Raw genomic sequence first — 56,599 nt, forward strand, 5'->3', positions numbered from 1 at the left:
CGCACCGTGACACGTGCCTTAAAAAACGGGCGGCGAACAAGCGTCTCAGGCGGCGCGGTTCCAGCTGGCAAACGGGTCCGGCAGATCGCGCCAGCGGTCCGGCTTGAAGTCGCTGTCGGGCAGGAGGCAGATATCCAGATGGTCGCGGATCCAGCTTTCCTCCATCGGATCGGCGCCGATGAAGACGATTTCCTGCCTTCGGTCGCCCCAGACCGGATCGAGATAACGGGCAAGGCCGTTACGGAAGCCGGCATCATCAGGCCACTGTTCGCGCGGCACCGCATCCCACCAGAGCCCGAGTTTCTGCGTGCGGATCAGCGCGCCGGCCTGGGAGATTTCGCCAACGTGATAAGGCCGCGTGGCCAGCCAGAAAAACCCCTTGGCGCGGATGACACCCGGCCAGGAACGGTTGATGAAGCCGTGCAGTTTTACCGGATCGAAGGGCCGGCGGGCGCGGTAGACGAAGGAGCGTATACCGTATTCCTCCGTTTCCGGCACGTGATCGGAAAAGCCGTGCAATTCCTTGAACCACAGGGGATGGGTTTCCGCCTTGCCGAAATCAAAGAGGCCGGTGCCAAGCACCGCGCGGGCGGGCACATGGCCGAAATCCGCCTCCACGATGCGCGCATCCGGATTGAGGCCGGCAATGATGGCGCGGGCGGCAGAGAGTGCATCGGGGGTGGCGACTGACACCTTGTTCAGCACCACCACATCGGCGAACTCGATCTGCTCGACGAGAAGATCGACCAGCGTGCGGGTATCGCCTTCGCCAGCCGTTTCGCCGCGGTCAGAGAGGAAATCGGCAGAACCGTAATCCTTCAGCAGGTTGGCGGCATCCACCACCGTCACCATCGTGTCGAGCCGCGCTACATCAGACAGGCTTTCGCCGTTCTCATCGCGAAACTCGAAGGTGGCGGCGACCGGTAGCGGCTCGGCAATGCCGGTCGATTCAATCAGGAGATAGTCGAAGCGGTTCTGCTCGGCGAGCTGGCGCACTTCTTTCAGCAGGTCGTCGCGAAGCGTGCAACAGATGCAGCCATTGGTCATTTCCACCAGCTGTTCTTCGGTGCGCGAAAGGTCCGCGCCGCCGTCACGCACCAGCGCCGCATCGATATTGACCTCGCTCATGTCGTTGACGATCACGGCCACCCTCAGGCCATCGCGGTTGGCGAGGATATGGTTCAGCAGCGTGGTCTTTCCCGCCCCCAGAAAGCCGGAAAGCACCGTCACCGGCAGTCGCTTGTCCATTGGAAGATGATCCATCTGAATGCTCCAATTGTTATAACATAACGTCATATTTTCTGAAAAAAGGCGGATGCCCGCCTTTCCCCAGTCTTGGCGGTTCCAGCTCAGCTGTCGCGGGACAGGCAGTCGGTGAGCGAATTTCCAAGGTTGCGCATCAGCTCGAAATAGAGGTTGGGGCCTTGCGTCAGCGAGGCGCCTTCCGGATCGAGAACGCCGGCGCGGGCCTTGGTTCCTTCGGTGACCACGTTGATGAGTTTTGGCGTGAACTGCGGTTCGGCAAACACGCAGGTTGCCCCGAGATCGACCAGCTTGCGGTGGATTTCGCTCAGACGTTCGGCGCCCGGTGCGGTTTCCGGACTGACGGTGATCGATCCGGCCACGCGAATGTCGTAACGGTGTTCGAAATACTGGTAGGCGTCGTGGAACACCACGAAGGGCTTGTTTTTCACCGGTTCGACGGTTGCCTTCAGCTCGGCGTCGAGGGCGTCGAGCTTCTTCGTCAGCGCAAGCGTATTCTTGTTGTAGACGGCAATGTTGGCGGGGTCGGCGGCGATCAATTTTGCCTCGATCTCCTTTGCCATCGCCTTGGCATTCATCGGGTCGAGCCACAGATGGGTGTCAAAGCCCTCGTGAGAATGCTCATGGCCATGTTCGGCATGCGCTTCCTTTGCGTCGTGATCGGCATGCGCCTCAGTTGTGTCATGGTCGGCATGCGCCTCACCGGCGGCGTGATCGTGATGCTCCTCGCCGGCATGGTCGTGGCCTTCGGCTGCGTGGTCCTCATGCTTTTCGGCGCCTTCTGCGCCATGATCATGGCCCTCATGCTCGTCGCCATCGTCATGCGCTTCGAAGGCGCCGCCTTCGCGGAAAGGCAGCTTTTCAAGGCCCGTCGCATTGCCGAGCGCCACCACCGTTGCCGATTTGCTCAAGGCATCCAGCGGCTTGTCGAGAAAGGCTTCCATATTGGGTCCGATCCAGAACACCACGTCGGCATTCTGGATGGCGCGGGCGTTGGAAGGCTTCATCGTATAGGTGTGCGGCGAGGCGGCCCCTTCCACGATCAGCTTCGGTTCCGCGACCCCTTCCATCACGGCAGCGACCAGCGAATGGATCGGCTTGATCGACACCACCACATCAGGCGCAGCCATGGCATCTGCTGCGATAAACAGGGCGGCAGACGCCATCAGGGCTGCGGATAGGGGCTTCATGGGTCACTCCTTGAATGCGGACTGTTATGTTATTACATTGGTTGTGTTACGCTATAACGTGTGTAATAGCAGAGGGCAACACCACCGCAGGAAATTTGATGTTGATGCAACCGGAAGCCCGCGAGGGGCAGCTTGTTTCGATAGCCAATGGCGGCATTTACCGGCAGGGGCGATGGCTCGTGCGCGGTGTCGATCTGACGATTGCCCGCGGCGAGATCGTCACCCTGATCGGCCCGAACGGGGCGGGCAAATCGACGACGGCAAAACTGGCGATCGGCGTGCTGAAACCCGATGAGGGCGCGGTTGCGCGCTCGCCCGGCCTTTCCGTGGGCTACGTTCCGCAAAAACTGTCGATCGACTGGACGATGCCGCTCAATGTCGAGCGGCTGATGCAGCTGACGGGCAAGCTGAAGGCCGACAAGATCATGGCATCGCTGGAGGCGGTCGGAATACCCCACCTGTTGAAGGCGGAAGTGCAGCATCTCTCCGGCGGCGAATTCCAGCGTGCGCTGCTGGCGCGCGCCATCGCCCGCGACCCGGATCTGCTGGTGCTCGATGAGCCGGTGCAGGGTGTTGATTTCGCCGGCGAGACGGCGCTTTACGAACTGATCGGCACCATCCGCCAAAAGACAGGCTGCGGCATCCTGATGATCTCGCATGACCTGCATATGGTCATGGCCGGCACCGATACGGTCGTCTGCCTCAACGGTCATGTCTGCTGCCGGGGCACGCCGGCCGTCGTCAGCCAGAGCGACGATTACCGGCGCCTGTTCGGCAATCTCGGCCGCGGGCTTGCCGTCTATAACCACAACCACGACCACACCCATCTTCCGGATGGCCGCGTGCAGCATGGTGATGGCAGCATCACCGATCATTGCCATCCCGGCGACGGTCATCATCACGATGCTCATTCGCACGATGACGGCCACTCGCATGCGCATGATCACGGACATGACGCGCACGGGCACGGGCACCATCAGGGGGGGCCGCATCGCCATGCTTGACGATTTTTTCGTGCGCGCGCTTCTGGCAGGCGTTGGCCTTGCATTGACCACCGGCCCGCTCGGTTGCCTCGTGGTGTGGCGGCGCATGGCCTATTTCGGCGATACGATGGCCCATTCGGCGCTGCTCGGCGTGGCGCTGTCGCTATTTTTTGAGGTGAACCTGCTGCTCAGCGTGTTTGCGGTTGCCGTCGGTGTCTCCCTGCTTCTGCTGCTTCTCCAGCGTCGGCAGGGCCTGTCGGCGGATTCGCTGCTCGGCATCCTCTCGCATTCCACGCTCGCCATCGGCCTTGTGCTGGTGGCCTTCATGAGTTCGGTGCGCATCGATCTCATCGCCTTCCTGTTTGGTGATATCCTTGCGGTCACCACGTCGGATATCCTGTTGATCTGGCTCGGCGGCGCCTTCGTGCTTGCCTGCCTCGTTTTCCTGTGGCGGCCACTGATTGCTTCCACGGTCAGCCATGATCTGGCTGAAGCAGAAGGCCTGAAGCCGGATCGGGCGCGCCTCCTGTTCATGCTGCTGATGGCGCTGGTCATTGCCATTGCCATGAAGATCGTCGGCATCATGCTGATCACCGCGCTTCTGATCATACCGGCGGCCACCGCGCGGCGCTTTTCTGCCAGCCCTGAAGCAATGGCGGTCATTTCCTCTGTGCTGGGTGCAATTGCGGTGATTGGCGGCCTGTTCGGCTCGCTTTATGGCGATACGCCATCGGGACCCTCGATCGTGGTCGCAGCCCTTGTCCTTTTCATCCTCAGCCTGTTGCCGGTGCTTGGCAAAGGCATGGCCTCATCCACGCCCATGACGGGAGATCGCCGATGAATACTGCGCTGAACCTTACCAAGAACCAGACCCTGGTTTTCGATGCTCTGACCCGCGCCGATGGCCCGATGAGCGCCTATACCATTCTCGACAAGCTGCGCGACAACGGCTTTCGCGCGCCGCTGCAGGTGTACCGGGCACTCGACAAGCTGTTGGAAATGGGTCTGGTTCACCGGCTGGAAAGCCTGAACTCGTTTGTTGCCTGCTCCCACAAGGAACAATCCTGCTGTCACAACCATGGGACAGTGGCCTTTGCCATCTGCGAAAGCTGCGGCCAGGTCAGCGAGTTCCACGATCACGCCATCGATGAGCGGCTGGGGGACTGGGCGCGCCAAAAGGGTTTCAAGGCGGAAAAGACCACCATCGAATTGCGCGGCCTCTGCGCCGCCTGCGCCGGCTGACCCGTTAAGCGAAACGTTCAGGCCGCCACGGTATCCCCATAGGTCTGGTTACGGCCGTTCTTCTTGGCCTGATAAAGCGCATCGTCGGCCGCCTGGATAAAGGCCTCGATGGAGCTGCCGTTGGCGGGAATGCGGGCGGCAACGCCGATGCTGACCGTCACCTGTTCCAGCGCAAGAATCACCTCCGGCCCTGAAAGATCCATCGCCAATGTCCGGTGTATGCGTTCGGCAATAATGACGGCGCCGGCGCTGTCGCAATCGACCAGCAGCACGGCAAACTCCTCGCCCCCCATACGGGCAGCCAGATCCATGCCGGTGCGGGTGGCGCTCGCCACGGCCTGCGCGACCCGCTTCAGGCAGCCGTCGCCCGCCGGATGGCCGAACCGGTCATTGTAACGCTTGAAATGATCGATATCGACGATCAGAAGCGCAAGCGGCGTCTCCGTCTCGTATGCGGTCTGCCAGGCATTGCGCATTGCCTCATCGAGGCGACGCCTGTTGGCGATACCGGTCAACGTATCTGTGTAGGAAAATGCGTTGAGAGCCCGGTTTTCACGGCGCACCTGCACATTGCTGAGACGCTCCCTGAGAAGCACCAGATAGAGCTGGCGCAAGGCCGTATCCAATCGGGAATTCGCCAGGAGCGTAATGACGCTCGCAATCGTCACGAACAGGAAGGCCAGATGACGGTCGCCGCCGAGCGGGACGGTAGCCGTCAGCAGAAAGACGGCGTTCAGCAGGAAGACCCCGAAATTGCAGGCAAGGGCAAACATCAAAGGCAGCTGGATGACGATGTTCATAACGACAACGAGCAGCCCCATGCTGAACGCCTGCCGACCCGGCGTCGCGCCGCGAAGCGTCAGCAGTACATGGATGACGGCGGCAATGATCAGCAGGCCGGTGGCCACCATGCCATCACGCACCCGGTGGCTCCTGACGTAACGCGTACACCAGAACAGCAGCGCACAGGGGAGGGTGCCGACACAGATGCGCAGGAACAGTGAAATCCAGAGGTTATCCGGCAGGATGATGTAATCGAGTATCGTGCCGCTGTTGAAGATCAACAGGCAGAGGCCGCCGCCAATATTGGTCTGGCGCCATTTCTGCCGCGCGATATGCCTCTGGTAGACGGTTTCCAGCGGCTCGTCGAAGCGCAGTTTCCACCACGGTTGCACCATGCCCTTTTCGATCAACGGACCAAGCTCGGAGCGTTCTTGCGGTCCGTCATCGGTGTCGTCGAGCATGGACGGCTGTATTGTCATAGAGGGCGAAGATCGGCTGCGAAGCGTTTCCAGTTGGCCGCGTAATTTTGCGCGGAAAGCTTCAGCTTTTCCACCGCCGCCTCATCCAGCGTGCGGATCGCCTTGGCAGGTGAGCCGACGATCAGGGAATTGTCCGGAAATTCCTTGCCTTCGGTCACCAGCGCATTGGCGCCGACGAGGCAATTTTTACCGATCCGTGCGCCGTTGAGCACCGTTGCCCCCATGCCGATCAGGCTGTTGTCGCCGATCGTACAGCCGTGGATGATGGCGCCGTGACCGATGGTACAGCCCTTGCCAATGATGGCGGGAAACCCCCAGTCGGTGTGGATGACGGTGTTTTCCTGCACATTGGTGCCGGCGCCCAGCGTGATCCACTCGTTGTCGCCGCGCAGGGTCACGCCGAACCAGATGCCGACATCCTCGCCGATCTCTACCTTGCCCATCACATGAGCGCCCGGCGCCACCCAGAAGCGATCGGCGTCCGGCGTTTTGGGCGTGTGTTCGCCCAGAGCGTAAAGCGGCATGTGACTTTCCTCCCCTCGTCAATTCCCGACCGGTCAGATCACGTCGAGCGCAAGATCGGTCACGCCATCAACGCTACAGGTGACGCGGTCGCCTCGGACAACCGGGCCGACGCCCGCCGGTGTTCCCGTCATGATGATATCGCCGGGGGCAAGCGTAAAGAGTTTTGAAAGCTCGCAGATGATTTCCGGCAGCTTCCAGATCATCTGCGCGAGGTCCCCCGATTGCCTGACGTCGCCGTTGACCGAGAGCTGGATTGCGCCTTGCTGCGGATGGCCGATCGTTTCTGCCGGAACAAGCGGCGAGACGGGAGCGGAGGCTTCGAACGCCTTTGCCGCTTCCCAGGGGCGACCGGCCTTCTTTGCGAGATCCTGCAGGTCGCGGCGGGTGAAATCGACGCCGACGCCATAACCCCAGACGCAACCGAGCGCATCCTCAAGCGCAATGTCGCGTCCGCCGGCCTTCAGCGCCATCACCAGTTCCACCTCGAAATGCACATTGGATGACAGCGGCGGATAGGGAAACTGGCCATCGGTGACCAGGTTCTGCGGGTTCTTCTGGAAAAAGAACGGCGGTTCACGTGATGGGTCGTGGCCCATCTCGATGGCATGATCGGCATAATTTCGCCCGACGCAATAAACCCGGCGCACCGGAAACGCCGCTTGCGATCCCTTGACCGGCAACAGAACCTGCGCGGGCAGGGGAATGACGAGGGGCGTATCTGGCATGCGCATGGTCCTTGCTCGAAAAATCCGTTTCCTTCCCTAAAACAGCGCGGGCGATTTGTCTTGGCTTTTCATGGTCGGTTGGGACGTGATCGAGCAGGCCCTTGGGCTATTTGCGCCGAACCAGAGATGTCCGGTTGCCTCATCGGAAATAAGTTGAACCTCCGCTCACGCGGCCTTTCCTCGCTTCCGCCTGCTGGCGAGCAGTTCCGCAAGGGTGACGGGCCGCAGGTTCTGCGCATCGACACCCACATCGAACTGGCGAGGCAAGGGCTTCAGCCTGCCATGCGAGTGGCCGTGAAGATTGATGGATTTCTTGCCCATCTGGTTCCACGTCCGGAAGGCGTAGTGGCAGAGGATCAGGTGGTGCTCCCCGTCAGGCTTGAGTTCCGCGTAATGGGAAACGCTCGACCAGCCCTTGGCCGCGGTCGTCGTCACCGGATCATTGTTGCCGATGATCAGGTGCTTGCGCCCGTTCAACCGCTGCAGCAGCGCGTCGCAATCCCCGGCGCGAATGGACATGACATCCCCCAGATGCCAGATCTCGTCTTCCTCCCCAACGACGGCATTCCAGTTCCCGATCAGCGCCTCATCATGGTCAGCCATGTTGGAAAAAGGACGCCGGTCGATGCGAAGGACGCGTGGATCGCCGAAATGCGTGTCGCTGGTGAAAAAGATCATCTCTTGCCGCGCGCGATTACCCGACCCGGATCGTCCCGTTATCCTCGCCATCCCAGTAGTGGATGTGGTCCGCATGAACCTTGATGAGCGTCAGGCCTTGCGTATCCACTCCTTCCGGGAACCAGCGGTCGAGTTCGCTCGTCCAGTGCTCCCCAAACTGAGCCTTGTCCTCAATCAGCGTCGCCTTGCCTTCGATGGAAATGAACATGCCGGGCTTGCCGAGCATGCTTGGCGCTTCGGTGAAGGACAGCGAGATGCCGGGGTCGCGCTGGATATCGGAGACCTTGCGGGTGTCTCTGTAGGAGAAAAACCAGTTGTCGCCGTCATACTCCACGTCGCCGTTATTGCTCATCGGGCGGCTGGAAATTTCCTGGTCTTGTCCCTTTGTCGACATCATGCAGAAATCGATTTTCTTCAGTTTCGCAGCAATATCGGTCAACATTATCTCGGCCATCATCGTCTCCTTTGGATGCTGACTGAGCTAACGAGGCTCTGCGGGCGATGTTCCGCGCGCCGCAGCAGAGGCCTTGCGCTTGTTACCCCTTTTGATCATCCAGCAGGCGGGCATGGCGGCGCAACCAGTCCTGCAGGTCCTGTTCTGCGCGCTCCAGCGTGGTCTGGTTGAGCAACTTGCGCAAAAAGGCTTCGGTGACCGCGCGGGAGCGGAAATTGTAGCGGGCTTCTGCACCTGCATCCGCGCGATCGTAAACGCCGAGTTTTTCATAGATCTGCTGCAGGCGGTTCTGCACGCTGCGCAGCGACAGGTTGCGCCGCCTTGCGATCACGCGGTCGGTCAGGCCAAGCGCAATATCGACCAGCACCTCATATTCCGTCTCGGTAAAACCTTGCAGGCGTCCGAGGCTTTTTTGCTGCATGCCGCGCACTTCGCGGTCGATCACGCATTGTGCCTCGATGAAAATCGAGCGAAGCGCCAGCCGGAGCCTTTCATCCGAGGCCGATTTCAGCACATAACCATAGGCGGCACCATCCGGCACGATGCGTGAAATGCCGCGCACATTGGCCTCGTCGGCATAGTTGGACCAGAACAGGATGCGGGTTTCCGGCCGCTCCCGCCAGATCGTGCGGGCCGCCTCGATGCCGTTGCGCGGGCTCATCTGCAGGTCCATCACGATCCGCTCGAGCCGATGTTCCCGCGCAAGCCGCTCGCCCATGCTGCCGTCCTCGGCCTCCAGCACCTGCTCGCATTCCGGCAGGGCCAGCCGTACCGCTTCGTTGAGGTAGGAGCGGTGCAGCGGGTCGTCCTCGACGATCAGAACATTCATGGCGTTTCCTCCTCCGCCGTAATCGGCAGTTTCACCCGCACGTAGGTTTTCGCGGCCTCGTTGCCGCAGGAAAACCGGGCGCCGATCAGGCGGGCGCGCACCCGCATGTTGTCGAGCCCACTGCCGCCTGCGCTTGCCGCCTTGCTGATGCCGATGCCATTGTCTGAGATCTCGAGCGCCAGCACGTCGTCTTCGAGCGAAAAGGCAACCGTGATGCGGTTCGCCTGCGAATGGCGCACGGCATTGTTGATGGCCTCTTGCGCGATGCGGAAGAGGGTGATGGCGACATTGGCAGACAGCCGGCCGCTTTCGCCCTTGCTCTCGTCATAAAGCCCCCACGTCATGGCAAGCCCGCTATCGCGGATCGATCGGCCGAGATGATTTTCGATGGCATCCACAAGGCCGAAGAGTTGCAGCACGGAGGGCCGCGCCTGTTCGATGATCTGGCGAAGATCCTGCATGGATTGCTGCAGGCTGCGAAACAGCGGCTCAAGCTTTTCCCCCGGCACACTCTCCATGAGGCTGAGCCGCTCCAGCCGCTTGGCAAAGCGGGTCAGGTCGCCCAGCGTCTGGTCGTGCAGGTCCATGCCGATGCGCTGGCGTTCGGCCTCCAGCAACTCGGTCAGCCGCGCGGCCCCCTGGCGCAGTGCTTCCTCACGCACGCGTGCGGCCGCCTCGACGATGGCCGATTGTTTGGCCTGTTCGGCGGCGCGGATTGCGAAGAAATACGGTGCCAGCAGGTCGCCGATGGATTGCGCGTGGGCAAGATCGCGCGTGTTGTAATCGTCTTCGGTCAGGCTGGAAAAAGACAGCGCACCGATGGTTTCGCCCCGCACCTTCAGAGCCACATGCAGCCGGCTTTTCAGGCCATGTTCGCGGATCGGGTCTGAAAACGAACCCTCGAAGAGAAATCGCGGGTCGCGTGAGGCATCCGGCGTGATGTACCGGTCGACTTCGCCAACCAGCAGCGCGCGGATCGGGCTCTGGCCGATGAGGGCCGGAGGCCGCTTGCTCCAGTCGGTCTCAAGCCCGCTTTCATAGGCGGTATGAAACGTGCTGCCGGGCGTGATGATGCAGACGTCCATGTGATCATGCGGAATGATCAGGGCAATTTCCTTGGCGACCGCGCGGATGGCCGACTGGAAATCCAGCTGTCCCGCCAGCAGCCGTGCAATCGTCAGGTATTGCCTGAACGACGAGGCCGACGCATCCTTGAGCATGTCTTCCTCCTGATACGCGAAATCCCCTCCCGGACGGCGCATCGCTTATCTCCATTAAGTCCTTATGGCAGGTCTCTGTCCTGCGGGAAACCGCATCTGATCTGCGGTAACCCGCAGGTGGTTTGCTGTAATCCGCCTGTACAGCATTTCGCAATTCGAGCATCATTGCCGGCACTGGAGAACCGCTCCAGGGAAAAGAGCTTTTGGGGAAACGTCGTTGAGGAGCGGCGCCGGAAGTGGCCGGCAGGACCGGCATCGAGGGAGAGAGACATGACCATGAAATTCGTTCTTGCGGCAACCGCTGCCGCGATGCTGAGCACTGTTGCGTTTTCGGCGCATGCCGAAACCTCGGCAAAGAAAATCGCCCTGTCCAACAACTACGCCGGCAATTCCTGGCGCCAGGCCATGCTGACCAGCTGGGACAAGGTGACGAAGGACGCCGTGAAATCCGGCATCGTGGCTGCTGCCGATCCGTTCACCACGGCAGAAAACCAGGCGACCGAACAGGCCGCCCAGATCCAGAACATGATCCTGCAGGGTTATGACGCGATCGTCATCAATGCCGCTTCACCGACGGCCCTCAATGGCGCCGTGAAGGAAGCCTGTGATGCCGGCATCACGGTCGTATCCTTCGATGGCATCGTGACCGAGCCCTGCGCATGGCGCATTGCCGTCAACTTCAAGGAAATGGGCCGCAGCCAGGTGGAATATCTGGCCGGCAAGCTGCCGAAGGGGGGCAATCTTCTCGAAATCCGCGGTCTGGCCGGCGTCTTCGTTGATGACGAGATTTCCGCCGGCATCCACGAAGGTGTCGCCAAGTTCCCGCAGTTCAAGATCGTCGGTTCCGTGCATGGCGACTGGGCGCAGGATGTGGCGCAGCGCGCCGTCGCGGGCCTCTTGCCGAGCCTTCCGGAAATTGCCGCCGTGGTAACGCAGGGGGGTGACGGTTACGGTGCAGCACAGGCCTTCGAGGCTGCCAAGCGTCCGACGCCTGTCATCGTCATGGGCAACCGCGAAGACGAGCTGCAATGGTGGAAGAAGCAGAAGGATGCCAGCGGTTATGAGACCATGTCGGTCTCGATTGCGCCGGGTGTTTCGACGCTTGCCTTCTGGGTGGCGCAGCAGATCCTTGACGGCCAGCAGGTCAAGAAGGATCTCACCGTGCCGTTCCTGCGCATCGATCAGGCCAATCTCGAAAAGAACCTCGAGACGACCCAGAAGGGCGGCGTTGCCAATGTCGAGTATTCGCTCGCAGACGCCAAGGCCGTGATCGCAGCAGCGAAGTAAATGCATCGATGACGTGATCGCCGAAGGGCGTTCCTCCCGCAGCTTCATCCGGCGGTTTTGCGCCGGGTGGAGCAGCTTCGTGTCCTATTCTCAAAAGAAAAGACGGCAGCGTGGAATGACTGATGTGTCAGCAACCGGACCGGTGGTGTCGATCCGCCAGGTTCGTGTCGAATTCGGTGCGGTGAAGGCGCTGGATGGCGTCGATTTTGAAATCCGCCCCGGCGAGGCGGTGGGTCTCGTTGGCCATAACGGTGCCGGCAAGTCCACCATCGTCAACGTCATCAATGGCGGGCTCTCGCCGCACCAGGGTGAAATCCTCTACGAAGGTGAGCCCGGCGGCGGCATCTCGACGGCGCGCGCCCATGGTGTTCGCTGCGTTTTCCAGGAACTGTCGCTCTGCCCCAACCTCACCGTGGTGGAAAACACCCGCCTGATGCATGCCGGGCTGAAAGGCCTTGGCTGGCGCAAGCGCGCACAGTCCCTGATCCGCGCCCGCATGGACGAAATCTTTCCCGGCCACGGCGTCGATTGTCTCACAACGGTCGGCTCGCTCTCGATCGCCGAACGGCAGATGGTGGAAATCGCCATCAACTTCGTGAACGTGACCGAAGATCCAAAGCTGGTGATCCTTGATGAACCGACATCGTCGCTGGATGCCGGGCTTGCCGAACAGCTGATGGCCTATGTGCGCCGGTTCGTGCGGGCAGGCGGGTCCGTGCTGCTCATTTCGCATATTCTGGGAGAAATCCTCTCCACCTCCAGCCGCATCGTCGTCATGAAGGATGGACGTGTCGTTGCCTCGCGCGCAGCCGGCGAATTCACCGTCAAAAGCCTGGTGGAAGCGATGGGCAGCGTGGTGAAGGAAACCGCCCGCAATGCCGCAGCCTCTGGCACATCAGGCGAAAAAGTCATCGATGTTGCCGCGGCCAAGGGATCGTCCACGCCGTTTTATGCCCGCAAGGGCGAGATCATCGGGCTTGCCGGTCTTGGCGGCCATGGCCAGACGACGATGCTGCTCGATCTCTTTGCCGAAAGCAGCAGCAAGTGGTTTCCATCCAAGCAAAAGCCCATGGCGTTCGTTGCCGGCGACCGCGCGCTGAACGGCACGTTTCCCTTGTGGAGCATCCTGCGCAACCTCTCGATCGGCAACCTGCCGTCGATGTCGAAGCTTACCGCCGTCGATACCGGCCGCGAGGCCACGCATGGCGAAGACTGGAAATCCCGCATGGGCATCCGCACGCCGGATATGACAAATCCCATCCTGTCTCTGTCGGGCGGCAACCAGCAGAAGGTTCTGTTTGCCCGCGCACTTGCTGGCAGTGCCGCCATCGTGCTGATGGACGATCCGATGCGCGGCGTCGATATCGGCACCAAGCAGGAGGTCTATGCCACGCTTAGGCGTGAAGCCCAGTCTGGGCGGACCTTCATCTGGTATTCCACGGAGATGGACGAAATGCGCCTCTGTGACCGGGTCTATGTGTTCAGGGACGGTGCCATCGTTGCCGAGCTGGAGGGCGACGCCGTGACCGAGGACAACATCCTTGCCGCCTCGTTTTCGGGAGAAGCCGCATGAGGAAAACCCTGTCCGGCCTTCTGCCGATCCTTATCCCCGCCGTGTCGCTCGCCGTGCTTCTGGCCGCCGTCTTCTACATGCAGCCGCGCGCCATGAGCTATAACGGCCTCAACCTGCTGTTTAATCTCGCCGTTCCCATCGCACTTGCCACCATTGCCCAGATGATCATCATGGCCGTGAACGACCTTGATCTCTCCATGGGCACGTTTGTCAGCTTTGCGGCCTGCGTTACCGCCGTCTACATGCCGCAGCAGCCGCTTGTTGCCATCCTCATTCTGGCCGGTGCCGTTGGCATCTATGCGCTCCTTGGCGTCATCATCACGCTGCGGGATCTGCCATCCATCGTGGTTACGCTCGGCATGAGTTTTGTCTGGGGCGGGCTTGCGGTGTTGATCCTGCCGGCACCCGGCGGGCAGGCACCGGTCTGGCTGCGCGCGTTGATGGTCTCCAAACCGCCTATGGTGCCGATGGCCATCGTCGCCAGCGTGGTGATTGCCGTTATTGCCCACCTGCTGATCATGCGCTCCACCTTCGGCGTTCTCCTGCGCGGCGTCGGCGGCAACAGCCGCTCGGTCGGGCGTGCCGGCTGGTCGGTGCTGGCGCTCAAAGGGGCGGCCTATGCGACGGCTGCGGTGTTTGCCGTTCTGGCCGGCATGGCGCTGGTCGGGCTTGCCACCTCGGCGGATGCCAATATCGCGCTGCGCTACACGCTTTTGTCGATTGCCGGCGTCATCCTCGGCGGCGGAGAGTTTGTTGGTGGCCGCGTTTCGCCCATCGGTGCCGTGATCGGCGCCCTGACATTGACGCTTGCCGGTTCCTTCCTCTCGTTTCTGCGCATCTCGCCTGACTGGCAGATCGGCGCGCAGGGCGGCATCCTCATCATCGTGCTGGCCCTGCGGCTTGTCATCAACCGCGGCGGACGGCAGGAGAAGACATCATGAACAGCTTCCGCCTCCTTGCCCGCAAGCCCTGGACCTGGTCCTTCGTTGCAGCTTTTGCCACCTGGATCGTGACGATCCTGTTTACCGGCGGCGCCAGCACCGCAAGCCTGTCGCAGGCGACGCTGACCTTTGCGGCCTTCTCGGTGATTGTCGGCCTTGGCCAGATGCTGGTCATCACGCTGGGGCCTGGTAATGTCGATCTGTCGGTTCCCGCCACCATCACGCTGTCGGGCACGGTGGCGCTGAAGCTGATGGACGGGCAGGACAATATGATCCTTCTCGGTCTTGCCGCCTCCATTGCCATCGGCCTTGTCATCGGCGTCCTGAATTATGCCCTGATCAAGTTTCTGCGCATTCCCCCGATCATCGCGACCCTGTCGATGAGCTTTCTCGTGCAGTCCTCGGCCATCTGGTACAATCGCGGCCTTCGGGTAAAGCCGCCGGAAGCGCTTGCCGCCTTCAGCACTTCCTCGACGCTTGGCGTGCCGAATACGGCTATCATCGCGCTTTTGCTGTCGCTTGCCGTCTGGTGGCTGCTGGATCGCTCGATGTTCGGGCGCTGGATTTCCGCCATCGGCCAGAACGCTTTTGCCGCCCGCATGGCCGGCATTGCGGTCGATGGATGTCGCCTCGCAACCTATGTGATCTGCGCCGTGCTGGCCTCGCTCTGCGGTTATCTGCTGGCAAGCTTTTCCGGCGGTGCTGCGCTGAACATGGGTGCCGAATATCTCCTGATGTCGATTGCCGTTGTCGTCATCGGCGGCTCGGCGGTGGCCGGCGGCAATTCCAACGTTCCCGGCATCTGGGGCGCCTCGCTGTTCATGTTCCTTGTCGTTTCCATGCTCAACACCTACGGGTTCGGCGCCGGCGTGCGCCTGATCATGACCGGCCTCATCATCATCTGCGTCATCGTGGCAGCCAGCCGGCCGGCCGGCTCGACACGCTGACCTTCAGACACTCACACCAGCCAACCGGATAGCCCATGTCGCACGCCCGCACCGGGATCTACGAGATCCATGATCCCCGCTTCCGCAATCTGATCGTCTCGAGCGCCGCACTCGAAGAGTTGTACAGCGGCTGCCGCTGGGCCGAAGGCCCCGTCTGGTTTGGCGATCTCGATTGCCTCGTGTTCAGCGATATCCCGAACCAGCGGCTGCTGCGTTATGTGCCTGAAAGCGGCATATCGGTCCTGCGCAGTCCCTCCAATTTCGCAAACGGCAACACGCGTGACCGTCAAGGCCGGCTGATCACCTGCGAGCATGGCGGACGCCGGGTGACACGCACCGAAATGGATGGCCGCATCACCGTGCTGGCGGATCGCTTCGAAGGTAAGCGCCTCAACGCGCCGAACGACGTGGTGGTGAAATCCGATGGCAGCATCTGGTTTACCGATCCGACCTACGGCATCCTGTCGGACTATGAAGGCTACAAGGCGGAGCCCGAGCTTGCGACACACAATGTCTTTCGCCTCGACCCGGCAACGGGGGAGCTGACCATTGTCGTCGATGATTTCGGCCAGCCGAACGGCCTTGCGTTTTCGCCGGATGAAAAACAGCTCTATGTCGCCGATTCCGCCTCAAGCCATGACAAGAACTGGCCAAGCCATATCCGCGTCTTCGATGTGCTTGATAATGGAAAGCTTGAAAACAGCCGGGTCTTTGCTGTCATCGACAAGGGCCTCCCAGACGGATTTCGCCTCGACATATCCGGCAATCTGTGGACCAGCGCTGGCGACGGCGTGCATTGTTTTGCGCCTGATGGCACGCTGCTTGGCAAGATCCTCGTCCCCCAGACGGTCGCCAACCTCACCTTCGGGGGACCGAGGCGCAACAGGCTCTATATCACCGCCACGCAATCGCTCTACGCGATATACCTGACGACGACGGGCGCCCAGTGGCCGTGAACATTTTGCTCGGCTGTGTAGTTAAGGAAGGGGACTAGCGGTTCGGGTGCCACAGGTCGATGCATTGAGGGCTTTGAACGAAGAGATTTTATCGGCTGCCGCTATGTCGTCGAAGGCCTCTGGCTTACAACCGCCAGCAGGGCAGGGCCATCAAGTCTAAGGTGGCGCGGAGGGCCCCGTCATATCCATTCTGGAGGAGAAACATGGATAAGCTCGGCATCGGCATCATCGGATGCGGCAATATATCATCGGCCTATCTGAAGGCCATGGCGTCGTTTCCCGTTCTCGACATCAAGGGCATCGCCGATCTCAATCGCGGTCTTGCCGAACAGCGGGCCGGCGAGTTCAATCTGGTGGCGCGTGGCATCGATGAACTGCTGGCTGACCCGGAAATCAAGCTGATCGTCAACCTTACGGTGCCAAAGGCGCATGTGGCGGTCGGTCTGCAGGCGCTGGCGCAGGGCAAGCACACCTATAGTGAAAAGCCGCTTGGCGTCACCTTTGCCGAGGGACGAACACTTGCGGAGACCGCAAAGGCAAGCGGGCTTCGCATCGGCGCCGCCCCCGATACTTTCCTCGGTGGTGCGCACCAGACGGCGCGGGCCATCATGGATACGGGCGTGCTCGGCGTTCCCGTCGGCGGCACCGCCACCTTCATGTGCCCGGGGCATGAACGCTGGCATCCCAATCCCGACTTCTATTACGAGGCCGGCGGCGGGCCGATGCTCGATATGGGGCCTTATTACATCACCGATCTCGTCAACCTGCTCGGGCCGGTGGCGAAGGTGGCGGGTTTTGCCATTGCGCCACGCCGCGAGCGCATCATCACCAGCCAGCCGCGCAATGGCGAAAAAATCCCCGTCCACATCCCCACCCATGTCTCTGGCGTAATGGCGTTTGAATGTGGTGCCGTGGTGCAGATCGGCATGAGCTTTGATGTCGCCGGCCACAGACACGTGCCGCTCGAAATCTACGGCACCGAAGGCACGCTCATCGTTCCCGACCCGAACCATTTTGGCGGCGATATCGAGCTGTTGAAGAAGGGCGGAGGTTTTGAGCCGCAGCCGACCACGCAACCCTATGCGGATGGCAATTACCGCTCGCTCGGCGTTGCCGACATGGCGCATGCCATTCTCACCGGTCGTCCGCACCGGGCAAACGGTGATCTTGCGCTGCATATTCTGGAAGTGATGGAGGCCTTCGGCACGGCGGCAGAAACCGGCGAGACCGTGACCATCACCACCAGACCCGAGCGACCTCAGCCGCTTTCACAGTCGCTGATCGACGGGCATCTGGCCCGCTAAGTCAATTTGGGAGGAGACTGACATGCGTGAAGCTTTGATCGTTTGGGGTGGCTGGAGCGGCCACGAACCGCAGGAATGCGCCCATGTCATACGGGATATTCTCCAGGAGGATGGGTTCAAGGTCTACCTGGAAAACACCACGGAAGCCTTTGCCGATCCGTCGATCCACGACCTGTCGCTGATCGTGCCGATCATGACCATGTCGAAGATCGAGAAGGAGGAGGCAAAGAACCTGGTGGCCGCCGTGGAAAACGGCGTGGGCATTGCCGGCTATCACGGCGGGGCCGGCGATGCGTTTCGCGAATGCGTCGAGTACCAGTTCATCATCGGCGGGCAATGGGTTGCCCATCCCGGCAACATCATCGATTACACCGTCAACATTACCCGCCCCGACGATGCGCTGATGGAGGGGATCGCGGATTTCCCTTACACGTCCGAGCAATATTACATGCATGTCGACCCCTCCAACGAGGTGTTGGCGACAACGACATTTCGCGGCGATCACGCCTATTGGATCGATGGGGTGGTGATGCCCGTCGTGTGGAAACGCCATTATGGCAAGGGCCGCGTCTTCTATTCCTCGCTCGGCCACGTCGCCAAGGAATTCGACGTGCCGCAGATGCGCACGATCTTTCGGCGCGGTGCAAGCTGGGCGGCGCGCTGAGCGGTGCGAGCCTGATCATCAGCAGGCGGGGTCGCCAAAGGCCCCGCCTGCATCGTCTCGAAGGAAATTATTTCTCGCGCCGGTTGATCTTCTCCAGATGGAGAATTAGGCCGCTATGGTCCGTCTCGCCGTGACCATCCTCCACGAAAGCCTTAAATTCCCGGCGGACCTCCATGGAAAGCGGAAGCTCCAGGGACAGACTTTCGGCGGTGGCAGCCACCGCATTGAGGTCTTTCAGTTGGAGGCGCGAGGGGCCTCCGGGCTGGAACTGGCGGTCCACCATGCGTTTTCCGTGCAGTTCGAGAATGCGGCTTTCGGCAAAGCCGCCGCGGATAGCCTCGCGAAATTTTTCCCGCGAGGCACCGCCGGCTTCCACCAGCATCATGGCTTCCGCAACCGCGCCGATGGTGATGGCAACGATCTGCTGGTTGGCCAGCTTGCAGATCTGGCCGGCGCCGGAGGGGCCGACATCGGTGAGACGCCCGAGCGGTGCAAAGACATCGGCGAGCTTTTCGAGAACATCAGGGTCGCCGCCGGCCATGATCGCGAGCGTGCCGGCTTCCGCGCCAACGACGCCGCCGGAAACGGGGGCGTCAACATGGGCAATGCCCAGTTTTTCCAGCCGAAGCGCATGATCCCGGGCTATATCAGGGGCGATGGAGGAACTGTCGATGACGATGGCGCCCGCCTTCAGGGCGTCGGCAACGCCGCCGTCAAAAAGTACGGCGCCGACGGCCGAACCGTCTGACAGCATGGTAAAGACGATGTCCGCATCCGCGACGGCTTCTGCCGCATCAGCCGCGCAGATGGCGCCGTCGGCCACCAGCGCTTCTGCCTTGCGGCCATCGCGGTTCCAGACGGTGACCGGAAATCCTGCGGCAAGAAGCCGCCGCGCCATCGGGGCGCCCATCAGCCCCGTTCCGAGAAAGGCGATGCGCCTTTTGCTTGCGTTGCTCACAGGCTGCCTCCCAGCTCGTCCTCGATATGGATGCGGATGATCTCGTCGAACGAGCTTTCCGCCACAAAGCCAAGTGCGCTTGCCCTTTTTGCCTCAAAGCCCGGGGCCCAACCGGCGCAGATGCGCATGATCATTTCGTCCGGCTCGCGGCGAATGAGGCGCACGGCCTTGTCGCCCGCCACCCGGCGCAGCGCCTCGATCTGCTCACCCACCGTGGCGCTGAGACCGGGCATGGAGAGATTGCGACGGGCGCCAACGCTTTCAAGGTCAATCGTTGCGCCGTGGAGCAGGAAGCCGACGGCCGATCGCGGCGAGGCGTGCCAGTGGCGAACATCCTCTGAAACCGGAAGCACCGCTTCCTCACCCACCAGCGGCTCGCGCAGGATGTTGGAGAAAAAGCCGGAGGCCGCCTTGTTCGGCTTTCCCGGGCGGATGCAGACGGTGGGAAGCCGGATGCCGATGCCATCGAAAAAGCCCTTGCGGGAATAATCCGACAGAAGAAGTTCGCAGATCGCCTTCTGCGTGCCGTAACTCGTCAGCGGCGTTGTGTGGAAATCATCGGGAATGGGGAAGGGGAGCGGCGCGCCGACCACGGCGATGGAGGAGGTGAAGACGAGGCGGGGGCGGTAACCATCCTCTCCATTGGCCTTGCGGATCGCGTCAAACAGCATGCGCGTACCATCGAGGTTGATGCTGTAGCCCTTATCGAAATCAAGCTCGGCTTCGCCGGAGACGATGGCGGCCAAGTGGAAGATGACATCTGGCCGCCCGGCAATGAGCGTTTCTGCGGTGCCTGGCATGGAAAGGTCCACGGTTTCCAGCGCTACCCGGCCGCCAAATCCCGCCGGAGCCTCCGGTTCAACGACATCGACCAGCGTCATCGCGTCGACGGGCTCGCCGCCGAGGGTGCCATCGCGGGTCAATCGCGCGGCAAGCTTGCGGCCAACCATGCCGGCAGCGCCGATGATAAGAATGTGCATGCGTTTCTCCTCCTTGGTTTTTCCAGATCCTCTTGCCGACGGCTGCACGGCAAAATTCAATTGTAAGGTTGTCAGATAACCTTATATGGTGCCGTTGAAAACCAGTTTATCGAGCAAATGCATCGCGCGTCGAGAGCGGTCGTCGTTTGGGGAGAGGGAAAGCCATGTCGGGAGATCAGCCGAGAAACCAGCCGGAAGGCGTGAACCTGCAATCTGCTGATGGGCGTGCAGAGCGTCTGTCGCGACTGTTGGGGCAGGACCTTGTGCTTGCTGGACCGGAGGTCACGCGCTACTGCCGCGACTGGCATGGCGACGTCACGACCGGGGCGGTTGCCGTCATCCGGCCGCGCACGACGCAAGATGTATCGGCCGCCGTTCGCGCCGTTGCCGAACTTGGCCTGTCGCTGGTGCCGCAGGGTGGCAATACCGGTCTTGTTCTTGGCGCAACACCCGATGATCCCGCCGGCCAGGTGGTCATCAGCCTGGAACGCATGACCGCCATACGGCGCCTCGACGCCGACGACTTTTCCGCCGTGGTCGAGGCGGGCGCCATCCTGTCGGACTTCAAGGACAAGGTGGAGGCTGCCGGGCTTTATTTTCCGCTTTCGCTGGGCGCGCAGGGTTCCTGTCGCATCGGCGGAAACGTTTCGACCAATGCCGGCGGCATCAACGTGCTGCGCTACGGCATGACCCGCGATCTGGTCCTCGGCCTCGAGGTGGTGCTGCCTGACGGTTCGGTTTTTGATGGCCTGTCGACGCTGCGCAAGGACAATCGCGGGCTCGACCTCAAGCAATTGTTCATCGGTGCCGAGGGAACGCTCGGCATCATCACGGCAGTCTCCGTCAAGCTGATGCCGGCACCGGAGCAGGTCGCAACCGCGCTTGTCGGCCTCAATGCGCTTTCGGATGCGATCACGCTTTACCGGCGCGCGCGGCGTGATTGCTGCGATCTCATGTCGGCCTTCGAATTCATGCCACCGGTCGCCTTCACGCTGGCGCGCGAAGCCATGCCGGATCTCGTGATGCCGATCCGAGGGGATTATCCCGCCTATGTTCTGATGGAGATTTCCGGCTCGGGCCTTGTCGATATTGAGGACCTGATGCAGCGCTTCCTCGAAGGGGTGATGGAAGACGGGCTGGTGGCCGATGGCGTCGTAGCCTCCTCCAGGGCGCAGGCCCGCAGCCTCTGGCTGTTCCGGGAGGGGATGAACGAGGGGCAGGCGAGGCGCGGCGCGCATCTGCGCACCGATGTCTCCGTGCCCCTGTCGAAGCTTCCGGCCTTCGTGGAACAGGCAGAAGCGGCAGTGATGGAAAAGCTGCCCGATTGCCTCTGCGTCTCTTATGGGCATGTCGGCGACGGCAACGTCCATCTCAACGTCCTGCCGCCGTCCGGCCTGTCGGCTGAAGAGATTGCGGCACGGATCTACACGGCCAAGACCGCCATCAACGCGGTCCTCTACAGTTTCGACGGATCGATCAGTGCCGAACACGGCATCGGTCGGCTGAAGAAAACCGAATTTCTTGCAAGGCTTCCCAATACGCAGGCGCGTCTTTTGGCCGCGATCAAGCAGGCCGTGGATCCGAACCTGATCATGAACCCCGGTTGCCAATTGAATTATCGCACCGATTGATGAACAACCGCATTTGCGCACGAAACGCGCACGAAGGGGGCAGGCAGACATGTCGAGTGATATCGGTCAGACCATGATCGGGCAGATCAGGCGCAACGAGCACCTGCCGACCCGCATTGCGTCACGGCTGGCGACCGAGATCAACGAAGGTCGCCTGAAGCCGTCCGAAAAGCTGCCGACCGAGCATGTTCTGGCAAAAAGCCTTGGCGTCAGCCGTTCCGTCATTCGCGAAGCTATTGCCCAATTGCGCAACGAGGGGCTGGTGGAAACCCGCCAGGGCGTTGGTGCTTTCGTCAGCGAACGCTCCGCCTGGCTGATCCGCATCAAGGACGGCGAACTGTCGGAGCCGCAAAGCTTTCGCGCCTTGTTCCAGTTGCGTGTGCCGCTGGAAATCGAATCGGCGGGGCTTGCAGCACTCCATCACACGCCGGAGGATATGGCGCGGATCGATGAAGCGCTTTCGGCCATGACCGGGGCGGAAAAGTGGACCGCGCAGGGCGTCGTGGCCGATCTTGCCTTTCACCGCGCCCTTGCAGAGGCAACGCATAACGAATATTTCGCGATGTTTATCGGCTTCATCGCCGAGCGGATCAGCCATGCGATCAATGCGGCGCGCGAGCGTGCGGTGCTCGAGGAAATCGTCGAGGTGACGATTGCCGAGCATGTGGTGCTGCGCGACGCCGTGGCGAGCCGCGATGCGCAGCGGGCGCGAAACGCCATGCGCGTCCACCTGCTGGGCGCTGCAAGTCGCATCGATCTCAGCCTCGAACAGTTCTGAGGCAATCGCTTCACCACCGCCTGCGGCAAAAACCGACATGGACTTTCCTTCGGGGTAGACAGCCGCGAAAACTGTCCGTATTAATCGGATAGGTCGTTGTCAGACATCCTGACAATGGGGCTTGGTGACAGGAGGTGTCCCGGCCCGGAGGTAATGGGAGGGGTCCGCTTTGGCGTTGCGACGCAACCTGAAATCCGTGGAGATTCTGCCGCAGGATGCCGAAAAGGCACTGCTGGTCGGACGTGTCTGGTCCAATGCGGCGGAAGGCCCTTGCCCTGTCGTCCTGCGTGATGGCCGCGTGCTGGATGTGAGCGGCGTGTCCGCCACCATGTCCGGCCTTCTGGAAATCGATGGCATTGCCGCAAAGCTTGCGCAGGCGACGGATCTTCCCGATCTCGGCGCCCTCGATGATTTCCTCACCGGTACGGCTGGCCACCTGCTTGCCCCCGTCGACCTTCAGGCCATCAAGGCCGCGGGCGTAACCTTTGCAGACAGCATGCTGGAGCGGGTGATCGAGGAGCAGGCCAAGGGCGATGCCGGGCGTGCGCAGGATATCCGCGCAAAGCTTGCGCCGGTGCTGGGCGACAGCCTGCGCGGGCTCGTTGCGGGCTCGGAGCAGGCGGCCAAGGTCAAGACGCTGCTGCAGGACATGGGCCTCTGGTCGCAATATCTCGAAGTCGGCATCGGCCCTGATGCGGAAATCTTCACCAAAGCCCAGCCGATGTCGTCGGTTGGCTGCGGCGATGTCGTCGGTATTCACCCGATTTCGCAGTGGAACAATCCGGAGCCGGAAGTGGTGCTGGCCGTGCGCTCCGACGGCACGATCGTTGGCGCCACACTCGGCAACGATGTGAACCTGCGCGATGTCGAGGGGCGCTCGGCGCTTCTGCTCGGCAAGGCGAAGGACAACAATGCCTCCTGCGCCATCGGCCCGTTCATCCGGCTCTTCGATGACGATTTCTCCATGGAGGACCTGCGCAAGGTGCGCGTTTCCCTGCTGGTGCGGGGCGAAGACGGTTTTGAGATGACCGGTGAAAGCCCGATGGAAGCGATCAGCCGCACGCCGGAAAACCTCGCCTCGCAATTGCGCAACCGCAACCATCAATATCCTGATGGCGCGGTGCTTTTCCTCGGCACGATGTTTGCGCCGGTGAAGGATCGCCGCGGAGCAGGCCTTGGTTTTACCCACGAGGTGGGAGACCGCGTCGAGATCGCGACACCGATGCTCGGCCGCCTCGTCAATATCGTTGATCGCACCGATGCCTGCCCCGAATGGACGTTTGGCACGCGGGCGCTTTTTAAAAACCTGGCCCGCCGCGGCTTGGCTGACAAGGCTTGAGGGGCGCATGACCAAGATTGTCGATCTCTTCTACAAGTGTCTCGAATTCCTGCTGATCCTGCTTCTTGGCGGCATGGCTCTGATGGTGTTCGTTAATGTCGTACTGCGCTACGGCTTCAATTCGGGCCTCACCGTTTCGGATGAAATGGCGCGCTACTTCTTCGTCTGGCTCACCTTCATCGGTGCGGTCGTCGGCTTTAGGGAATACGGCCATCTGGGCGTTGAAACGGTGGTCGGCCTGATGGGGCGCCGCGGGAGGCTCGTCTGCATGGCCTTGAGCAATCTCGTCATCCTCGGTGTGTCCCTGCTGTTTTTCTGGGGCACCTGGAAGCAGTTGCCGATCAATGCCAGCATGAAGGCACCGGTCACGGGGCTTTCGATGGGCTGGGTTTATGGCATCGGCTTCTTTACCGGCGGCGGATGTGCGCTGATCGCGCTCGAACGGCTGGTGCGCACGGTGACCGGACGCACCAGCGATGCGGAAATCGCCGCCTTTGCCGGCGAAGACCAGAGCATTGAAAAGCTGGCGGAGCGCGCCTGATGACCCTGATCGTCTTTATCGTTTCGCTTCTCGGCGCTATGGCGATCGGGGTTCCCGTCGCCTTTTCCCTGATGTTCTGTGGCGTCACCCTCATGTGGTACATGGGGATGTTCAACAGCCAGATCATCGCCCAGAACATGATCGCCGGCGCCGATACATTCACGCTTCTCGCCATTCCCTTCTTCGTTCTTGCCGGCGAGCTGATGAATTCCGGTGGCCTGTCGCGGCGCATCATCGAGTTTGCGATTGCCTGCGTCGGTCATATTCGCGGCGGCCTTGGCATTGTTGCCATCATGGCAGCGGTGATCATGGCGTCGATCTCGGGCTCGGCCGCTGCCGATACCGCAGCCCTTGCCGCTATCCTCATCCCGATGATGGCCAAGGCCGGCTATAACGTGCCGCGTTCGGCGGGCCTCATCGCATCCGGCGGCATCATCGCGCCGGTCATTCCGCCCTCGATGGCCTTCATCGTGTTTGGCGTCGCCGCCAATGTCTCGATCACGCAGCTCTTCATGGCGGGCATCGTGCCCGGCATCCTGATGGGGCTGGCGCTTGTCGTCGCTTGGCAGATCGTGGTGCGCAAGGACGATGTCCAGCCGCTTCCCAAAGCCAGCGCCCGTGAACGCCTCCGCTCCACGGGGCGTGCCGCCTGGGCGCTTGGCATGCCTGTCATCATCCTCGGCGGCATCAAAGCCGGCGTCGTCACGCCAACCGAAGCGGCCGTGATTGCCGCTGCCTATGCCATGTTCGTCGGCATGGTGATCTACCGCGAGCTGAAGCCGAAGGATCTGCCGCATGTGGTGCTGCAGGCGGCCAAGACGACGTCGATCATCATGTTCCTGGTCTGCGCGGCACTCGTCTCGTCCTGGCTGATCACGGCTGCCAATATTCCCGGTGAGATCACGCAGTATATCGAGCCGCTGATCGACCGGCCGATGCTGCTGATGTTCGTCATCATGCTGCTGGTCCTGCTCGTCGGAACCGCGCTGGATCTGACGCCGACCATCCTGATCCTGACGCCGGTGCTGATGCCGATCATCAAGCAGGCGGGCATCGATCCGGTCTATTTCGGCGTCATGTTCATCATGAACTGCTGCATCGGCCTGATCACGCCGCCCGTCGGCGTCGTGCTGAACGTGGTGAGCGGCGTCGGCCGCGTGCCGCTCGGCAAGGTCGTAACAGGCATTTTGCCCTTCCTGTTCGCGCAGGTGCTGGTGCTCATGCTGCTCGTCGTGTTTCCGCAGATCGTCACCGTGCCGGCCCAGTGGCTGAGGTGACGCGATACGTTCAATAGTCTCATCATAGGATCCAAGGGAGGATATTCCATGAGAAAGCTACTACTCGCAACCACCGCACTCGCCTTTGCCGCCTCGGCGGCAGCCCCGGCATTTGCCGAATTCAACAGCCGCACCATTCGTGTGTCGAACGGCATCAATGCCGATCACCCCGTCGGCAACGGCATCAAGGCCATGCAGGCGTGCCTCGATGAAAAGTCCGGTGGCAAGCTGAAGCTGCAGGCCTTCTGGGGCGGCGCGCTCGGCGGTGACCTTCAGGCCACGCAGGCGCTGCGTTCCGGCGTGCAGGAAGCCGTCGTCACCTCGTCCTCGCCGCTCGTTGGCATCGAGCCGGCGCTTGGCGTGTTCGATCTGCCCTTCCTGTTTGCCAATGCCCAGGAAGCCTACAAGGTGCTGGACGGCAAGTTCGGCGACATGATGAACGAGAAGATGGCAGCTGTCGGTCTCGTCAACCTCGCCTATTGGGAAAACGGCTTCCGCAACCTGTCGAACTCCGTTCGCCCGGTTGAGAAGTGGGAAGATTTCCAGGGGATGAAGGTTCGCGTCATGCAGAACAACATCTTCCTCGACACCTTCCAGAACCTCGGCGCCAATGCCACGCCGATGGCGTTTGGCGAGGTGTTTTCCGCGCTGGAAACCAAGACCATCGACGCGCAGGAAAACCCCTATGTGACGATCGACACCTCGAAATTCTTCGAAGTGCAGAAATTCGTCACCGAGACCAACCACGCCTATACGCCGTTCCTCTTCCTCTTCTCCAAGGCGATCTTCGATACCTATACGCCTGACGAGCAGGCCGCGCTTCGCGCGTGCGCAGTGGTCGGGCGCGATGTTGAGCGCGGCGTAATTGCCGACCTCAACAAGAAGTCGCTGGAAAAGATCAAGGAAGCCGGCCTCAAGGTCAACACGCTCTCGGAAGACGAGCAGAAGCGCATCCGCGAAAAGTCCATGGTGGTCTACGAGAAACACAAGGCTGAAATCGGCGCCGACGTGGTCGACGGCATCGTTGCCGAGCTTGCCGCCATTCGCAAGTAATCACGGCTGAAGCATTACCCCAAAATGAAGGCCCGCAGCGGAGAACCGCTGCGGGCCTTCTTGATTCCAAAGCCGTTCCGGCAGGCCACTATTCTGGAACGGAAGGCAGAACCTTATCGCGCTTCTTCAATTGCTGTTCCCGGAAAAAGATGAACAGGCCGGAGCCGACGATGAGGGCGGCACCGATGACCATGGTGGTGCGCGGCACTTCTCCAAAAAACCACCAACCGAAAACGATGGCCCAGAGAAGAAGCGTATATTGTAGTGGTGCAACCGTTGCCGCATCCGAAATCTTCAGCGCCCGGTTGACCAGCATATGCGCGCTCATGGCAACCACGCCGAGGAGGGAGAGGGCCAGCACTTCTGTGACAGAAGACAATGGCGTCCAGTCGAACGGTGCAAAGACGAGACCGGCGAGCGCAGCACCTCCAGTCTGGAACAGCACCAGTGTCTTGTCCGGCGTGCCGCGAAGACTGCGCCCCGACAGCATCATGAAGGCAAAGGCTGCCGTGCCGATGATCGAGATCAGCGCCGGTGCCGTAAACATGGCGCTTGACGGCTCGAGTGTGACGATCACCCCGATAAAGCCGACGCCGATGGCGGTCCACCGGCGCCAGCCGACGTGTTCGCCGAGCAGGAACGGCGAGGCGGCGGCGACATAGATCGGCGCTGCCAGCCAATAGGTCATGACGTCGGCGAGCGGCAGATACATCACGGCATAATAGAAGCAGAACAGTTCCAGCGTCGAAAAGACAACGCGCGCCGCCTGCAGGCCCGGCCGTTCAGCCTCCAGAATGGGCTTCCTGCCGGCCATCCAGAGGAAGGGAGACAGGATGACAAGGGCGGCCACGCTTCGAATGAGGATGACCTGCCCGAGCCCGTAGCTCGCCACCAGCCATTTGCCCATGGCGTCATTCAGCGCAAACAGCAGCATGCCCAGAAGCATGATGGCGGGGCCGGCAAAGGCCGCAGCCGAAGCGGCGCGGCGGGAAGGGGATTTCAACATTTAAGCTCCGAAGAAGGCGAGGGGCGATTGCGGCGTTATCAGAGCTGTGAGCGATCGGATAGTCGGCGGCTCACGGTAAAGGCGCGGTCGAGATCCGGGTTCAGCTCCATGCCGAGGCCCGGGCCGGGCGGCACCGTGATCATGCCGTTCTGCACTGAAGGCAGTGCTGTGACCAGATCCCTGTACCAGGTGTTGTAGAAGGCGCGCACACTTTCCTGCACGAGCGCATTCGGCGCATTGAGCGACAGATGCGTCGAGGCACACAGAACCACCGGCCCGGTGCAATCATGCGGAGCAACCGGCAGGTGCCAGGCTTCGGCCATGGAGGCAATCTTGCGAGCCTCCGACAGCCCGCCGCACCAGGAAATGTCCAGCATGACCACACCCGCCACGCCCGTTTCCAGGTAATCGCGAAAACCCCAGCGGGTGGCGAGCGTTTCCGAGGCGGAGATCGGCGCAGGGGAAACGTCCGCATAACGCTTGAGACTCGAAAGACTGTCCATCTTGATCGGGTCTTCGTGCCAGAAGGTCTGGAACGGAGTGAGTGCCTTTGCAATCTGCATGGCCGGCAGCAATTGCCACATCGAATGGAATTCCACCATGATATCCATGCGGTCGCCAACGGCGGAGCGGATCTTTTCAAACGGCACCAGCGCCTGCTTGAGGTCCGGCATGGAGATATAGGAACCGCGCGTCTTTTCCGCGGCCGCATCGAACGGCCAGATCTTCATGGCGGTAATGCCATCTTCCAGAAGCGAATGGGCCAGTTCGTCGGCGCGCTCCAGGAAGCCGTTGAGGTCGTCGTAATCGCGTGCGCCGGAAAGCCCGTAATTGGCCGTCGTCTGGCCCGTCGCCTTCTTGATGTATTCGGTGCCCGCACAGGTATTGTAGGTACGGATCTCGCGGCGGGTGAAACCGCCGAGAAGCTGGGCAATCGGCTGGCCTGTCGCCTTGCCGAAAATGTCCCAGAGCGCGATGTCGAAAGCGGAGTTTCCGCGCATTTCCGCGCCCGAGGAGCGAAAGCCGACATAACCGACGAGATCGGCGGCAAGCTTGTCGATCTCCAGCGGATCGCGGCCGATGACCCGAGGTGCTACATATTCATGCAGATAGGCCTCCACCGTCTCTGCCCCGAAAAACGTTTCGCCAAGCCCGGTCAGGCCTTCGTCCGTGTGAACGAGAACCCACAAGAGATTGGGGCGCTCGCCGATGCGAACGGTTTCAATCGCCGTAATTTTCAAGATATCCTCCCATGCCTGTGCTGAACGGCCGGCCAAACTCCGGTCCTCCCCGTCCGTCACCTTCGCCAGAACCGCGAAAAAGAATCCCCGGTCGCGAATGCAAATCCTGTCATGTTGTCAGACAAATGGCAACGCCAAGATGCAGCCGAAAAGGCAGAGCAACGGCGGGCCGCAGGCATTCGGGAGCGCGAGACAGTTCTTGCGCCCGGATGCTTCAAAGCCTGCCGGAATGCCACAGCAACGGCTTGTTTTCATTTGAGATCGATAACCTTGAGATCGTCTGGAACAAAATCGCTGGCGCGTCGTTCTCGCCCGCCACCGATGGATCATCCGTCTGGAACAAGGAGGCCGGCATGCCAAAGTCTGCGACCTCCCGCCTATCCGGCCGTTCCCTTTTTGCCCTTGCCGTCCTCAATTTCTTCCTGGCCGATGCGCGTGATGGGCTGGGGCCGTTTCTCGATGGCTTTCTGGCAACCCATGGCTGGTCGCCGATGACGCTCGGGATTGTCGCAACGCTCGGCGGCGTGCTCGGCATGATCGCCACCCCTCTGCTCGGCGCCCTTGTGGATGCCTCAACCGCCAAGCGGACGCTGATCATCATCCCCGTCATCCTCGTCACGGCCTCGGCGCTCTGGACGCTTGCAAGCCCCGGCAACGCCGCCGTTTTCGGAGGCTTATCGATGACGGCAATCGTTGGCGCGCTGGTCGGCCCGGCACTCATGGGCCTGACGCTGGGTCTTGTTGGCGAGCGTGCCTTTTCGCGCCAGGTCTCCCGTAATGAATTCTGGAACCATGCCGGCAATGTTGTCTCGCTCGCCGGCATCTATGGTGCCACCGTGTATTTTGGCGTCAGCGGCATTGTCGGTTTGATGATCGTCACGGCCTTTGCGGCCATCCTGGCAACGCTTGCGATCAATCCCCGCGAGATCGACCATCAGGTGGCGCGCGGGCTTGGGCATGATGATGGAACGCCTGGCCCCTCGGGTTATGCGGTGCTGGTGGGCAGCAAGGGTCTTGTCCTGCTTGCGATCACGCTGATGATCTTCCACTTCGGCAATGCGCCGATCAGCCGGCTGATCGCACAGGACTTTTCCCTCCAGCTCGGTACGCCCTTCCGCACCACCGCAATCACCACAGGTGTTTCACAGCTGTCGATGATTGCCATGGCATTGGCGACGCCCTTTCTGCTTCGCCGCTTTGGCTTGGCCACTGTCTTTGTCATCGCCCTCCTGTCGCTTCCGCTGCGGGGCCTCATCGCCGGCTCCTTCTCCGATTTCGGCGTCATTTACCCGGTGCAGATCCTCGACGGCATTGGTGCCGGCCTGATCGGCATTGCGACACCGATTGCCGCCGAACGGATACTGTCCGGCACCGGACGTTTCAATGTCGGCTTTGCCGCCGTGATGACGGTGCAGGGGATCGGCGCATCGCTGAGCAATGTCGTGGCCGGCTGGCTGACGGATCTCGGCGGTTATTCGCTCGCCTATTTCGTTCATGGTGGCGTGGCTGCACTTGCGGTTGCAGCCTTTCTCTTCGGTCGTCACGCCATTGCACCACCGCAGGACAAAGGCACTGGTGCCGGGGACGATTCCGCAGTAGCTAGCCGCCCGGGTGGCTCTTCCAACTCTTAAAAGCAGATGACGATGCAGGCATTGACGATGACGTGGGCGATCGCAGGGCTGACCGCGCTTGGAGTGATCACAAGGCCTTTCGGCTGGCCGGAAGCGATCTGGGCGGTTCTTGGCGCACTGTTGCTTCTGGCGCTCGGGCTGATCGGTCTGTCCGATGCCTGGCTTGGGATCTCCAAGGGGCTCGACATCTATCTGTTTCTCATCGGCATGATGCTTCTGTCGGAACTGGCCCGACAGGAGGGGCTGTTCGACTGGCTGGCCTCGATTGCCACGGCCCATGCCAAGGGCTCTCCCCGGCGGCTGTTTGCGCTGATCTTCGGTGTCGGCATAATCGTCACCGCTTTCCTGTCGAACGATGCAACGGCCGTCGTGCTGACGCCGGCCGTCTATGCTGCCTGCCGGGCGGCACGGGTGCGCGATCCCATGCCCTATCTGCTGATCTGCGCCTTCATCGCCAATGCCGCAAGTTTTGTCCTGCCGATCTCAAACCCCGCCAATCTGGTGATTTTCGGGGGAGGCGAGATGCCGCCGCTCGGGCACTGGCTGTCAACCTTCACGTTACCGTCGCTGGTGGCGATTGCCGCGACGTTTGCGGCTCTCTTCTGGACACAGCGGGCAGCACTTGCCACCGACACCGTCAGCGCGCATGTCGAACCCATGGCCTTGTCCTCCAGCGCGCGTCTTGCGGGTGTCGGCCTCATCGTCACGGCGCTGCTGCTGCTCGGCGCCTCCGCACTCGATCTTGATCTTGGCCTTCCGACATTTGTCGCCGGTTGCCTCACCACTGTCGTCATCATGGCGGTGACGCGCAGGAGCCCGGTTGCGACGCTGAAGGGTGTATCGTGGAGCGTCCTGCCGCTGGTCGCCGGCCTCTTCGTCGTCGTCGAGGCGCTGAACGGCACCGGCCTTGCCGATACGCTGGCCCGCTGGCTCTCGATGGGGGCTGAAAGCCATCCGGCTCAGACGGCAGCCCTTGCCGGCACAGTCGTCGCCGTAGTCTCCAATCTCGTCAACAATCTCCCGGCAGGGCTTGTCGCCGGCAGCGCCGTTCAGGCAGCCCATGTCTCCGACAAGATTGCCGCCGCCGTGCTGATCGGCGTGGATCTCGGGCCCAACCTTTCGGTCACCGGGTCGCTTGCCACCATCCTCTGGCTATCTGCCCTTCGCCGCGAGGGGCTTCATATGGGGGCCTTTGCCTTCCTGCGGCTTGGTGTCGTGGTGATGATCCCGGCGCTTGTCCTGTCGCTTGGCGTTCTAGCCCTCCAGTAACGCGGGATCCGGCTCTCAGCAGAAGACGGCGGCTGGTCAGGCGCGTTTTATCACAAGCCCGTTCATGACAAGATCGAGATGCGCCCGGATGTAGGGATCAAGCTCGACATGAGGTGAATCGCCGCGAATGAGCGTCTCCATGATGCGCGCGATGACCGGGGCGAAGATGACCGGGGCGAGCGCTGCCGGCCCATTGCGGAATTCGCCAGCTTTTATGCCTTCGTCAAGTAATGCCTGCACGCGCATGAACAGCGGATCGATCAGCTCGTCATGATGTTTCTGTACGATGTGCGGAAAACGGGGTCCCTCTGAAATGACGAAGCGGATGAGTTCTCGCGTATGCCTATTTTTAAGTATTTTCTCATAGAAGAGAAGAAGGAGAGCTTCCAGGCGGTCTGCGCAACTGCCCTTGAGGTCTCCGGCATTGTGCAGCAATTCCTCAAGCGGGGTCGCCACATGCGCAATCATGGCCGCGAAGAGGTTTTCCTTGGTGGGGAAATAAACGTAGATCGTTCCTTTCGTGACGCCGATCCGCTCGGCGATATCTTCGACCCGCGCCGTGGCAAAGCCGTTCGCGATGAATTCCTCGAAAGCGGCATCGAGAATCTGGATGGGTCGCTGAGCCTTCTGCTCTGCCCTGTTGAGTTTCCTGTCGTTTACCATCGTTTCGGCCAAAGTTCCCTTCATTTGTAAATTTCATTGACTAACTGGTCATTCAAATTTAACGTAGTCTGGCAATTGTTCAAGGGGCAACCATGCAACGGTTAATTACAAACGCGTTCCTGGCGTTTTCACTGGGGTTCCTGGCGGCTTGCGCGCCGCATGAGGAGACGCCCCCGAAGGCGGCCCGACACGTGGGTGCTGTGGTCGTCAAGGCGACCGAAGTGTCCGAAGAAGTTTCCACCACCGGCGAGATCGACGCCCGCGTCCAGTCGGATCTTTCCTTCCGCGTCAGCGGCCGCATCACGGATCGATTCGTCGACGTGGGTGACCGGGTGAAGGCGGGCCAGGTCCTTGCCCGCATCGATGCGCAGGAGCAGCAGGCTGACCTGCAGGTGGCTGTTGCAACGCTCGCCTCGGCCGTGGCCCAGCAGACCCAGGCCCAGCAGGCGTTCGATCGACAGCAGAGCCTGTTCACCACCGGCGTGACGACACGGGCGGATCTCGATTCGGCCCGCGAAAGTCTGCTGCGGGCCAAGGCGACGGTGGAATCGGAGCAGGCCCAGCTCGATACGGCGCGCGACACGCTCTCGCAGACAGATCTGATCGCCGATGCGAACGGCGTCATTACGGCGCGCAACGCCGAAGTGGGGCAGGTGGCGCAGGCAGCCCAGCTGATCTTCACGCTCGCCCATGATGGCCCGCGCGACGCCGTGGTCAATATCGATGAATCGCTCCTCCTCGGCCGTGAACTGGCAGGCGATATCAAGGTCCACCTGCTTTCGGGCGGTCCGTCGATGAAGGCGACCGTCCGCGAGGTCTCGCCGACGATCGATTCAAGCTCGGCAACGGTGCGCATCAAGCTTGCGCTTGAGGAGGTGCCGTGGGCAAAACTTGGAAGTCCGATCGTTGCGATCGCCCATTACAAGCCGCAGAGCGTGATCGAGCTGCCGTGGTCCTCCATGACCTCGCTTGCCGGCCAGCCGGCCGTCTGGGTCATCGATCCCGAAACGAAAGCCGTGTCGATCCGGCCGGTGGATGTCATCACCTATAACAGCGGCCGTTTTTCCATCCGCTCCGGCGTCAAGCCGGGCGAGACCGTGGTGGCAACGGGCGCCAATTTCCTGAGCCAGGGGGAAGTCGTGGCATTTGAAGGAACTGCACAATGAAGACCACCGCCCCCAGCCTCGCGGCGCTCCTTCTGGCCGCCACGTTTCTGACTGCCTGCCAAAAGGAAGAAACAGCCGAAGCCGAACCGCCGCGGCCGATCCTGTCGGTCATTGTCCGTTCGGAACCGGCTGCCCAGCTTTCGCTTCCCGGAACGGTGGAAGCCCGCGTCACCACCGAGTTCAGTTTCCGCGTGCTTGGCCGCATCGTGGCCCGCAACGTCCAGGTCGGTGACCTCGTGAAGAAGGGCGATGTCCTTGCCGCCATCGATCCGCTGGCGCTGGAACTGGCCGTCAAGAGTTCGCAGTCTGATCTCGTCAACAGCCAGGCGCAGCTTGCCAATGCGCTGACGACGGAAGAACGCCAAAAGACCCTGTACGAAAAACAGTCCGGCGCCAAATCGGCATACGAGACCGCCGTTCTCGATCGCAAGACTGCCGAGGCTTCCGTCGACAAGGCCCAGGCCAACCTCGACAAGGCCAACGAGCAGCTCGGCTACGCGCGCCTCCTGGTCGAATTCGATGGCGTGGTGACAGCCACATCCGCGGAGGTGGGTCAGGTGGTGTCGGCGGGCCAGAGCGTTGCCACCGTGGCGCGCCCGGAAGTCAAGGATGCCGTCATCGATGTGCCGGAAGCCGCAGGCGACAAGGTTGGGCCCGGAACGGCCTTCGATGTCTCGCTGCAGCTGGATCCAACCCTGCATGCCAAGGGCATCGTGCGTGAAATTGCGCCGGAAGCCGATGACGCCACCCGCACCCGTCGCACGAAACTCAGCCTGATCGATCCGCCGGAAGCCTTGAGGCTCGGCGCCGTGATCACGGCGACCGCACTGGACAAGGACGATGCGGTGATCCGCATCCCGTCCTCTGCCATCAAGGTCGATGGGGGAAAGACCACAGTCTGGGTCGTTTCCGAAGCGGAAAAGAAAGTCTTTTCGCGTCCGGTGACGCTGGCCAGTGAGCCACCGCCGGAAGGCATGGTGACCGTCACGGACGGCATTCGCCCGGGCGAACGCATCGCCGTTGCCGGCGCCCACACACTTCAAGAAGGTCAGACCATTCGCGTCGATCAGGAGATGACCAAGTGAAATCCTTCAACCTCTCCGACTGGGCGCTCGAACACCGCTCGCTCGTCTGGTACTTCATGATCGTGTTCGTTCTGGCCGGAACCTTCTCCTATATCAATCTCGGACGCGAGGAAGACCCGGCCTTTACCATCAAGACGATGGTCATCAACGCCCAGTGGCCGGGTGCCTCTGCCGAAGAAGTGACACGCCAGGTTACCGACCGGATCGAAAAGAAACTCGAGGAGCTTGACGCCCTCGATTATACCCGCAGTGAAACGACGGCGGGTCAGACGACGATCTTCGTTGAGCTTCTTCCCACCACCAAGGCGAAGGATGTGACCGCCAACTGGCTGAAGATCCGCAACATGGTGAGCGACATCCAGGGGGATTTCCCAAGCGGTGTCGTCGGTCCCTTCTACAATGACACGTTCGGCGACGTTTACGGCAATATCTACGCCTTCATGTCCGACGGGCTGACGCAGCGCCAGCTGCGTGACCTCGTTGAGGATGCACGTGCCAAGCTTCTCACGGTTCCCAATGTCGGCAAGATCGACATCGTCGGCGCCCAGGACGAAGCGATCTATCTGGAATTCTCGACCCGCAAGATTGCAGCGCTCGGCATCGACCAGCAATCGGTCATCGATACGCTTCAGGCCCAGAATGCGGTGACGCAGTCCGGCGTCGTGGAAGCGGGGCCGGAGCGGATCGCGCTGCGCGTCAGTGGCCAGTTCACCTCCGAAGACAGCCTGAAGTCCATCAATCTTCGGATCAACAACCGCTTCTTCCCGCTCACCGACATCGCCACCATCAAGCGCGGTTATGTCGATCCGCCGTCCTCGTTGTTCCGGTTCAAGGGCGAGCCCGCCATCGGCCTTGCCATCGGCATGAAGGCAGGCTCCAATCTTCTGGAATTCGGCGAAAAGCTGGATGCGCAGATGAAGCGGGTGGTCTCCGATCTGCCGATCGGTGTCGACGTGGCCCGTGTCTCCGACCAGCCCAAGGTGGTGGATGAGGCCGTTTCCGGCTTCACCCGCGCGCTCTTTGAAGCCATCGTCATCGTGCTCGCCATCAGCTTCATCAGCCTGGGCATGCGGGCGGGCATGGTCGTTGCCATCTCCATTCCGCTGGTGCTGGCCATTACCTTCGTTTTCATGGAATATACCGGCATCTCGCTGCAGCGTATTTCACTGGGGGCCTTGATCATCGCGCTCGGCCTGCTTGTCGATGATGCCATGATTGCCGTGGAGATGATGGTGTCTCGCCTTGAGGCGGGGGATACGTTGCGCAAGGCGGCGACCCACGTCTACACCTCGACCGCCTTCCCGATGCTGACGGGCACGCTGGTGACCGTTGCCGGTTTTATTCCGATTGGCCTCAACAACAGTGCGGCGGGTGAATTCACCTTCACGCTTTTTGTCGTCATTGCCGTCTCGCTGGTGGTGTCGTGGATTGTCGCCGTGCTCTTCACGCCGCTGCTTGGCGTGTCGATCCTGCCGAAGACGATGAAATCGCATCACGAGAACAAGGGGCGCGTGACGCGCGGTTTCGCCTGGCTTCTGCGTGTGGCCATGCGCTGGCGCTGGATCACCATCCTGCTGACGATCCTGGCCTTCGCAGCCTCTGTGAGCGGTCTCAGCCTCGTGCAACAGCAGTTCTTTCCCTCGTCGGACCGCCCCGAACTGATCGTCGACTGGAACCTGCCCAACAACAGCACCATTACCGAGACAAACCGTCAGATGGCGCAGTTCGAGCAGGAAAAGCTGGCCGGGAACCCCGATATCGATCACTGGTCGACCTATGTCGGCGAAGGCGCTCCGCGTTTCATCCTGTCCTACGACGTGCAGTCTTCGGCTGTCTGGTTCGGGCAGACCGTCATCGTCGCCAAGGATCTGGAGGCGCGAAACCGCCTTCGCGGCGAGTTGCAGGCCTATCTGGGCAAGACGTTCCCGGGCACGGATGCCTTCGTCAAGCTCCTGGACATCGGCCCGCCCGTCGGCAAGCCGGTCCAGTACCGCGTCAGTGGCCCGGATATCCAGACGGTTCGTCAGCTGGCCATGCAACTGGGCAGTATCGTCAACCAGCATCCGCTCCTGTCCAACATGACCTATGACTGGAACGAACCGTCGCGGGTCGTGAAGGTGGACGTATTGCAGGACAAGGCACGCCAGCTGGGGATTTCCTCGCAGGATATCGCAAACCGCCTCAGCGGCATCGTCGAAGGCACGACCGCCACCAACGTGCGCGATTCAATCTATCTGATCAATGTGATCGGCCGGGCGCAGGATACCGAACGCGGCTCGATCGAGACGCTGAAGAACCTGCAGCTGCCCAGCAGCAGCGGCAACTCCGTGCCGCTCTCGGCTGTCGCCAAGTTCCGTTACGAACTTGAACAGCCCAAGATCGGCCGGCGCGACCGCATCCCGACGATCATCATCAAGGCTGCCGTCATCGGCTCCACCCAGCCGGCAACGATCGTCACGCAGCTGGAACCGAACGTGAAGAAATTCACGGACACGCTGCCGCCCGGCTATCATGTCGAACTGGGTGGTTCGGTGGAATCCAGCGCGGATTCGCAAGGCCCGATTGCAGCCGTTGCACCACTGATGCTGTTTGCCATGGCAACCATCCTGATGTTCCAGCTGCAGAGCTTCAGCCGCCTGTTCCTGGTGTTTGCTGTGGCGCCGCTGGCCTTGATCGGCGTGGTGGCAGCTCTTCTTCTGAGCAATGCGCCGATGGGATTTGTCGCCATCCTCGGCATCCTGGCGCTGATCGGCATCCTGATCCGAAACTCGGTCATCCTTGTCGTGCAGATCGAGCATCTGCGTAGCGAGGGGGTTGCGCCCTGGCGCGCCGTAATCGAGGCAACGGAGCATCGCATGCGGCCGATCCTGCTGACCGCAGCAGCCGCCACGCTTGCCCTCATCCCGATTTCCCGTGAAGTGTTCTGGGGACCGATGGCCTACGCCATGATGGGCGGCATCGTGGTCGGCACCGTGCTGACGCTGCTCTTCCTGCCGGCCCTCTACGTCGCCTGGTTCGGCATCAAGCGCGAGGTCGATGACGAGACCCCGCGCGACGTGCATGCCTGAAAACAGGTGGCGCCCGAAAGGGCGCCACCGCTGCTTCTGCCTGTGCAACCAAGCCCACGGCACTGGCCTCCGTCACCTTCAGTCTCAATTGGCCATGGCGCGAGGGGCAAAGCTTCCTCACCCTGGAATCGCTGGCTCCCGAAGGTTTGGCCGCAAAGGCGCCTGGCGTCCCCCCCACACAAACCTGAAGAGCGAAGAATTTTCTGATCCGCGTATCTCGGTAGGCATTCTGCTGGCAGCGCCCGGACGCGGTGGACACGATCTGCCACCGGCCCCGCCGAGAACCAGTCCGAACGGCGTCATCGTCATTTCCGCCATAAATAATTTATTCTGTAATTTGTAAAAATTAGGAATTGTAAATTCCTTTGCAATTTGACAATCTCACGATGGGTGTGGGGATGCTGTTGCCGTGCAAGCGGAGAAGGGCAAGTCATTGTGCAGGATGAAGAGGGTTTGACCGCAACGTCACCACGACCGAAACTTTTGGTTTTCGATGTGGGCGGCGTTTTTATCGATCTGGATCTGGCGGCCCGCAGAGCCATCCTGGCATCCGGTGGACGCTGGGCTCCGGATGAACCGGCACCTGTGGCACTTGCCGAATTGAACAGAGACTATCGCCTCGGCCGGATCGATGACGAGGCTTATGTTGCCAGTGCCTCACAAGTATACGGCATCTCGCATCATGACGTGTACCGGGCTGAAACTTCCCTGCTGAAGGGCGTGCTGCAGCCGATGGCTGATCTGGTGCCGGTGCTTCGGGCGACCCATCGGGTCGTCTGCCTGTCCAACACCCAAGCCATTCACTGGCGCCATATCCTCGACCACATGCTCGGCGCCGATTTCTTCGATGCCTGTTACCTCTCGCACGACATGGGCCTGGAAAAGCCGGACCCGGCCATCTACCGAAAGCTGGCGCAGGACGAGACCGTGTCGGGGGAGGAGATCGTGTTCGTTGATGATACGGCAGAAAACGTCGAGGCAGCGCTTGCCCTTGGCTGGCGCCACAGCATTCATCACGTCTCACCCGACCAGACCATTGCAACCATCAAGGGGCTGCTCGACTGTTGATGCGGCGCATCGACCGGCAACCAGACATAGAGCGGAGTTGAACGACATTGGCCCGATTGTCCCTGCGCGGTATCAAAAAAAGCTTCAAGGCCGTCGATGTCCTGCATGGCATCGATCTGGAGGTGAACGACCGTGAACTGATCGTTTTTGTCGGCCCGTCCGGTTGCGGGAAATCCACCCTTCTGCGGTTGATTGCTGGCCTTGATCCGATCACTGAGGGCGAGTTCTGGCTGAACGACCGCCTGATGAACCCGATTGCCCCGTCAAGGCGCGGCATTGCCATGGTGTTCCAGTCCTACGCGCTTTATCCGCACATGAATGTCTATGAGAACATGGCCTTTGGCGCCCGACTGATGGGGCTCGACAAGGCAGAGGTCGAGGCGCGGATTGCCGAGGCGGCCCGCATGTTGCGGCTGGAGCCACTTCTGGAGCGCAAGCCGCGCGAATTGTCCGGTGGCCAGCGCCAGCGGGTGGCGATCGGCCGGGCGCTGGTGCGCAAGCCGCAGCTTCTGCTGCTCGATGAACCGCTTTCAAACCTCGATGCCGCGCTGCGCTCCGACGTGCGGCTGGAAATCGCCCGCCTGCACCGCGAGATCGGCGGCACGACAATCTATGTCACCCATGACCAGGTGGAGGCGATGACGCTGGCCGACCGCATCGTCGTGATCAATGCCGGGCGCGTCGAGCAGTTCGGCACGCCGCGCGAGCTTTACGAAACGCCGGCCAACACGTTCGTTGCCAATTTCATCGGGTCGCCCCGCATGGCCATGCTGGAGGTGGAGCGCGAGGGCGACCGGTTGATGGCACCGGGCATCGGCCATGTGACGCCGGGCCCTCTGCCGCAGAGCCCGGAGAAAGACATTCTTCTTGGCGTGCGCCCCGATGGCATGACGCTGACACCGGGCAGCGACGGTGCGGGTTTTGCAGCAACCGTCGTCTACACCGAATATCTCGGCGATAGCGCCTTCGTTTATGTCAGCATGGCCGGCGGCGCGCCTGTTTCAATTCGCTGCGGGCCGGATACGAACCTTCCACCGGATACGCCCGTGCGTATTCAGGTACTTGCCGGAAAGGCGCATTATTTCAGCCGCAGCACCGCACAGCGGCTTGCCATCTGATCTCCATGAAGACCCGTCGTCAAAAAAGAAAAGAGGAACCGATGAAAACCATTCTACTGGGAGCGACCCTTACCCTTGCCACTCTGCTCGGCCAATCCGCGTCCTTTGCCGCGGATTTGACCTTCTGGACCTGGCGTCAGGAAGACAAGGCGGAATACGAGAAGTTCTTCAAGGATTTCGCCAAGACCAATCCTGGCATTTCGATCAAGTTCGAGGCTTTCGAGGCGACAAGCTACAACACGGTGCTGTCGACCGCCCTTGCAGGCGGCAAGGGGCCTGACCTGATGATGACGCGCACCTATGGCGGCATCGAGAGCCTGGCGGGCGCCGGTTACCTGATGCCGCTCGACAAGACGAAGGTGCCGGCCGTGGCCGGTTTCTCGCCGGCAGCGCTTGCGTCTGAAACCATGCGTTCGGACAAGGTTCTCTACGCCGTGCCTGCCGCCAGCCAGACCATGCTTGTTGTCTACAACAAGGAGATTTTTGACAAGAACGGCATCACCGAGCCCAAGGACTGGGCCGAGTTTGTTGCCGCCTGCGAAAAGCTGAAGGCCGCCGGCCTGATGCCGTTTGCCAATGGCACATCAACCGCCTGGCAGAACGAAACGATCGTCTCGGCGCTCACCTCCTCCATCATGGGCAAGGGTTTTTACGAAGACCTGATGTCCGGAAAGACCGATTTCAACGATCCGCGTTTCGTGGCAGCTCTTGGCAAGCTGAAGGAAATCGCGGCCTATTTTCCCGAGGGTTTCATCGGGCTTGACTACGCCTCTGCCCAGCAGCTCTTCACGTCTGGCATGGCGGCCATGTTTGCCGGCGGCTCTTTCGAAATCGCCAACTTTGCCAAGCAGAACAAGGATCTGAAGCTCGGCGTCTTTGCAGCGCCCGGCCTGAAAGCCGAGGACGAAAAGCTGGTCGGCCTCTTTTATGACTCGGGCTTTGCCGCAAATGCCAAGACAGCGGAACCGGACGCGGCGGTGAAGTTCCTGAACTATGCCGCAAGCAAGGAATTTGGCCAGGCATTTGCCAATAATCTCAACAACATCTCGGCCGTGCCGGGCGTCACCTTCGACAGCCCGCTGCTCGCCAAGGTTGCGGACCTCAACAAACATTCGATTGCCTACATGACGTTGGTCAACTTCCGTTATGGCGAGCCGACCGGGTCCAACCTGATCCAGGCCGGCGTGCAAAAACTCCTCAACGGTCAGGCAACGCCCGCCGAGGTAGGCAAGTCGATGACGGATGGTCTTTCCGCCTGGTACGCACCGTTCAAGAAGAAGTAATCGAGGAGGGCCGGGCAAGATTGCGTCCGGCCCCACCTGCCTGCCGATGGTCACGTTCTTGAAGGAAAACCGATGCTGTCCAGCAAACTGACAGGGCGCAACTTGTGGATCGCAGCTCTCGTTGTGCCGCCGATTGCCTTCATGTCGCTGTTCCTCGTCTATCCCATCCTGTCGGCTTTCGCCTATGCCTTCTATGAGTGGAAGGGGCTGGCGCGCGGCGAGTTCATCTGGTTTGAAAACTTTCACCGCGTTCTCTTCGAGTTTCCGTTTTCCGAGCGCACCATCAATGCGTTCAGCCACAACATTTTTGTGTTCTTCGCGCTGATGGTGCTGCAGAACGGTGTCGGCTTCCTGCTCGCCTATTGCCTCTGGCGTGAGCTGTGGGGCGCGCGTTTCCACCGCGTGGCCGTCTTTCTGCCGGTTGTTCTCTCCACCGTCATCGTTGGCCTGTTGTGGAAACTCTTTCTGCATCCGCTGTTTGGCGCGGTGAATGTGTCGCTGCGCGGAATGGGCCTCGGTTTTCTAGCCCAGCCCTGGCTCGGGCAGGATTCGACCGCCCTGATGGCGATTATCGTTGCCAATGCCTGGCACATGGTGGGCTTCCCGACGCTGGTGTTTCTGGCCGGCATGCAGCGCATTCCCTCCGAAATCCTCGATGCGGTGCGCATGGAAACCGAAAGCGAATGGGTGAAGATGTCAAAGATCGTCTGGCCGCTGGTCGCGCCGTCCGCCACCGTCGTCTTCACGCTGCTGTTCGTCGGGGCCTTCAACTGGTTCGAACTGCCCTATGTGATGGGCGGCATCGATGGCTCTCCGCATGGCGCGACCGATGTGCTCGGGCTTTATTTCTACCGCACGGCCTTTGGCAGCATGTCCGCGTCTGCTGAAAATTTCGGTCCGGGCAGCGCGCTTGCCGTGCTGATTTTCCTGTTCATCGCGGTGGTCTCCTCCGTCATCACGATCAGGCTGCGCAAGAGGGAGATCCAGCTGTGAGCCGGCAAACGCGCGATGGATCGTTTATGGCGTTCGGCCGTGACGGGCTGATCCAGATCATCCTCATCGGCAACAGCATCGTCATGCTGGCGCCGATCCTCATCATGGTCATCTCGGCCTTCAAGACGAATGCGCAGATTTTCCAGTCGCCGTTTTCGCTGCCCGATTTTACCAAGGTCGGCAATCTGGTGCGGGTGTGGACGGAAACGGATTTCATCCGCTACCTGATGAATTCCTTCATCGTCACCGGCTCGTCGATCGCGCTCATCCTCGTGCTCGGCACGATGGCGGCCTATGCGCTGGCGCGCTACGAATTTCGCGGCGCAAACCTGATCCTGCTGTTTTTCCTCGCCGGCCTCACACTGCCGCTCAAACTGGCCGTCATCCCGCTGTTCATCCAGATGCGCGATCTCGGGCTGCTCGATACCCGCTTTGCGCTGATCTTCATCTATGTCGCGACCGGGCTTCCCACGACCGTGTTCATTCTCACCGGCTTCATCCGCAGCCTGCCGAACGAGCTGGAGGATGCCGCCCGCATGGACGGGGCCAGCGAAGCGCGCATCATGTGGGCGATCATGCTGCCGCTGGTGCGACCGGCCATGGTGATTGCCGCCATCCAGAACGTCGTGCCGATCTGGAACGATTTCTTCTTCCCACTGATCTTCATCCAGTCGAATGATCTCAAAACCCTGCCGCAGGGGCTGACGACCTTTATGGGCGAGTTCGGCACGGATTGGGGCGTGCTGTTTTCCGGCCTGACGCTGTCGGCGCTGCCGGTCATCATCCTTTATATCGCCCTGTCGCGACAGTTCGTGAACGGCATGACGGCCGGTGCCATCAAGTGAGTGAGGCCCGGCGTCAGGAGGACTTGAGCCGCACGACAGCCGCTTCGCTGGCATGAATGGCGTCGTTTGCGCCGGGAAGCGTGCGGATCAGAAGCAGGAAGATCAGGTCCATCACGGCAAACTGCGCGTCGCGCGAGGTGATCGCCGAAGACCGCACCCGCTCTTCGTCCGCAACGGTGGCGAGCGCCACATCGGCAAGCTCGCTCAGGCGGTTCTGGTGAAGGCCGGTGAGCGTGATGACCGTTGCGCCGCATTTGCGCGCCACCTCCGCCAGCCGCACTGTTTCAAGCGTGGCGCCCGATTGGGAAATGGCAAACAGCACATCCTCCCCGGTCATGGAGGCGGCATTGGCGATCTGGATATGCGTGTCGCTGTCGATCAGCGCCATCAGGCCAAGCTTCAGAAGCTTGTACGAAAAATCGCGCGCCACCAGCGAGGAGGCGCCGATGCCGGCCAGATGGATGCGCCTTGCCGCAACCAGCGCATCGACGGCCTTCTGCACCGTTTCCTCGCTGTTGACCTGCATGGTCTGCTGCATGGCCGAAACCTTGCTCGCCACCAGCTTCTGCTGCATCGTGACAAAGCTGTCGCCCTGGTCGATCGTGCCATGGATCATGCCCGATGGCACCCGCCACTCCTGCGCCTTGGCGCGGGTGACGGCCAGCTTCAGCTGCTGGTAGCCGTCATAACCGATCTTCTGCGAAAATTTGACCACGCTCGACTGGCTGCGCCCGGTGGCCGCTGCAAGCTCTGCCGAGGAAAGCCGGACCATGCGCTCGGGATCGTCGATGATGAACTGGCCGATTTCACGTTCGCCGTCCGTCATCGAGTCCAGTTTGGCGCGGATCACTTTCAAGACGGACATGCTGGCTTTCCTCAACTCTTTGGCGCTTGGCGGAATATGCTATTCTCAATCAGAAAATTATCTGGAATATTATAACCGGTGTACCGTCTGAGGTCACCATCCTTATCCGGCCGCTGTGCGGCGTTGAACGGACGCATATCATGGATCAACTTCGGATCACCGGTGGCAACAGGCTGGATGGCGCCGTGCCCATCGCGGGTGCCAAGAATGCAGCCCTGCCGCAGATCGCGGCCTCGCTTCTCAGCCCTTGTCCGCTCGAACTGACCAACCTGCCCAAGGTGTCGGATGTCGAGAACATGCTGAACATCATCGGGCTCTACGGCGCTGAGGTCACCCGCGACATGCGCGGCACGCGGATCGATGCGGCAGATATCGTGGCGCGCGAAGTGGATTACGACACCGTGCGCAAGATGCGCGCCTCGATCCTCGTTCTTGCGCCACTGCTCGCCCGCTTCGGTGCCGCCCGTGTCTCGCTTCCGGGGGGATGCGCCATTGGCGCGCGTCCGGTCGACATGCATCTGAAGGTGCTTACTGCACTCGGGGCCACGGTGTCGATCGAGGGGGGCTATATCGTTGCGGATGCAAAAGCCGGCCTGTCGGGCGCCCGCATCGTGCTGTCCGGCCCCTCTGTCGGGGCAACCGAAACGGCGCTGATGGCCGCAACCGCTGCCCGCGGCGAGACGGAAATTCTGAACGCCGCCCGCGAACCTGAGGTGGTGGATCTCGTGGCCTGCCTGACGGCCATGGGGGCTAAGATCGAAGGGGCTGGAACCCATAGGCTGCTCGTGCAGGGGGGCACGACCTGGCGCGCCGCCGCCCACCATGGAATTCCGGACCGCGTGGAGGCGGGGACTTATGCGGTGGCAGCCGCCATCACCGGCGGGCGCATCGAACTGGTCAACGCCCGCATGGAGCACCTGGCGTCGGTCTTTCAGGCGCTGGAAGCCATGGGGGTTACCGTCTGGCCGGGTGATCGCGGCGTCGTCGTTAATGGAACGGACCGGCTGCGGCCGGTCGATATTACCACCGAACCCTATCCGGGCTTTCCAACAGACCTTCAGGCGCAGTTCATGGCGATGGCCGCCAAGGCAGACGGCGCCAGCCTGTTTCGCGAGACGATTTTCGAAAACCGCTTCATGCATGTGCCGGAACTGATCCGGCTTGGGGCCGACATCGCGCTGAACGGTCCGGTTGCCGTGGTGCGCGGCGGCAAGCCGCTGAAGGGCGCGCCTGTGATGGCGACCGATCTTCGTGCTTCGGTCAGCCTCGTGCTGGCAGCACTGGTGGCCGAGGGAGAAACGGTCATCAACCGCGTCTACCATCTCGACCGTGGCTATGAGCAGCTTGACCGCAAGCTTGCGCAGTGCGGCGCGCAGATCGAACGGATCTCGCAATGACGACACAGCAGGGCACTCCGCCGCTTTTCGTTGGCGTCGATGGCGGGGGAACGGGTTGCCGCGCCCGCATCGTCGACGCGAGCGGCAATATCCTGGGGCAGGGCCTGTCCGGCCCGGCAACCACCCGCATGGGTATCGCGAATGCCTGGGGTTCTGTCCTGCGCGCCTGGCAGGGTGCGGCCGAAGAGGCGGGGCTTGACCCGGCCGATGCCCCCCACGTCTATGCGGGTGTCGGTCTTGCGGGCTTGAGCCGCGCCGGCTCGCTGGAGGAGCTGCGCACCCTAGCGCATCCCTTTGCCTCCGTCCGCTTCATCTCCGATGGCGCCGCTGCCTGCCTCGGCGCCCATTCGGGCCGTGACGGCGCCATCGTCATTGCCGGGACCGGTTCCATCGGACTTGCGTTCCTTGGGGGCGAAGAAAAGCGCGCCGGCGGTTACGGTTTTCCCATCTCGGATGAAGGCAGCGGCGCCGATCTCGGCCTGAAAGCCATCCAGCTGGCGTTGCGCGCCCATGATGGAAGGCGGGACCGGACGCCGCTTTTATCCGAGGTCATGACCCGGTTCGACGGCGAGCCCGCCAAGGCCATCGGCTGGATGGACAGGGCAACCGCCACCGATTACGCGACCTTTGCGCCTCTTGTTCTGCGTCATGCCGACCAGGGAGATCCGGCCGCGCGCCAGATCGTACAATCGGGAGCCGAGCATATCGATGCGCTTGTCCGGCGCATGGTGGAGTATGGTGCGCCGCTGGTGACGCTGCTTGGCGGTCTTGCCGGTCCGCTTGAGCCCTGGTTATCCCCGGATGTTCGCCGACGCCTGAAGCCACCGGATGGCGATGCCGTGTCCGGCGCCATCATTCTTGCAGAGCGTAGCTGAACCGGTACAGGCGTAAATCTGGATGATTCTGGTGCGCGTCAGATGGAATAAAATATTCCTATATAAATTGACATCAGGAATATATGATCGTAAAAATTCGAAAACAACGAGTGGTCTCCCATGTCACACGAGCATCTTCTGGCGGAACTCAAGACGTTGGTTTCGGAATCCCGCAATCCGAATTCCATGACGATCGATCTTCTGTCGACCCGGGAAATCCTTGAGGTGATGAATACAGAGGATGCAAAGGTTGCGGGCGCCGTGGCCAAGGTCATTCCCGAAATCTCCTGCGCCGTCGATGAGATGGTGCGGGCCTTTCGCGAGGGCGGCAGGCTGATCTATATCGGCGCCGGCACCAGCGCGCGGCTCGGTATTCTCGACGCCTCCGAATGCCCGCCGACCTTTTCCGTGCCGGAGGGTATGGTGGTGGGCCTTATTGCCGGTGGTCCGAAAGCCATCATGCATGCCGTGGAAGGCGCCGAGGATGACCCTGATGAGGGGCAGCGCAACCTGCAGGATATAAACCTCAACGAAAAGGATGTGGTCGTCGGCATCGCTGTCAGCGGACGCACACCTTACGTGATCGGGGCGCTCGATTATGCAAGGTCGCTTGGCTGCGTGACGGTTTCGTTGACCTGCAATCCGCAATCCACCATTGCCAACATGGTTGATATTCCGATTTCGCCGATTGTCGGCCCGGAAGTCGTCACCGGTTCGACGCGGCTCAAATCCGGCACCGCGCAGAAGCTGGTGCTGAACATGTTGACCACGGCCGCCATGATCCGCATGGGCAAGACCTATGAAAACCTGATGGTGGACTTGACGATCAGCAACCGCAAGCTTCACGTGCGTGCCATCAGCATCATCGCGGAGGCAACCGGCTGCCCATCGGATGTGGCTGAAACCTATCTGGAGCTGTCTGGCAACAATGTGAAACTCGCCATCCTGATGCTTCTGACCGGCGTTGACGCCGAGGCGGGACGGACGGCCCTTGCGGCAAGCGATGGCTTTTTGCGTCAGGCGCTGGACGGTGCGCGACAAAACGTTTGAACCTGTAGAAACTGCAACCATGCGGTCACCGGCCTCAAGAAGCTCGGGAACCGGAAAACAGAGGGATAATGGGTATGGCATACGGTCTTGCATCTAAATTTCTGGGCTCGGCGGCGGTCGTCGCAGGCCTTCTTCTCTCAACGGCGGTGCCTTCCTTCGCCGCCACGCTGAAAATGGCCTGGGCGCAGGATGCGACCGGCCTTGATCCGCACAAGCAGACGGCGTTTTCCTCGATCCGTCTTCTCGAACTGATCTATGAGCCGCTCGTGCGCCTCGATGCCGATCTGAAGACCGCGCCGGCCATCGCCACCAGCTGGACGTTTGCCGAAGACGCCAAGACGCTGACCTTCAAGCTCGACCCGAAGGCCAAATTCCACAATGGTGCCCCGGTGACGGCAGCTGATGTGAAGGCCTCCTTCACCCGTATCCTCGATCAGGCAACAGGGGCGGCAGCGCGCGCCAACTATCTCTCCATCGAAAGCATGGAGACGCCGGACGAGCACACCATCGTCTTCAAGCTGTCGCAGCCGGACGTGCCGCTCCTGACGGCGATGGGCAGCATCAATGCGGCCATCGTGCCGGCGTCTGAAATCGCAGCCGGCAAGATCGGCACGCAGGCGGTGGGCTCCGGCCCGTTCAAGTTGGAAAAATGGGAGCCGAATTCCCGCGAGACCCTTGTTGCAAACACTGAGTGGGCCGGCGGCAAACCGGGCGTCGATGGCATCGATATCCGCGTCCTCCCCGATGAAAACGCGATTCTGGCGGCACTCAGGGCTAAGCAGGTGGATTTTGCCCTGCTGAACGATCCGCTGGTCGCAACGCTCGTGCCGAAGGTTTCAGGCCTGACGCTGAACCGCAAGCCGGTGCTCGCCTACCATGTGCTGCAGCTCAATGCATCGCGCAAGCCGATGACCGAGCTGAAGGTGCGACAGGCGATCTCCTGCGCCATCGACCGCAAGGATATTCTGGATACTGCCCTTCTCGGCGAAGGCGAAGTGACGGGGCCGCTCACCATGCCCGGCTATCGCTCCGATCCGGCCTCGCTGTTCTGCTACAGCCGCGACGTTGAAAAGGCGAAGAAGTTGATGGCGGATGCCGGTTATGCCGGCGGCTTTTCGGCAACCGTGATTGCCGCCACCGGTGAGCCGCCAACGGCGGCCTCCGAAGCGCAGGTCATCCAGTCGCAGTTGCAGGAAATCGGCATCAAGCTCGATATCAAGCTGATGGAACTGAACGTTTATGTCGATACCTGGCTGAAGGGTGATTTCGACATGGCGGTGGCTTTGAACGGTGGCCGCGCCGATCCCTATTCCATGTACAACCGCTACTGGACCAAGGCCGGCAACCTGCAGAAGGTGGCGAATTATATCGATGACGAGCTGGACAGCCTGATGCAGAAGGGCCGCGTTGAAACCGATCCGGCCAAGCGCCGCGAAATTTTTAGCGCCTTCGACAAGCATCTGGCGGAAGTGTCGCCGTGGATCTGGCTCTACACCGGCTACAGCTATACGGCCCAGCAGAAGAACGTCGAGGGATATGTGGCAACCCCTGATGGTTCCCTCTTCGGCATTTCCAAGATCACGCTGAAGTAATGCAAGCCCGGGGCGGAAAGCCATGAATTACCTGATACGGCGCCTCGTCACCTTTCCGCTGGTGATGTTCGGCGTCTCCGTTCTGGTCTTCGTGGCGATCCGCCTCGTTCCGGGCGATTCCATCACGGCCATGCTCGGCACGGAAGCGGGGCTTCTGACGCCCGAGCAGCGTCAGTCGCTGGCGGTCTATTTCGGTCTCGACCAGGGCTGGTTCAGCCAGTACTGGCGCTGGATCGGCGGCGTCTTTTCCGGCAATCTCGGTGTCTCCGTCACCTATGGCAAGCCGGTCCTGACGGTGATCCTCGAACGGTTTCCGCTGACGCTGGAGCTTGCGGTCCTTGCCATGATCATTGCCCTTGGCGTCGGCCTGCCGCTCGGCGTTTTTGCCGCCACCCGCAACGAAAAACGCTCCGATCTTGCCGTGCGCATCTTTGCCATGATCGGCCAGTCGACCCCGAGCTTTGTTATCGGCCTGCTGATCATCTATGTCCTGTCGGCTGGCTTCGGCATTCTGCCTTCCATGGGCGAGTTTGTGCCGTTTTCGCAAGATCCGCTCGGCAACCTGTCGCAACTGATCCTGCCGGCGATGACGCTTGGCCTGTCATTCACCGCTTCCGTCACCCGCATCTCCCGCTCCGCCGTGCTGGACGTGCTGGGGGATGACTATGTGCGCACCGCCCGCAGCAAAGGCGTACCGAAGGCCCGCGTGATCTGGCGTCATGCGCTACCCAATGCGCTGATCCCCGTGGTGACGCTGAGCGGCGTCGAATTCGGGTATCTCCTCGGCGGGGCGGTGCTGGTGGAGCAGATTTTTGCGCTGCCCGGCCTTGGCCGGCTGGTGCTCGATGCCATCCTGCAGCGCGATTATGCGCTGGTGCAGGGAAGCGTGCTGTTCGTGGCGCTCAATTTCATGGTCGTCAACCTGCTGGTTGATCTGACCTATGTGCTGCTTGATCCACGCATCCGGCTGGGAGGACGCTCATGAAGGCCTTTCTCCAGGGCTTGGCGCGCCATCCGAGCGGGCGCATCGGCGCGGCCATCGTGCTGGTTTACATCATCGTGGCGCTTCTCGCGCAGGCGGGCCTGACCCCTTACGATCCGCTAAAACAGTTCCGCATCGAGCGCCTGCAAGGCCCGACTTTTGCCCACTGGATGGGCACCGACATGTTCGGCCGCGATGTGTTGAGCCGGCTGATGATCGGCATCGGGCAATCCTTTATGGTGGCCTTTTCCTCGGTCGGGCTTGCCGCTGCGATCGGCACGCTGCTGGGGCTCACCGCCGCCTGGTTCGGCCATCTCTGGGATGGTCTGGTGATGCGCTGCATGGATGTGCTTCTGGCCTTTCCGGCCATTCTTCTGGCGCTTCTGTTCATCGCGGTTGTTGGACCCGGCACATTCACCAGCATTCTCGCCATCGCCTTCGTTTATACGCCGATCTTCACCCGTGTCGTGCGCGGCCCGGCGCTCTCCATCAAGACGCGCGATTTTGTTGATGCCGCGCGCAGTTTCGGCAGTTCGTCGACCTATATCCTCACGCGCCACCTGCTGCTGAACCTGGTTGCGCCGCTGACCGTTCAGGTGACGCTGGCGCTCGCATGGTCGCTGCTGACGGAATCGGGCCTCAGCTTCCTCGGGCTCGGCACGCAGCCGCCCAATTCCTCGCTCGGCCTGATGCTGGCTGACAGCGTCAACCTCATGGAAATGGCGCCGTGGCTGCTGGTCTTTCCGGCAATCGCCGTGATGCTCGGCATTCTCGGCTTCAATCTTTTGGGCGATGCCCTGCGCGACATTCTCGACCCGCGCATGCGAAGGGTGGTTGCATGACCAAGCTTCTTTCCGTCTCCGGCCTGAAGGTTGGCTTTGGTCGCGGCGACCAGATGCGCGCGGTCGTTCATGGTGTCGATTTCGAACTGGATGCCGGCGAGACACTCGCCATCGTCGGCGAAAGCGGCTCGGGAAAATCGGTGACGGCGCTGTCGATCAACCGGCTTGTCGATTATGGCGGCGGGCGCATTCTGGACGGGCGGATGGACTTTCTGACCGCCGGCGGCGAAGTGATCGATCTCGCCAGGGCGAGCGACCGGCGCATGGAAAAGATCCGCGGCGGCGAGATCGGCATGATTTTTCAGGAGCCGATGACCTCGCTTAACCCGGTGCTGTCGATTGGCGAGCAGATTGCCGAAGCCTTCAAGCTGCAGCGCGGTCTTTCTGGATCGGCGGCCCGCGCTGCAACACTTGAAGCGCTCGACAGGGTACGCATTGCCGATGCGGCACGACGTCTGAAATATTATCCCCACCAGCTCTCCGGCGGCATGTTGCAGCGAGTGATGATTGCCATGGCGCTTGCCACCAATCCGCGCCTGCTGATTGCCGATGAGCCGACCACGGCTCTCGATGTCAGCGTCCAGGCACAGATCATGGCGCTGCTGGCCGAGCTTCGCCGCGAGACCGGCACGGGCCTGATCTTCATCACCCATGACATGGGACTGGTGGCCGGCATTGCCGACCGGGTGATGGTGATGCAGGCGGGCGAGGTTGTGGAACAGGGGCCGCTGGACCGCATTCTCGACCGGCCGGAACATCCCTATACACGGCATCTCCTGAAGGCCGTTCCGCATTTTTCCGGCGGCCGCCATGTCAGGCGTGACCACGACCGCACAGACAAGACCGCAACGCCAGCAACCCTTAAGGTGGAGGGCATGACGGTGCGTTTTCCCGCAACCGCCGGCCTGCTGCGCCGGTCCATCGGCGCCATCCATGCGGTCGAAAACGTGGATTTCGATGTCATGCCGGGCGAAACGCTTGCCATCGTCGGGGAAAGCGGATCGGGCAAATCCACCACGGCCCGCGCGCTTCTCGGTCTCGTCAAGCCGCATCGCGGCACATTTGCCGTCGTGGACGAGCGGACCGGCAACCGGCGCAAGCCCGTGCAGATGGTGTTCCAGAACCCTTATGCCTCGCTCAACCCGCGTCTTGACGTGGAAAGCCTGCTGGCCGAGCCGGTGCGGGCCTCTGGCGAGCGAGTGGACGCTGCGGTGCGCGCGCGCATGGCCCGGCTTCTCGATCGCGTCGGCCTGCCGGTCGATAGCATCAGGCGTTATGCGCACGAGTTTTCCGGCGGCCAGCGGCAGCGCCTCTGCATTGCCCGTGCGCTGATGGTCAATCCCGCCGTTCTGGTGCTGGACGAGGCGGTCTCGGCGCTCGACGTGTCCGTGCAGGCGAGGGTGCTCGATCTCCTCATCGATCTCCAGAACGAGATGAAGCTTGCCTACCTCTTCGTGTCGCACGACATGGCGGTGGTGGAGCGGATCGCGCACCGCGTTGCAGTGCTTTACGCCGGCCGGATCGTGGAAATCGGGGCAGCAGAATCGGTGCTCTCATCGCCGCAGCATGCCTATACCCGCCGTCTCATCGCCGCCGTGCCCACCATGGAACGTCGGCGCGAGAATTTTAAACTCGACACCGCCGATATCCCGACACTTCTTCGGCCCCCGGGTTTTGAACCGCCGCAAACGCTCTGGCGGGCCTGCGGCGATGACCATCAGGTGCGTATCGAAGCCGATGATCGCGAGGACCAGAGCCATGCCGCAGCCCACCGGTGATCGATCCCGCGCGCTTGAGCAGCCGTTCGAAAGCGCCTTCGTACTTCTCGATCAGTCTATTGCCGGCGGGCTTATTCCAGGCGGCGTGTTTGGCATGCACGACCTGAGACACGGCCGGATCACGCGCGCGGTCGGCCTTGCGCAGAAGGTTGGCGGCGAGCGGCCGATGACCGTGGACACGTGGTTCGACCTTGCCTCCCTCTCGAAGGTCGCCTTCACCGTGCCGCGCATTCTGGCACTGGCGGCAGAAGGCCGCATCGATCTCGATGCGCCGCTGACCTCCGTCATTCCGGATTTTCGCCAGTATGCGCCTGATTGCTGGGAGCGCGCCGTCACCTTTCGCCAGTGCCTTGGCCACCAGACGCCGTTTCCCGCCGTCGAGCCGATCTATACTTATGGCGATGACCCCGACCGCTTGCGCGCCTTCGTGCTGCAGCGGGAATGGCGAAAAGGGCCGCAGGTCTATTCCGACATCAACTATATCCTGCTTGGCATTGCGCTGGAGCGGATCGAGGGCAAAAGCATTCGCGCCATGGAAGCCGGGCCGGGTTTTGCCTTTTCCGCCCCGCCGGAGATGACGGCAGCGACCGAATACTGCACCTGGCGCGGGCGTGTGCTCTGCGGCGAAGTGCATGACGAAAATTGTGCGGCGCTGCAAGGGTCGGGTCACGCCGGGCTTTTCGGCACGGTGGATGCCGTGCTGGATTTCGCTGGCCGCCTGCTGCAAGGCGATGCGGCGGGGGATCCGGTCGTGCGTCTCATGCGCCAGCCGCTGTCGGAGAAACGCATCCATGGCTGGGAGCGGCCTTACGAGGGCTGGTCGGGTGGCAGCCTTTGCAACGGCTCCGTCATCGGGCATACCGGCTTTACCGGCACGGGCCTCTGGATCGATTTCGAGCGCGGCCGCGCCTGGACGCTTTTGACCAATCGCGTTCACCCGACGCGCCATGCCGACAGCGGTATCTTTGCGTTGCGCGCGGCCGTCGGCGATGCCGTCAACACGTTCTGAGGGAGAAAAACGATGCAGCCAATCTGGGCCGTGGGCTTGATGACGGGAACCGTTCTGGACGGCAATATCGACGTTGCCCTTCTGAAGACCGATGGCGAGACGGTGGAGCGTTTCGGTCTTTATACGCTGGCGCCCTATGGTCAGCCGGTGCGCGATCTTCTGGAGGAAACGCTGCAGCAGGCCCGCCGCTGGAATTTCGATGGGCCGGAGCCTGCCATCTTTTCCGAAGCGGAAGAGGCTTTGACGCGGGCGCAGTCGGATGCGGTGCGCGCACTGGTGGAAGAGGCCGGGCTTGCGATGGAAGATATCGGTGTCGTCGGCTTTCACGGCCAGACCGTGCTGCACCGGGCACCAAAGCCCGGCCGCATCGGCGCGACCCGCCAGCTGGGCGACGGCGCCCTGATGGCAAGCCTGCTCGGCGTCAAGGTCGCCTATGATTTTCGAAGTGCCGATGTGGCAGCCGGCGGGCAGGGGGCACCGCTTGCCGCCGTCTACCATGCTGCTCTTCTAAAAAGTGCTGCAGAGGAGGGCGAAGCGGCCATCCTCAATCTCGGCGGTGTCGCCAACATCACCTGGAGCGATGGCAAGGGTCAGCTGGTTGCCTTCGACACGGGGCCTGCCAACGCACCGATCAATGATTTCGTCAAAGCCAAAGGCCTGGGCGATATGGACCGCGACGGGGCGCTGGCGCGGCAGGGGCAGGTGGACGAGGCCCGCCTCAAGCGCCTGCTGGAACACCCCTATCTCCACGCTCCCTATCCGAAATCGCTCGACCGCTTCGATTTTGGCGCAGCCATGGCCGTGGGTCTGAGCGCCGAAGACGGTGCAGCGACCTTGACGGCCTTTACCGCAAGCGCCGTCGGCAAGGGGCTCGATCTCCTGCCGCGGCGTCCGGCAAAAGTGTTCGTGAGCGGCGGCGGTCGGCACAATCCGGTTCTGATGGAGATGTTGGCAGAACGCGCCCGGGTAGAAGTTCTGCCGGCCGAAACGCTCGGCTGGCGGGGCGATGCCGTGGAGGCGGAGTGTTTTGCGTTCCTCGCTGTCCGGGTGCTGCGCGGCCTGCCAATCAGTTTTCCAAGCACCACCGGCGCACCGGAACCGATGACCGGTGGCAAGCTGGCTGGATAGGCTTTACCTCAGAGCTGTTTTTGCAGGAACTTCCGGCTGCGTCCGAGCGGAAAATCGGGCAGTTCGCCGAAGACCGTATAGTCCTGGCGAGTATAGGCTTTTTCCGCTGCCGGGTTGAACGTGTCGATCCAGGCGGCACGGCAGCCCCGCTTGCGGGCCTCGTCTTCGGCGGCGTCCAGCATCCGGCCTGCCATATGCTGACCGCGAAGATCGTCGTGAACCCACAGCCATTGAATATAAAGCCAGCCCCAGGCGGTATAGCCGCTGAGCCCGGCCATCAGGACACCCGCATCGGATTTCACGACAAGGGCGAGTATCCGCCGCTCGGACGCGCCGACATCCTGTTCATTGAAGGCGGAAAGATTGCTGCCGATCGTTGCGATGTCGCCGTTGGCGTCCGTATCGGTTACGAGAAGATGCATTTTGGTCCCCGTCTTGTGATGGAGGACCATACGACGAATTCGGGCTTAATCCAGCTGGAGCGTGCCCATCCGCGTGATGCAACGGGTTGCCGGTCGCGGCATAACTGCGCAAGCCCACCGGTCAGAGGACGCGGGCTTTCCGCCAAGCGGTCGGCCGGCGCCTGTTCGGTCTGAAATGGTGGTCGACGCTGCCGGCTGGCGCGACGACATGGGCTCACCCGCCGACGCGACGATAGGCTCTCTGAAAGTAGATCAGTGCCTCGGCATCGCTGCCATCATGGATCTCTTCCACCGTGCAATAAAGAACGCGATGCGTGCCGACATCGGCTTCGGCGCTGATGCGGCATTCGAACGAGACCAGGGCATCACAGAGCACGGGCGTACCGCTCTTGCCCTGACGCCATTCGGCGGCCGCAAAACGCGCGTCGACCGATGTCTTGCCACCGAAGAGGTTGGAGAGATCCTCGTGAGCAGAGGCAAGGACGTTGACGCAGATCACGCCGTTACCGATCACCGCATCGAAGACCGATGCCGTACGGTTCAGGCAGATCAACAGGGTGGCGGGACTGTCGGTGACGCTGCAGACCGCCGTTGCGGCAAAGCCGGCGCGCCCGGCCGGGCCATCGGTCGTGATAATGTTGACCGCCGCGCCCATTTTCGCCATGGCGTTGCGGAAAGCCTCGCGGGCGATCGGGGGAACGGCGTCCACCGGTTGTGCAAAATTGGCAACGCTGTTCATCGTGGTCATCCTTTCAGGCATGCGGATAATCTTGCTGTTGGTTTGCTCATGCCGCCGATCGCGGCGGCAGCGATGATGTAAAGGCCGGCAGTGCGAGGATCTGCTCCAGCCGGCGTGCGACGCTTGCCGCCTGATCCTCCCGCCAGGGTCTTGCGATGATTTGCATGGCAATCGGCAGGCCCTCGGGAGAGGCGGCAACCGGCAGTGTCACGACGGGCAGGCCGAAAAAACTGAACGGCCGGGTAAAGGATGTCAGGGCGCTCACCACGGCGTTCATTTTGGGGCTCGCACCGATGTCGACCTCGCTTGAAAGCGGTGGGAGGAAGGGCATTGCGGGTGCAATCAGAACATCGGCCTTGGCAAAGGTTTCATCGAGAAAGGCCTGGAGCATGGTCGCCCGGATCTGCAGCGCCCGCAGGTAGATCGGTGCCGGGATCGCCAGCGACTGCGAAAGCCGCATGCGGATCTGCGGGCCGTAATCTTCCGGTCGCTCCCGCATCCAGTCGAAATGCACCGTGCCGGCCTCGGCCATGGCAATGACATTGGCGAGTTCGGCGATGGACGGCATTTCGGTGCCCTTGATCATCGCAAGCGTCGCGACCTCTTTCGACAAGAGCTGCCCGGTTGCCTCCAGTGCCGCACCCACGACAGCGTCGAGCCCGGTCTCAAAAAGTCCGCCAAGCATTCCCACGCGCAGTGTCGAAACGTCATCCGTCAGGGCGGCAGGAGGCGGAGCGGTCACGCATGTGGTATCGCGCCCGTCCGGTCCGGCAATGAGCTGCAGGAGGAGATAGGCGTCGTCGACGCTGCGGGCGAGGGGGCCGACGCAATCCTGCGAGAAAGAGAGGGGCATGACACCATGGCGGCTGACACGGCCCTGGGTC

General features: G+C 61.6%; 53 protein-coding genes (1 of these 53 cut by a window edge). 35 read left to right on the forward strand and 18 right to left on the reverse strand.

Annotated features, from left to right (window positions below; translation table 11 throughout):
- Positions 1-45 precede the first annotated feature (45 nt).
- Together zigA and AC4CWH_RS05730 are read right to left on the reverse strand one after the other, a co-directional pair.
- The gene (zigA, locus tag AC4CWH_RS05725) at positions 46-1,248 is read right to left on the reverse strand and encodes a zinc metallochaperone GTPase ZigA (RefSeq protein ID WP_491321361.1); all 1,203 of its coding nucleotides are present in this window, start codon (positions 1,246-1,248) and stop codon (positions 46-48) included.
- Positions 1,249-1,349: 101 nt separating this feature from the next.
- Positions 1,350-2,453 (reverse strand): zinc ABC transporter substrate-binding protein, encoded by a 1,104-nt coding sequence (locus AC4CWH_RS05730; protein ID WP_491320764.1) that lies wholly within the window; start codon positions 2,451-2,453, stop codon positions 1,350-1,352.
- Between the two features lie 98 nt (positions 2,454-2,551).
- Between AC4CWH_RS05730 and AC4CWH_RS05735 the strand changes: the two genes are divergently transcribed.
- Genes AC4CWH_RS05735 through AC4CWH_RS05745 form a run of 3 tightly spaced genes read left to right on the forward strand, consistent with a single transcriptional unit; the run spans position 2,552 to position 4,678 of the window.
- Entirely contained in the window at positions 2,552-3,457 is a 906-nt protein-coding gene (locus AC4CWH_RS05735) for an ATP-binding cassette domain-containing protein (RefSeq protein ID WP_491320765.1), read from the forward strand.
- Positions 3,450-4,277, forward strand: a complete 828-nt coding sequence (locus AC4CWH_RS05740; protein ID WP_491321362.1) for an iron chelate uptake ABC transporter family permease subunit — start codon at positions 3,450-3,452, stop codon at positions 4,275-4,277. The genes AC4CWH_RS05735 and AC4CWH_RS05740 overlap by 8 nt, the downstream gene beginning before the upstream one ends.
- A complete protein-coding gene (locus tag AC4CWH_RS05745) occupies positions 4,274-4,678 on the forward strand; it encodes a Fur family transcriptional regulator (protein ID WP_491320766.1) in 405 nt (134 codons plus the stop codon). The genes AC4CWH_RS05740 and AC4CWH_RS05745 overlap by 4 nt, the downstream gene beginning before the upstream one ends.
- A gap of 17 nt (positions 4,679-4,695) precedes the next feature.
- On the opposite strand, the gene AC4CWH_RS05750 is transcribed toward AC4CWH_RS05745, so the two are convergent.
- The 7 genes from AC4CWH_RS05750 to AC4CWH_RS05780 form a co-directional block, all read right to left on the reverse strand.
- Positions 4,696-5,922 carry a GGDEF domain-containing protein gene (locus AC4CWH_RS05750; RefSeq protein ID WP_491320767.1) on the reverse strand — a complete coding sequence of 409 codons (1,227 nt, stop codon included), beginning with the start codon at positions 5,920-5,922 and terminating at the stop codon, positions 4,696-4,698.
- 14 nt (positions 5,923-5,936) lie between these two features.
- Positions 5,937-6,464, reverse strand: a complete 528-nt coding sequence (locus AC4CWH_RS05755; RefSeq protein WP_491320768.1) for a gamma carbonic anhydrase family protein — start codon at positions 6,462-6,464, stop codon at positions 5,937-5,939.
- A gap of 33 nt (positions 6,465-6,497) precedes the next feature.
- The gene (locus tag AC4CWH_RS05760; RefSeq protein ID WP_491320769.1) at positions 6,498-7,196 is read right to left on the reverse strand and encodes a fumarylacetoacetate hydrolase family protein; all 699 of its coding nucleotides are present in this window, start codon (positions 7,194-7,196) and stop codon (positions 6,498-6,500) included.
- Between the two features lie 159 nt (positions 7,197-7,355).
- The gene (locus AC4CWH_RS05765) at positions 7,356-7,868 is read right to left on the reverse strand and encodes a hydrolase (protein WP_491320770.1); all 513 of its coding nucleotides are present in this window, start codon (positions 7,866-7,868) and stop codon (positions 7,356-7,358) included.
- Between the two features lie 16 nt (positions 7,869-7,884).
- Positions 7,885-8,322, reverse strand: coding sequence for a pyridoxamine 5'-phosphate oxidase family protein (locus tag AC4CWH_RS05770; RefSeq protein WP_491320771.1), 438 nt, complete (start codon positions 8,320-8,322; stop codon positions 7,885-7,887).
- Between the two features lie 82 nt (positions 8,323-8,404).
- Positions 8,405-9,151: a response regulator transcription factor gene (locus AC4CWH_RS05775; RefSeq protein ID WP_491320772.1), complete on the reverse strand. Its 747-nt coding sequence runs from the start codon at positions 9,149-9,151 to the stop codon at positions 8,405-8,407.
- A complete protein-coding gene (locus tag AC4CWH_RS05780) occupies positions 9,148-10,371 on the reverse strand; it encodes a GAF domain-containing sensor histidine kinase (RefSeq protein WP_491320773.1) in 1,224 nt (407 codons plus the stop codon). The genes AC4CWH_RS05775 and AC4CWH_RS05780 overlap by 4 nt, the downstream gene beginning before the upstream one ends.
- A gap of 276 nt (positions 10,372-10,647) precedes the next feature.
- On the opposite strand from AC4CWH_RS05780, the gene AC4CWH_RS05785 reads away from it, so the two are divergent.
- The 7 genes from AC4CWH_RS05785 to AC4CWH_RS05815 all read left to right on the forward strand — a co-directional run bounded on the left by AC4CWH_RS05785 (position 10,648) and on the right by AC4CWH_RS05815 (position 18,043).
- Positions 10,648-11,658, forward strand: a complete 1,011-nt coding sequence (locus AC4CWH_RS05785) for an ABC transporter substrate-binding protein (protein ID WP_491285293.1) — start codon at positions 10,648-10,650, stop codon at positions 11,656-11,658.
- Positions 11,659-11,773: 115 nt separating this feature from the next.
- A complete protein-coding gene (locus AC4CWH_RS05790; RefSeq protein ID WP_491320774.1) occupies positions 11,774-13,231 on the forward strand; it encodes a sugar ABC transporter ATP-binding protein in 1,458 nt (485 codons plus the stop codon).
- On the forward strand, positions 13,228-14,172 hold the full coding sequence (locus tag AC4CWH_RS05795; protein ID WP_491320775.1) for an ABC transporter permease: 945 nt from the start codon (positions 13,228-13,230) through the stop codon (positions 14,170-14,172). Before AC4CWH_RS05790 ends, AC4CWH_RS05795 begins: the two co-directional genes overlap by 4 nt.
- On the forward strand, positions 14,169-15,119 hold the full coding sequence (locus AC4CWH_RS05800) for an ABC transporter permease (RefSeq protein ID WP_491284750.1): 951 nt from the start codon (positions 14,169-14,171) through the stop codon (positions 15,117-15,119). The genes AC4CWH_RS05795 and AC4CWH_RS05800 overlap by 4 nt, the downstream gene beginning before the upstream one ends.
- A 35-nt stretch (positions 15,120-15,154) precedes the next feature.
- Positions 15,155-16,075 (forward strand): SMP-30/gluconolactonase/LRE family protein, encoded by a 921-nt coding sequence (locus tag AC4CWH_RS05805; protein ID WP_491320776.1) that lies wholly within the window; start codon positions 15,155-15,157, stop codon positions 16,073-16,075.
- A 203-nt stretch (positions 16,076-16,278) separates the two neighbouring features.
- On the forward strand, positions 16,279-17,379 hold the full coding sequence (locus AC4CWH_RS05810; RefSeq protein ID WP_491320777.1) for a Gfo/Idh/MocA family protein: 1,101 nt from the start codon (positions 16,279-16,281) through the stop codon (positions 17,377-17,379).
- A gap of 22 nt (positions 17,380-17,401) precedes the next feature.
- Entirely contained in the window at positions 17,402-18,043 is a 642-nt protein-coding gene (locus AC4CWH_RS05815; RefSeq protein WP_491320778.1) for a ThuA domain-containing protein, read from the forward strand.
- A 67-nt stretch (positions 18,044-18,110) separates the two neighbouring features.
- On the opposite strand, the gene AC4CWH_RS05820 is transcribed toward AC4CWH_RS05815, so the two are convergent.
- Both AC4CWH_RS05820 and denD read right to left on the reverse strand, forming a co-directional pair.
- Positions 18,111-19,001, reverse strand: coding sequence for an NAD(P)-dependent oxidoreductase (locus AC4CWH_RS05820; protein WP_491320779.1), 891 nt, complete (start codon positions 18,999-19,001; stop codon positions 18,111-18,113).
- A complete protein-coding gene (denD, locus tag AC4CWH_RS05825; RefSeq protein WP_491320780.1) occupies positions 18,998-19,981 on the reverse strand; it encodes a D-erythronate dehydrogenase in 984 nt (327 codons plus the stop codon). Before denD ends, AC4CWH_RS05820 begins: the two co-directional genes overlap by 4 nt.
- Positions 19,982-20,145: 164 nt before the next feature.
- Between denD and AC4CWH_RS05830 the strand changes: the two genes are divergently transcribed.
- From AC4CWH_RS05830 to AC4CWH_RS05855, 6 genes are all read left to right on the forward strand, one after another.
- A complete protein-coding gene (locus AC4CWH_RS05830) occupies positions 20,146-21,612 on the forward strand; it encodes an FAD-binding oxidoreductase (RefSeq protein WP_491320781.1) in 1,467 nt (488 codons plus the stop codon).
- Positions 21,613-21,661: 49 nt separating this feature from the next.
- The gene (locus tag AC4CWH_RS05835) at positions 21,662-22,390 is read left to right on the forward strand and encodes a FadR/GntR family transcriptional regulator (RefSeq protein ID WP_491320782.1); all 729 of its coding nucleotides are present in this window, start codon (positions 21,662-21,664) and stop codon (positions 22,388-22,390) included.
- A 175-nt stretch (positions 22,391-22,565) separates the two neighbouring features.
- Positions 22,566-23,729 carry a fumarylacetoacetate hydrolase family protein gene (locus AC4CWH_RS05840; RefSeq protein ID WP_491321363.1) on the forward strand — a complete coding sequence of 388 codons (1,164 nt, stop codon included), beginning with the start codon at positions 22,566-22,568 and terminating at the stop codon, positions 23,727-23,729.
- Positions 23,730-23,736: 7 nt separating this feature from the next.
- Positions 23,737-24,270, forward strand: a complete 534-nt coding sequence (locus tag AC4CWH_RS05845; RefSeq protein WP_491320783.1) for a TRAP transporter small permease — start codon at positions 23,737-23,739, stop codon at positions 24,268-24,270.
- Positions 24,270-25,547, forward strand: a complete 1,278-nt coding sequence (locus tag AC4CWH_RS05850; RefSeq protein WP_491284765.1) for a TRAP transporter large permease — start codon at positions 24,270-24,272, stop codon at positions 25,545-25,547. The genes AC4CWH_RS05845 and AC4CWH_RS05850 overlap by 1 nt, the downstream gene beginning before the upstream one ends.
- Positions 25,548-25,595: 48 nt before the next feature.
- Complete coding sequence (locus AC4CWH_RS05855; protein ID WP_491284767.1) at positions 25,596-26,600, forward strand: TRAP transporter substrate-binding protein; 1,005 nt, start codon at positions 25,596-25,598, stop codon at positions 26,598-26,600.
- Between the two features lie 88 nt (positions 26,601-26,688).
- Here AC4CWH_RS05855 and AC4CWH_RS05860 read toward each other — a convergent pair whose 3' ends face one another.
- On the reverse strand, positions 26,689-27,606 hold the full coding sequence (locus AC4CWH_RS05860; protein ID WP_491320784.1) for a DMT family transporter: 918 nt from the start codon (positions 27,604-27,606) through the stop codon (positions 26,689-26,691).
- A 38-nt stretch (positions 27,607-27,644) separates the two neighbouring features.
- Positions 27,645-28,847 carry a mandelate racemase/muconate lactonizing enzyme family protein gene (locus AC4CWH_RS05865; RefSeq protein ID WP_491320785.1) on the reverse strand — a complete coding sequence of 401 codons (1,203 nt, stop codon included), beginning with the start codon at positions 28,845-28,847 and terminating at the stop codon, positions 27,645-27,647.
- A 353-nt stretch (positions 28,848-29,200) separates the two neighbouring features.
- Here AC4CWH_RS05865 and AC4CWH_RS05870 point away from each other — a divergent pair, with 353 nt between their 5' ends.
- Together AC4CWH_RS05870 and AC4CWH_RS05875 are read left to right on the forward strand one after the other, a co-directional pair.
- A complete protein-coding gene (locus AC4CWH_RS05870; protein WP_491320786.1) occupies positions 29,201-30,478 on the forward strand; it encodes an MFS transporter in 1,278 nt (425 codons plus the stop codon).
- A 12-nt stretch (positions 30,479-30,490) separates the two neighbouring features.
- A complete protein-coding gene (locus tag AC4CWH_RS05875; protein WP_491320787.1) occupies positions 30,491-31,747 on the forward strand; it encodes an arsenic transporter in 1,257 nt (418 codons plus the stop codon).
- 36 nt (positions 31,748-31,783) lie between these two features.
- Here AC4CWH_RS05875 and AC4CWH_RS05880 read toward each other — a convergent pair whose 3' ends face one another.
- The gene (locus AC4CWH_RS05880) at positions 31,784-32,434 is read right to left on the reverse strand and encodes a TetR/AcrR family transcriptional regulator (RefSeq protein ID WP_491284778.1); all 651 of its coding nucleotides are present in this window, start codon (positions 32,432-32,434) and stop codon (positions 31,784-31,786) included.
- A 68-nt stretch (positions 32,435-32,502) separates the two neighbouring features.
- On the opposite strand from AC4CWH_RS05880, the gene AC4CWH_RS05885 reads away from it, so the two are divergent.
- From AC4CWH_RS05885 to AC4CWH_RS05920, 8 genes are all read left to right on the forward strand, one after another.
- Entirely contained in the window at positions 32,503-33,576 is a 1,074-nt protein-coding gene (locus tag AC4CWH_RS05885; protein ID WP_491320788.1) for an efflux RND transporter periplasmic adaptor subunit, read from the forward strand.
- The gene (locus AC4CWH_RS05890; protein WP_491320789.1) at positions 33,573-34,661 is read left to right on the forward strand and encodes an efflux RND transporter periplasmic adaptor subunit; all 1,089 of its coding nucleotides are present in this window, start codon (positions 33,573-33,575) and stop codon (positions 34,659-34,661) included. Before AC4CWH_RS05885 ends, AC4CWH_RS05890 begins: the two co-directional genes overlap by 4 nt.
- Positions 34,658-37,729: an efflux RND transporter permease subunit gene (locus AC4CWH_RS05895; protein ID WP_491320790.1), complete on the forward strand. Its 3,072-nt coding sequence runs from the start codon at positions 34,658-34,660 to the stop codon at positions 37,727-37,729. The genes AC4CWH_RS05890 and AC4CWH_RS05895 overlap by 4 nt, the downstream gene beginning before the upstream one ends.
- A gap of 453 nt (positions 37,730-38,182) precedes the next feature.
- On the forward strand, positions 38,183-38,797 hold the full coding sequence (locus AC4CWH_RS05900) for an HAD-IA family hydrolase (RefSeq protein WP_491320791.1): 615 nt from the start codon (positions 38,183-38,185) through the stop codon (positions 38,795-38,797).
- 47 nt (positions 38,798-38,844) lie between these two features.
- Entirely contained in the window at positions 38,845-39,915 is a 1,071-nt protein-coding gene (locus AC4CWH_RS05905) for an ABC transporter ATP-binding protein (protein WP_491320792.1), read from the forward strand.
- Positions 39,916-39,956: 41 nt separating this feature from the next.
- Complete coding sequence (locus AC4CWH_RS05910; protein WP_491320793.1) at positions 39,957-41,198, forward strand: extracellular solute-binding protein; 1,242 nt, start codon at positions 39,957-39,959, stop codon at positions 41,196-41,198.
- A gap of 72 nt (positions 41,199-41,270) precedes the next feature.
- Positions 41,271-42,191 (forward strand): carbohydrate ABC transporter permease, encoded by a 921-nt coding sequence (locus tag AC4CWH_RS05915; protein ID WP_491320794.1) that lies wholly within the window; start codon positions 41,271-41,273, stop codon positions 42,189-42,191.
- The gene (locus tag AC4CWH_RS05920; protein ID WP_491320795.1) at positions 42,188-43,036 is read left to right on the forward strand and encodes a carbohydrate ABC transporter permease; all 849 of its coding nucleotides are present in this window, start codon (positions 42,188-42,190) and stop codon (positions 43,034-43,036) included. Before AC4CWH_RS05915 ends, AC4CWH_RS05920 begins: the two co-directional genes overlap by 4 nt.
- A gap of 13 nt (positions 43,037-43,049) precedes the next feature.
- Here AC4CWH_RS05920 and AC4CWH_RS05925 read toward each other — a convergent pair whose 3' ends face one another.
- Positions 43,050-43,901 carry a MurR/RpiR family transcriptional regulator gene (locus AC4CWH_RS05925; RefSeq protein ID WP_491320796.1) on the reverse strand — a complete coding sequence of 284 codons (852 nt, stop codon included), beginning with the start codon at positions 43,899-43,901 and terminating at the stop codon, positions 43,050-43,052.
- A gap of 140 nt (positions 43,902-44,041) precedes the next feature.
- Here AC4CWH_RS05925 and murA point away from each other — a divergent pair, with 140 nt between their 5' ends.
- The 9 genes from murA to AC4CWH_RS05970 all read left to right on the forward strand — a co-directional run bounded on the left by murA (position 44,042) and on the right by AC4CWH_RS05970 (position 54,554).
- A complete protein-coding gene (gene murA, locus AC4CWH_RS05930; RefSeq protein WP_491320797.1) occupies positions 44,042-45,298 on the forward strand; it encodes a UDP-N-acetylglucosamine 1-carboxyvinyltransferase in 1,257 nt (418 codons plus the stop codon).
- Positions 45,295-46,173: a glucosamine kinase nucleotide-binding domain-containing protein gene (locus AC4CWH_RS05935; protein WP_491320798.1), complete on the forward strand. Its 879-nt coding sequence runs from the start codon at positions 45,295-45,297 to the stop codon at positions 46,171-46,173. Before murA ends, AC4CWH_RS05935 begins: the two co-directional genes overlap by 4 nt.
- Positions 46,174-46,293: 120 nt before the next feature.
- Positions 46,294-47,223 carry an N-acetylmuramic acid 6-phosphate etherase gene (gene murQ, locus AC4CWH_RS05940; protein WP_491320799.1) on the forward strand — a complete coding sequence of 310 codons (930 nt, stop codon included), beginning with the start codon at positions 46,294-46,296 and terminating at the stop codon, positions 47,221-47,223.
- A 74-nt stretch (positions 47,224-47,297) separates the two neighbouring features.
- Positions 47,298-48,815: an ABC transporter substrate-binding protein gene (locus AC4CWH_RS05945; protein WP_491320800.1), complete on the forward strand. Its 1,518-nt coding sequence runs from the start codon at positions 47,298-47,300 to the stop codon at positions 48,813-48,815.
- Between the two features lie 22 nt (positions 48,816-48,837).
- The gene (locus AC4CWH_RS05950; protein ID WP_491320801.1) at positions 48,838-49,800 is read left to right on the forward strand and encodes an ABC transporter permease; all 963 of its coding nucleotides are present in this window, start codon (positions 48,838-48,840) and stop codon (positions 49,798-49,800) included.
- On the forward strand, positions 49,797-50,639 hold the full coding sequence (locus AC4CWH_RS05955) for an ABC transporter permease (RefSeq protein ID WP_491320802.1): 843 nt from the start codon (positions 49,797-49,799) through the stop codon (positions 50,637-50,639). Before AC4CWH_RS05950 ends, AC4CWH_RS05955 begins: the two co-directional genes overlap by 4 nt.
- Positions 50,636-52,417, forward strand: a complete 1,782-nt coding sequence (locus tag AC4CWH_RS05960) for an ABC transporter ATP-binding protein (protein ID WP_491320803.1) — start codon at positions 50,636-50,638, stop codon at positions 52,415-52,417. Before AC4CWH_RS05955 ends, AC4CWH_RS05960 begins: the two co-directional genes overlap by 4 nt.
- Positions 52,398-53,426 carry a serine hydrolase domain-containing protein gene (locus AC4CWH_RS05965; RefSeq protein ID WP_491320804.1) on the forward strand — a complete coding sequence of 343 codons (1,029 nt, stop codon included), beginning with the start codon at positions 52,398-52,400 and terminating at the stop codon, positions 53,424-53,426. Before AC4CWH_RS05960 ends, AC4CWH_RS05965 begins: the two co-directional genes overlap by 20 nt.
- A gap of 12 nt (positions 53,427-53,438) precedes the next feature.
- Positions 53,439-54,554, forward strand: a complete 1,116-nt coding sequence (locus AC4CWH_RS05970) for an anhydro-N-acetylmuramic acid kinase (RefSeq protein WP_491320805.1) — start codon at positions 53,439-53,441, stop codon at positions 54,552-54,554.
- 8 nt (positions 54,555-54,562) lie between these two features.
- Here AC4CWH_RS05970 and AC4CWH_RS05975 read toward each other — a convergent pair whose 3' ends face one another.
- The 3 genes from AC4CWH_RS05975 to AC4CWH_RS05985 all read right to left on the reverse strand — a co-directional run.
- The gene (locus AC4CWH_RS05975; protein ID WP_491320806.1) at positions 54,563-54,976 is read right to left on the reverse strand and encodes a GNAT family N-acetyltransferase; all 414 of its coding nucleotides are present in this window, start codon (positions 54,974-54,976) and stop codon (positions 54,563-54,565) included.
- Positions 54,977-55,190: 214 nt separating this feature from the next.
- Entirely contained in the window at positions 55,191-55,715 is a 525-nt protein-coding gene (locus AC4CWH_RS05980; protein ID WP_491284814.1) for a flavin reductase, read from the reverse strand.
- A 46-nt stretch (positions 55,716-55,761) separates the two neighbouring features.
- Positions 55,762-56,599 carry the 3' portion of an amidase gene (locus AC4CWH_RS05985; protein WP_491320807.1) on the reverse strand. 581 nt of this gene lie beyond the right edge of the window, so the window shows 838 of its 1,419 coding nt (coding positions 582-1,419); the start codon falls outside the window, past its right edge — the gene reads right to left on this strand; it ends in the stop codon at positions 55,762-55,764.

Source organism: Neorhizobium sp. PAMB6716 (assembly GCF_058242805.1).

Coding starts and splice junctions, on each gene's coding strand:
- AC4CWH_RS05770 (WP_491320771.1), bottom strand. CDS start 8,322: ATGGCCGAGATAATGTTGACCGATATTGCTGCGAAACTGAAGAAAATC.
- AC4CWH_RS05880 (WP_491284778.1), bottom strand. CDS start 32,434: ATGAAGGGAACTTTGGCCGAAACGATGGTAAACGACAGGAAACTCAAC.
- murQ (WP_491320799.1), top strand. CDS start 46,294: ATGTCACACGAGCATCTTCTGGCGGAACTCAAGACGTTGGTTTCGGAA.
- murA (WP_491320797.1), top strand. CDS start 44,042: ATGGATCAACTTCGGATCACCGGTGGCAACAGGCTGGATGGCGCCGTG.
- AC4CWH_RS05845 (WP_491320783.1), top strand. CDS start 23,737: ATGACCAAGATTGTCGATCTCTTCTACAAGTGTCTCGAATTCCTGCTG.
- AC4CWH_RS05830 (WP_491320781.1), top strand. CDS start 20,146: ATGTCGGGAGATCAGCCGAGAAACCAGCCGGAAGGCGTGAACCTGCAA.
- AC4CWH_RS05765 (WP_491320770.1), bottom strand. CDS start 7,868: ATGATCTTTTTCACCAGCGACACGCATTTCGGCGATCCACGCGTCCTT.
- AC4CWH_RS05910 (WP_491320793.1), top strand. CDS start 39,957: ATGAAAACCATTCTACTGGGAGCGACCCTTACCCTTGCCACTCTGCTC.
- AC4CWH_RS05890 (WP_491320789.1), top strand. CDS start 33,573: ATGAAGACCACCGCCCCCAGCCTCGCGGCGCTCCTTCTGGCCGCCACG.
- AC4CWH_RS05780 (WP_491320773.1), bottom strand. CDS start 10,371: ATGCTCAAGGATGCGTCGGCCTCGTCGTTCAGGCAATACCTGACGATT.
- AC4CWH_RS05965 (WP_491320804.1), top strand. CDS start 52,398: ATGCCGCAGCCCACCGGTGATCGATCCCGCGCGCTTGAGCAGCCGTTC.
- AC4CWH_RS05730 (WP_491320764.1), bottom strand. CDS start 2,453: ATGAAGCCCCTATCCGCAGCCCTGATGGCGTCTGCCGCCCTGTTTATC.
- AC4CWH_RS05735 (WP_491320765.1), top strand. CDS start 2,552: ATGTTGATGCAACCGGAAGCCCGCGAGGGGCAGCTTGTTTCGATAGCC.
- AC4CWH_RS05755 (WP_491320768.1), bottom strand. CDS start 6,464: ATGCCGCTTTACGCTCTGGGCGAACACACGCCCAAAACGCCGGACGCC.
- AC4CWH_RS05875 (WP_491320787.1), top strand. CDS start 30,491: ATGCAGGCATTGACGATGACGTGGGCGATCGCAGGGCTGACCGCGCTT.
- AC4CWH_RS05915 (WP_491320794.1), top strand. CDS start 41,271: ATGCTGTCCAGCAAACTGACAGGGCGCAACTTGTGGATCGCAGCTCTC.
- AC4CWH_RS05935 (WP_491320798.1), top strand. CDS start 45,295: ATGACGACACAGCAGGGCACTCCGCCGCTTTTCGTTGGCGTCGATGGC.
- AC4CWH_RS05775 (WP_491320772.1), bottom strand. CDS start 9,151: ATGAATGTTCTGATCGTCGAGGACGACCCGCTGCACCGCTCCTACCTC.
- AC4CWH_RS05860 (WP_491320784.1), bottom strand. CDS start 27,606: ATGTTGAAATCCCCTTCCCGCCGCGCCGCTTCGGCTGCGGCCTTTGCC.
- AC4CWH_RS05850 (WP_491284765.1), top strand. CDS start 24,270: ATGACCCTGATCGTCTTTATCGTTTCGCTTCTCGGCGCTATGGCGATC.
- AC4CWH_RS05790 (WP_491320774.1), top strand. CDS start 11,774: ATGACTGATGTGTCAGCAACCGGACCGGTGGTGTCGATCCGCCAGGTT.
- AC4CWH_RS05795 (WP_491320775.1), top strand. CDS start 13,228: ATGAGGAAAACCCTGTCCGGCCTTCTGCCGATCCTTATCCCCGCCGTG.
- AC4CWH_RS05970 (WP_491320805.1), top strand. CDS start 53,439: ATGCAGCCAATCTGGGCCGTGGGCTTGATGACGGGAACCGTTCTGGAC.
- AC4CWH_RS05955 (WP_491320802.1), top strand. CDS start 49,797: ATGAAGGCCTTTCTCCAGGGCTTGGCGCGCCATCCGAGCGGGCGCATC.
- AC4CWH_RS05745 (WP_491320766.1), top strand. CDS start 4,274: ATGAATACTGCGCTGAACCTTACCAAGAACCAGACCCTGGTTTTCGAT.
- AC4CWH_RS05835 (WP_491320782.1), top strand. CDS start 21,662: ATGTCGAGTGATATCGGTCAGACCATGATCGGGCAGATCAGGCGCAAC.
- AC4CWH_RS05740 (WP_491321362.1), top strand. CDS start 3,450: ATGCTTGACGATTTTTTCGTGCGCGCGCTTCTGGCAGGCGTTGGCCTT.
- AC4CWH_RS05870 (WP_491320786.1), top strand. CDS start 29,201: ATGCCAAAGTCTGCGACCTCCCGCCTATCCGGCCGTTCCCTTTTTGCC.
- AC4CWH_RS05980 (WP_491284814.1), bottom strand. CDS start 55,715: ATGAACAGCGTTGCCAATTTTGCACAACCGGTGGACGCCGTTCCCCCG.
- AC4CWH_RS05975 (WP_491320806.1), bottom strand. CDS start 54,976: ATGCATCTTCTCGTAACCGATACGGACGCCAACGGCGACATCGCAACG.
- AC4CWH_RS05805 (WP_491320776.1), top strand. CDS start 15,155: ATGTCGCACGCCCGCACCGGGATCTACGAGATCCATGATCCCCGCTTC.
- AC4CWH_RS05945 (WP_491320800.1), top strand. CDS start 47,298: ATGGCATACGGTCTTGCATCTAAATTTCTGGGCTCGGCGGCGGTCGTC.
- AC4CWH_RS05750 (WP_491320767.1), bottom strand. CDS start 5,922: ATGCTCGACGACACCGATGACGGACCGCAAGAACGCTCCGAGCTTGGT.
- AC4CWH_RS05760 (WP_491320769.1), bottom strand. CDS start 7,196: ATGCGCATGCCAGATACGCCCCTCGTCATTCCCCTGCCCGCGCAGGTT.
- AC4CWH_RS05925 (WP_491320796.1), bottom strand. CDS start 43,901: ATGTCCGTCTTGAAAGTGATCCGCGCCAAACTGGACTCGATGACGGAC.
- AC4CWH_RS05800 (WP_491284750.1), top strand. CDS start 14,169: ATGAACAGCTTCCGCCTCCTTGCCCGCAAGCCCTGGACCTGGTCCTTC.
- AC4CWH_RS05855 (WP_491284767.1), top strand. CDS start 25,596: ATGAGAAAGCTACTACTCGCAACCACCGCACTCGCCTTTGCCGCCTCG.
- AC4CWH_RS05815 (WP_491320778.1), top strand. CDS start 17,402: ATGCGTGAAGCTTTGATCGTTTGGGGTGGCTGGAGCGGCCACGAACCG.
- AC4CWH_RS05810 (WP_491320777.1), top strand. CDS start 16,279: ATGGATAAGCTCGGCATCGGCATCATCGGATGCGGCAATATATCATCG.
- AC4CWH_RS05950 (WP_491320801.1), top strand. CDS start 48,838: ATGAATTACCTGATACGGCGCCTCGTCACCTTTCCGCTGGTGATGTTC.
- AC4CWH_RS05885 (WP_491320788.1), top strand. CDS start 32,503: ATGCAACGGTTAATTACAAACGCGTTCCTGGCGTTTTCACTGGGGTTC.
- zigA (WP_491321361.1), bottom strand. CDS start 1,248: ATGGACAAGCGACTGCCGGTGACGGTGCTTTCCGGCTTTCTGGGGGCG.
- denD (WP_491320780.1), bottom strand. CDS start 19,981: ATGCACATTCTTATCATCGGCGCTGCCGGCATGGTTGGCCGCAAGCTT.
- AC4CWH_RS05785 (WP_491285293.1), top strand. CDS start 10,648: ATGAAATTCGTTCTTGCGGCAACCGCTGCCGCGATGCTGAGCACTGTT.
- AC4CWH_RS05960 (WP_491320803.1), top strand. CDS start 50,636: ATGACCAAGCTTCTTTCCGTCTCCGGCCTGAAGGTTGGCTTTGGTCGC.